The 55,805-nt window shown below is 63.4% G+C and carries 55 protein-coding genes, 2 tRNA genes and 1 pseudogene (2 of these 58 running past the window's edge); 34 read left to right on the forward strand and 24 right to left on the reverse strand.

What is annotated here, in order from left to right:
- Positions 1–752, reverse strand: partial view of an MSHA biogenesis protein MshI gene (locus tag HNP49_RS14255; RefSeq protein ID WP_184684326.1) — the 5' portion only. It extends 166 nt beyond the left edge of the window; only the first 752 of its 918 coding nucleotides appear in the window; its start codon is at positions 750–752; its stop codon lies beyond the left edge, outside the window.
- Between the two features lie 108 nt (positions 753–860).
- Between HNP49_RS14255 and trmL the strand changes: the two genes are divergently transcribed.
- Positions 861–1,316 carry a tRNA (uridine(34)/cytosine(34)/5-carboxymethylaminomethyluridine(34)-2'-O)-methyltransferase TrmL gene (trmL, locus tag HNP49_RS14260; RefSeq protein ID WP_184684327.1) on the forward strand — a complete coding sequence of 152 codons (456 nt, stop codon included), beginning with the start codon at positions 861–863 and terminating at the stop codon, positions 1,314–1,316.
- 190 nt (positions 1,317–1,506) lie between these two features.
- Here trmL and secB read toward each other — a convergent pair whose 3' ends face one another.
- The 3 genes from secB to HNP49_RS14275 are packed head-to-tail and all read right to left on the reverse strand — an operon-like array spanning position 1,507 to position 2,698.
- The gene (gene secB, locus HNP49_RS14265) at positions 1,507–1,974 is read right to left on the reverse strand and encodes a protein-export chaperone SecB (protein WP_184684329.1); all 468 of its coding nucleotides are present in this window, start codon (positions 1,972–1,974) and stop codon (positions 1,507–1,509) included.
- Between the two features lie 56 nt (positions 1,975–2,030).
- Positions 2,031–2,285: a glutaredoxin 3 gene (grxC, locus tag HNP49_RS14270; RefSeq protein WP_184684331.1), complete on the reverse strand. Its 255-nt coding sequence runs from the start codon at positions 2,283–2,285 to the stop codon at positions 2,031–2,033.
- Positions 2,285–2,698: a rhodanese-like domain-containing protein gene (locus HNP49_RS14275; RefSeq protein ID WP_184684333.1), complete on the reverse strand. Its 414-nt coding sequence runs from the start codon at positions 2,696–2,698 to the stop codon at positions 2,285–2,287. Before HNP49_RS14275 ends, grxC begins: the two co-directional genes overlap by 1 nt.
- A gap of 143 nt (positions 2,699–2,841) precedes the next feature.
- Here HNP49_RS14275 and gpmI point away from each other — a divergent pair, with 143 nt between their 5' ends.
- From gpmI to HNP49_RS14290, 3 genes are all read left to right on the forward strand, one after another.
- A complete protein-coding gene (gene gpmI, locus HNP49_RS14280) occupies positions 2,842–4,377 on the forward strand; it encodes a 2,3-bisphosphoglycerate-independent phosphoglycerate mutase (protein WP_184684336.1) in 1,536 nt (511 codons plus the stop codon).
- A 107-nt stretch (positions 4,378–4,484) separates the two neighbouring features.
- A complete protein-coding gene (locus tag HNP49_RS14285) occupies positions 4,485–5,735 on the forward strand; it encodes a murein hydrolase activator EnvC (protein ID WP_184684338.1) in 1,251 nt (416 codons plus the stop codon).
- Between the two features lie 25 nt (positions 5,736–5,760).
- The gene (locus HNP49_RS14290) at positions 5,761–7,077 is read left to right on the forward strand and encodes a S41 family peptidase (RefSeq protein WP_184684340.1); all 1,317 of its coding nucleotides are present in this window, start codon (positions 5,761–5,763) and stop codon (positions 7,075–7,077) included.
- Between the two features lie 58 nt (positions 7,078–7,135).
- On the opposite strand, the gene HNP49_RS14295 is transcribed toward HNP49_RS14290, so the two are convergent.
- From HNP49_RS14295 to HNP49_RS14320, 6 genes are all read right to left on the reverse strand, one after another.
- Complete coding sequence (locus HNP49_RS14295) at positions 7,136–7,894, reverse strand: ABC transporter substrate-binding protein (RefSeq protein ID WP_184684342.1); 759 nt, start codon at positions 7,892–7,894, stop codon at positions 7,136–7,138.
- 91 nt (positions 7,895–7,985) lie between these two features.
- Positions 7,986–8,756 carry an imidazole glycerol phosphate synthase subunit HisF gene (hisF, locus tag HNP49_RS14300; protein ID WP_184684344.1) on the reverse strand — a complete coding sequence of 257 codons (771 nt, stop codon included), beginning with the start codon at positions 8,754–8,756 and terminating at the stop codon, positions 7,986–7,988.
- Between the two features lie 11 nt (positions 8,757–8,767).
- Complete coding sequence (gene hisA / locus HNP49_RS14305) at positions 8,768–9,505, reverse strand: 1-(5-phosphoribosyl)-5-[(5-phosphoribosylamino)methylideneamino]imidazole-4-carboxamide isomerase (protein WP_184684346.1); 738 nt, start codon at positions 9,503–9,505, stop codon at positions 8,768–8,770.
- A gap of 53 nt (positions 9,506–9,558) precedes the next feature.
- Entirely contained in the window at positions 9,559–10,197 is a 639-nt protein-coding gene (gene hisH, locus HNP49_RS14310) for an imidazole glycerol phosphate synthase subunit HisH (protein ID WP_184684348.1), read from the reverse strand.
- Entirely contained in the window at positions 10,198–10,791 is a 594-nt protein-coding gene (gene hisB, locus HNP49_RS14315) for an imidazoleglycerol-phosphate dehydratase HisB (RefSeq protein ID WP_095939906.1), read from the reverse strand.
- Between the two features lie 88 nt (positions 10,792–10,879).
- Positions 10,880–12,109, reverse strand: a complete 1,230-nt coding sequence (locus HNP49_RS14320) for a sterol desaturase family protein (RefSeq protein ID WP_184684350.1) — start codon at positions 12,107–12,109, stop codon at positions 10,880–10,882.
- A 95-nt stretch (positions 12,110–12,204) separates the two neighbouring features.
- On the opposite strand from HNP49_RS14320, the gene HNP49_RS14325 reads away from it, so the two are divergent.
- From HNP49_RS14325 to rfbD, 15 genes are all read left to right on the forward strand, one after another.
- Positions 12,205–13,326 (forward strand): NAD(P)/FAD-dependent oxidoreductase, encoded by a 1,122-nt coding sequence (locus tag HNP49_RS14325; protein WP_184684352.1) that lies wholly within the window; start codon positions 12,205–12,207, stop codon positions 13,324–13,326.
- Positions 13,327–13,398: 72 nt separating this feature from the next.
- Positions 13,399–15,615 (forward strand): AsmA family protein, encoded by a 2,217-nt coding sequence (locus HNP49_RS14330; RefSeq protein WP_184684354.1) that lies wholly within the window; start codon positions 13,399–13,401, stop codon positions 15,613–15,615.
- Positions 15,612–16,679 carry an A/G-specific adenine glycosylase gene (gene mutY / locus HNP49_RS14335; protein ID WP_184684356.1) on the forward strand — a complete coding sequence of 356 codons (1,068 nt, stop codon included), beginning with the start codon at positions 15,612–15,614 and terminating at the stop codon, positions 16,677–16,679. Before HNP49_RS14330 ends, mutY begins: the two co-directional genes overlap by 4 nt.
- Positions 16,676–16,948 (forward strand): oxidative damage protection protein, encoded by a 273-nt coding sequence (locus tag HNP49_RS14340; protein WP_184684358.1) that lies wholly within the window; start codon positions 16,676–16,678, stop codon positions 16,946–16,948. The genes mutY and HNP49_RS14340 overlap by 4 nt, the downstream gene beginning before the upstream one ends.
- A 76-nt stretch (positions 16,949–17,024) precedes the next feature.
- Positions 17,025–17,100, forward strand: a tRNA-Phe gene (locus tag HNP49_RS14345).
- 307 nt (positions 17,101–17,407) lie between these two features.
- Entirely contained in the window at positions 17,408–18,181 is a 774-nt protein-coding gene (locus HNP49_RS14350; RefSeq protein WP_184684360.1) for an ABC transporter ATP-binding protein, read from the forward strand.
- 14 nt (positions 18,182–18,195) lie between these two features.
- Positions 18,196–18,948 (forward strand): ABC transporter substrate-binding protein, encoded by a 753-nt coding sequence (locus HNP49_RS14355; RefSeq protein ID WP_184684362.1) that lies wholly within the window; start codon positions 18,196–18,198, stop codon positions 18,946–18,948.
- Between the two features lie 52 nt (positions 18,949–19,000).
- Entirely contained in the window at positions 19,001–19,690 is a 690-nt protein-coding gene (locus HNP49_RS14360; RefSeq protein ID WP_095939898.1) for an ABC transporter permease, read from the forward strand.
- Complete coding sequence (locus tag HNP49_RS14365; RefSeq protein ID WP_184684364.1) at positions 19,690–20,382, forward strand: ABC transporter permease; 693 nt, start codon at positions 19,690–19,692, stop codon at positions 20,380–20,382. Before HNP49_RS14360 ends, HNP49_RS14365 begins: the two co-directional genes overlap by 1 nt.
- A gap of 16 nt (positions 20,383–20,398) precedes the next feature.
- Positions 20,399–21,643 (forward strand): methyltransferase, encoded by a 1,245-nt coding sequence (locus tag HNP49_RS14370; RefSeq protein ID WP_184684366.1) that lies wholly within the window; start codon positions 20,399–20,401, stop codon positions 21,641–21,643.
- A gap of 249 nt (positions 21,644–21,892) precedes the next feature.
- A tRNA-Thr gene (locus HNP49_RS14375) sits at positions 21,893–21,968 on the forward strand.
- Positions 21,969–22,098: 130 nt separating this feature from the next.
- Complete coding sequence (gene rfbB, locus HNP49_RS14380) at positions 22,099–23,157, forward strand: dTDP-glucose 4,6-dehydratase (RefSeq protein WP_184684368.1); 1,059 nt, start codon at positions 22,099–22,101, stop codon at positions 23,155–23,157.
- Positions 23,158–23,159: 2 nt separating this feature from the next.
- Positions 23,160–24,032, forward strand: a complete 873-nt coding sequence (rfbA, locus tag HNP49_RS14385) for a glucose-1-phosphate thymidylyltransferase RfbA (RefSeq protein ID WP_184684370.1) — start codon at positions 23,160–23,162, stop codon at positions 24,030–24,032.
- Positions 24,029–24,577: a dTDP-4-dehydrorhamnose 3,5-epimerase gene (gene rfbC / locus HNP49_RS14390; protein WP_184684372.1), complete on the forward strand. Its 549-nt coding sequence runs from the start codon at positions 24,029–24,031 to the stop codon at positions 24,575–24,577. Before rfbA ends, rfbC begins: the two co-directional genes overlap by 4 nt.
- A complete protein-coding gene (gene rfbD / locus HNP49_RS14395) occupies positions 24,574–25,437 on the forward strand; it encodes a dTDP-4-dehydrorhamnose reductase (RefSeq protein ID WP_184684374.1) in 864 nt (287 codons plus the stop codon). Before rfbC ends, rfbD begins: the two co-directional genes overlap by 4 nt.
- Positions 25,438–25,446: 9 nt before the next feature.
- On the opposite strand, the gene HNP49_RS14400 is transcribed toward rfbD, so the two are convergent.
- On the reverse strand, positions 25,447–26,703 hold the full coding sequence (locus tag HNP49_RS14400; RefSeq protein ID WP_184684647.1) for an HD-GYP domain-containing protein: 1,257 nt from the start codon (positions 26,701–26,703) through the stop codon (positions 25,447–25,449).
- A 199-nt stretch (positions 26,704–26,902) separates the two neighbouring features.
- Here HNP49_RS14400 and HNP49_RS14405 point away from each other — a divergent pair, with 199 nt between their 5' ends.
- The gene (locus tag HNP49_RS14405; RefSeq protein ID WP_184684382.1) at positions 26,903–28,141 is read left to right on the forward strand and encodes a diguanylate cyclase domain-containing protein; all 1,239 of its coding nucleotides are present in this window, start codon (positions 26,903–26,905) and stop codon (positions 28,139–28,141) included.
- 82 nt (positions 28,142–28,223) lie between these two features.
- On the forward strand, positions 28,224–29,612 hold the full coding sequence (gene dbpA, locus HNP49_RS14410) for an ATP-dependent RNA helicase DbpA (RefSeq protein ID WP_184684384.1): 1,389 nt from the start codon (positions 28,224–28,226) through the stop codon (positions 29,610–29,612).
- A gap of 24 nt (positions 29,613–29,636) precedes the next feature.
- Here the strand turns inward: dbpA and HNP49_RS14415 are convergent, their stop codons facing one another.
- A complete protein-coding gene (locus tag HNP49_RS14415; RefSeq protein WP_184684386.1) occupies positions 29,637–30,494 on the reverse strand; it encodes an HDOD domain-containing protein in 858 nt (285 codons plus the stop codon).
- 64 nt (positions 30,495–30,558) lie between these two features.
- Positions 30,559–30,852 (reverse strand): hypothetical protein, encoded by a 294-nt coding sequence (locus HNP49_RS14420; protein ID WP_184684388.1) that lies wholly within the window; start codon positions 30,850–30,852, stop codon positions 30,559–30,561.
- A gap of 84 nt (positions 30,853–30,936) precedes the next feature.
- Here HNP49_RS14420 and HNP49_RS14425 point away from each other — a divergent pair, with 84 nt between their 5' ends.
- A complete protein-coding gene (locus HNP49_RS14425; RefSeq protein WP_184684389.1) occupies positions 30,937–31,407 on the forward strand; it encodes a transcription elongation factor GreAB in 471 nt (156 codons plus the stop codon).
- Here the strand turns inward: HNP49_RS14425 and HNP49_RS14430 are convergent.
- From HNP49_RS14430 to HNP49_RS14440, 3 genes are all read right to left on the reverse strand, one after another.
- Positions 31,398–33,299: a bifunctional diguanylate cyclase/phosphodiesterase gene (locus tag HNP49_RS14430; protein WP_184684391.1), complete on the reverse strand. Its 1,902-nt coding sequence runs from the start codon at positions 33,297–33,299 to the stop codon at positions 31,398–31,400. The genes HNP49_RS14425 and HNP49_RS14430 overlap by 10 nt on opposite strands.
- 102 nt (positions 33,300–33,401) lie before the next feature.
- Positions 33,402–34,457 carry a cyclic nucleotide-binding domain-containing protein gene (locus HNP49_RS14435; RefSeq protein ID WP_184684392.1) on the reverse strand — a complete coding sequence of 352 codons (1,056 nt, stop codon included), beginning with the start codon at positions 34,455–34,457 and terminating at the stop codon, positions 33,402–33,404.
- Between the two features lie 92 nt (positions 34,458–34,549).
- Positions 34,550–35,056 carry a M48 family metallopeptidase gene (locus HNP49_RS14440; RefSeq protein WP_184684394.1) on the reverse strand — a complete coding sequence of 169 codons (507 nt, stop codon included), beginning with the start codon at positions 35,054–35,056 and terminating at the stop codon, positions 34,550–34,552.
- A gap of 126 nt (positions 35,057–35,182) precedes the next feature.
- On the opposite strand from HNP49_RS14440, the gene HNP49_RS14445 reads away from it, so the two are divergent.
- A complete protein-coding gene (locus HNP49_RS14445; protein ID WP_184684396.1) occupies positions 35,183–36,142 on the forward strand; it encodes a carboxylesterase in 960 nt (319 codons plus the stop codon).
- Between the two features lie 64 nt (positions 36,143–36,206).
- Here the strand turns inward: HNP49_RS14445 and fba are convergent, their stop codons facing one another.
- From fba to HNP49_RS14475, 6 genes are all read right to left on the reverse strand, one after another.
- Entirely contained in the window at positions 36,207–37,271 is a 1,065-nt protein-coding gene (fba, locus tag HNP49_RS14450) for a class II fructose-bisphosphate aldolase (RefSeq protein ID WP_184684398.1), read from the reverse strand.
- A 70-nt stretch (positions 37,272–37,341) separates the two neighbouring features.
- Complete coding sequence (locus HNP49_RS14455) at positions 37,342–37,668, reverse strand: MliC family protein (protein ID WP_184684399.1); 327 nt, start codon at positions 37,666–37,668, stop codon at positions 37,342–37,344.
- A gap of 147 nt (positions 37,669–37,815) precedes the next feature.
- Positions 37,816–38,979: a phosphoglycerate kinase gene (locus tag HNP49_RS14460; protein ID WP_184684401.1), complete on the reverse strand. Its 1,164-nt coding sequence runs from the start codon at positions 38,977–38,979 to the stop codon at positions 37,816–37,818.
- 12 nt (positions 38,980–38,991) lie between these two features.
- Positions 38,992–40,050 (reverse strand): erythrose-4-phosphate dehydrogenase, encoded by a 1,059-nt coding sequence (gene epd, locus HNP49_RS14465; RefSeq protein WP_184684402.1) that lies wholly within the window; start codon positions 40,048–40,050, stop codon positions 38,992–38,994.
- Between the two features lie 51 nt (positions 40,051–40,101).
- Entirely contained in the window at positions 40,102–42,102 is a 2,001-nt protein-coding gene (tkt, locus tag HNP49_RS14470) for a transketolase (RefSeq protein ID WP_184684405.1), read from the reverse strand.
- Positions 42,103–42,238: 136 nt separating this feature from the next.
- Positions 42,239–43,351: a TDT family transporter gene (locus HNP49_RS14475; RefSeq protein WP_184684406.1), complete on the reverse strand. Its 1,113-nt coding sequence runs from the start codon at positions 43,349–43,351 to the stop codon at positions 42,239–42,241.
- A 110-nt stretch (positions 43,352–43,461) separates the two neighbouring features.
- On the opposite strand from HNP49_RS14475, the gene HNP49_RS14480 reads away from it, so the two are divergent.
- The 4 genes from HNP49_RS14480 (at position 43,462) to HNP49_RS14495 (ending at position 47,846) form a co-directional block, all read left to right on the forward strand.
- Positions 43,462–44,373 (forward strand): LysR family transcriptional regulator, encoded by a 912-nt coding sequence (locus HNP49_RS14480; protein WP_184684408.1) that lies wholly within the window; start codon positions 43,462–43,464, stop codon positions 44,371–44,373.
- Positions 44,374–44,419: 46 nt separating this feature from the next.
- Positions 44,420–45,415 (forward strand): metalloregulator ArsR/SmtB family transcription factor, encoded by a 996-nt coding sequence (locus HNP49_RS14485; RefSeq protein WP_184684409.1) that lies wholly within the window; start codon positions 44,420–44,422, stop codon positions 45,413–45,415.
- A 16-nt stretch (positions 45,416–45,431) separates the two neighbouring features.
- Positions 45,432–46,622 (forward strand): methionine adenosyltransferase, encoded by a 1,191-nt coding sequence (metK, locus tag HNP49_RS14490; RefSeq protein WP_184684410.1) that lies wholly within the window; start codon positions 45,432–45,434, stop codon positions 46,620–46,622.
- Between the two features lie 63 nt (positions 46,623–46,685).
- Positions 46,686–47,846, forward strand: a complete 1,161-nt coding sequence (locus HNP49_RS14495) for an aminotransferase class V-fold PLP-dependent enzyme (RefSeq protein ID WP_184684411.1) — start codon at positions 46,686–46,688, stop codon at positions 47,844–47,846.
- Here HNP49_RS14495 and HNP49_RS14500 read toward each other — a convergent pair.
- On the reverse strand, positions 47,840–48,289 hold the full coding sequence (locus tag HNP49_RS14500; RefSeq protein WP_184684412.1) for a cytochrome c: 450 nt from the start codon (positions 48,287–48,289) through the stop codon (positions 47,840–47,842). The two genes, HNP49_RS14495 and HNP49_RS14500, sit on opposite strands and share 7 nt — an antisense overlap.
- Before the next feature lie 60 nt (positions 48,290–48,349).
- Positions 48,350–48,736 (reverse strand): MAPEG family protein, encoded by a 387-nt coding sequence (locus tag HNP49_RS14505; protein ID WP_184684413.1) that lies wholly within the window; start codon positions 48,734–48,736, stop codon positions 48,350–48,352.
- A 597-nt stretch (positions 48,737–49,333) separates the two neighbouring features.
- On the opposite strand from HNP49_RS14505, the gene HNP49_RS19015 reads away from it, so the two are divergent.
- From HNP49_RS19015 to HNP49_RS19020, 7 genes and pseudogenes are all read left to right on the forward strand, one after another.
- Complete coding sequence (locus HNP49_RS19015) at positions 49,334–50,092, forward strand: methyl-accepting chemotaxis protein (protein ID WP_260407206.1); 759 nt, start codon at positions 49,334–49,336, stop codon at positions 50,090–50,092.
- 9 nt (positions 50,093–50,101) lie between these two features.
- A complete protein-coding gene (locus HNP49_RS14515) occupies positions 50,102–50,392 on the forward strand; it encodes an STAS domain-containing protein (protein WP_184684415.1) in 291 nt (96 codons plus the stop codon).
- 9 nt (positions 50,393–50,401) lie between these two features.
- Entirely contained in the window at positions 50,402–52,177 is a 1,776-nt protein-coding gene (locus tag HNP49_RS14520) for a fused response regulator/phosphatase (RefSeq protein WP_184684417.1), read from the forward strand.
- 27 nt (positions 52,178–52,204) lie between these two features.
- Positions 52,205–52,570, forward strand: a complete 366-nt coding sequence (locus HNP49_RS14525; protein ID WP_095939818.1) for a response regulator — start codon at positions 52,205–52,207, stop codon at positions 52,568–52,570.
- Positions 52,571–52,609: 39 nt separating this feature from the next.
- A complete protein-coding gene (locus HNP49_RS14530; RefSeq protein WP_409372556.1) occupies positions 52,610–54,670 on the forward strand; it encodes a chemotaxis protein CheW in 2,061 nt (686 codons plus the stop codon).
- Entirely contained in the window at positions 54,654–55,142 is a 489-nt protein-coding gene (locus HNP49_RS14535) for a chemotaxis protein CheW (RefSeq protein WP_184684421.1), read from the forward strand. The genes HNP49_RS14530 and HNP49_RS14535 overlap by 17 nt, the downstream gene beginning before the upstream one ends.
- Positions 55,143–55,302: 160 nt before the next feature.
- Positions 55,303–55,805, forward strand: a pseudogene (locus HNP49_RS19020) (PAS domain-containing protein); its annotated part runs 409 nt beyond the window's last position; the annotation flags it as partial.

Genomic DNA, 55,805 nt, shown 5'->3' on the forward strand with positions numbered 1-55,805 from the left:
CGCTTCATCGGCAACAGCAGCAGACGGTTGATATAGCCCTTGCCCAGCTGGCTCTCGAAATAGTCCAGGGAGCGCTGCACTTCCAGGGTAATCGCGGCGTAATTGCCATCGGCGCGCTCGATGCCCTGCTCGATGCGCCGAGCCATGTACAGATCGGCGCCGTTTTGCACGCTGATCAGGCCCTCGCTGGAGCGCAGGCGCAGCAGCGCCAGGTTGATGGCTGCCGCCCCGGCTTGCAGGCCAAGATTGCGGAAGGCCATCTCGGTGATATCGATCGACTGCAGCCTGAGGCCGGCCTGGCGCAGCAGACGCGCCGCCTGCTCCATCTGCTGTTTTTCCAGCACGGCGCAGTAGGCCATACGCGAACGACCGCGGTAGGCATCGGCAGGTAATGCAATCAAGTCGGTGACAACGGTTTCGAGAGGCTGACTGATCAGATCCTTGAGGCGCCAGCGCATGGCATCGCGCAGTTCTTCCTCGGGGACATCGGGGCAATCGAGCAACAGCAGCTGATAACTGGCCGGGTGCAGTAGAAAGTTGACCGCGGCGCCCTGCAGTTGCAGTTCCTGTACCCAGTCCTTGAGCACCTGAGCCTGCTCGGCCGGGGCAGCTGCCTTGAACAGGCAGCGAAGCAGGCGGGCGCGGCCCTCGGTATCGCGCTCGACCTGGGCCAAAGCGATGCCTTCCGGGCCGGTTTCCAGCCCGATCAGCCCTTGCGGCGTCTGTTTCTTCTTATTCAGCCATCCGAGCAACGCCTTCCCCTTAAAAGCCTTCAAGTCGCAGGCAACCCGCTCTTGCCACCCGACAAACTGCGCAAGCGCGGTAAAATGCCGTATCCGACTCCTTCCCTGAGCCTAGTCATGTTCCATGTTGTGCTGTTCGAGCCCGAGATTCCACCCAACACGGGCAATGTCATCCGCCTCTGCGCCAACACCGGCTGCCAGTTGCATCTGGTTGGCCCACTGGGCTTCGAGCTGGATGACAAACGTCTGCGTCGCGCCGGCCTGGATTACCACGAATACACCACGCTAAAGCGCCACGCGAGCCTTGCTGACTGTATAGCAGATATAGGTAGTGGCCGACTAATGGCCTTTACCACCAAGGGCAGTCACAGCTATGCGGAAGTTCAGTTCCAGGCCGGGGACATTTTCCTCTTCGGTCCGGAAAGCCGTGGTCTGCCCGTCGAGATTCTCGACAGCCTGCCGGCCGAACAACGCCTGCGCCTGCCCATGCGCCCGGGCGGGCGCAGCCTGAACCTGTCCAATGCGGTGGCAGTCACCGTCTACGAGGCCTGGCGACAGAACGGCTTCCGCTAATGGCCAGGCAATAAAAAAGCGCCCCTCGGGGCGCTTTTCATGCAGCGCTTAGAGCCTGTTTACGATCTCGCGAGCTAGAGCCAGACAAGGCAAAAGCAGCCAAGGAAGCGGAGTTTACGAGCTGTAAATGAGCATTCCGAGGCTGCTTTAACGCCGTATGGCCGACGCGCAGCAGATCGTAGACAGGTTCTTAGGCGTTGCCGGCAGCCTGCATACGCGACAGTTCCTGAGCGTACAGGGCGTCGAAGTTCACCGGTGCCAGCATCAGTGCCGGGAAGGAGCCACGCACCACCAGGCTGTCCAGCGCTTCGCGCGCATAAGGGAACAGCAGGTTCGGGCAGAAGGCGCCCAGGGTATGGCTCATGGACGCGGCGTCCAGACCCTTGATCAGGAAGATGCCAGCCTGCTGCACTTCGGCGATGAAGGCGGTTTCTTCACCGTTCTTCACGGTGACCGATACGGTCAGGACGATCTCGTGGAAGTCACCTTCCAGCGGGCGCTGACGAGTATTCAGATCCAGAGCAACGCTCGGGGTCCACTCCTGACGGAAGATTTCCGGGCTCTTTGGCGCTTCGAAGGACAGGTCCTTCACGTAGATGCGCTGCAGGGAGAATTGCGGGTTTTGCGCTTCTTGGGCGCCTTGGGTTTCTTCGGTCATGGCTGAGCCTTGCTGTGCGTTATTAGTAGTGTTAGCCGACTATCGAAAACTACCTGCTAGTCAGCCAGCAGCGCGTCGAGCTTGCCGGCGCGCTCCAGGGCATGCAGATCGTCGCAACCACCCACATGGGTACTGCCGATCCAGATTTGCGGCACCGAGGTCTTGCCGGCCTTGCGGACCATCTCGGCGCGCACGTCGGGCTTGCCATCGACACTGATCTCGTCGAAGGCCACACCCTTGCGTTGCAGCAACTGCTTGGCGCGCATGCAGTAGCCGCATGTCACGCTGGTGTAGATGAGTACCGGTTTCATCACTTGACCACGGGCAGGCTGTCCGCGCGCCAGGTGGCAATACCGCCGCCCAGACGGGCCACGGTGTAACCAGCCTTCTTCAGATCGCGGCAAACGGTGCCGGCGTGCTGGCCCATGGCATCGACCACGATGATGGTCTTGGCCTTGTGCTTGTCCAGCTCGACCATGCGTTCAGCCAGCTTGTCGAAGGGAATGTTCAGCGCATCGACGATGTGACCGGTGCCGAAGTCCTTGTGGTTGCGCACGTCCAGCACAACGCCCTGGTCGCTGTTGACCAGCGCCGTCAGCTCACGGCTGGTCAGGCTGCGACCGGCACGGCGCAGTTCGTGGGCAATCAGCAGGCCGAGCAGCACGGCGAAAGCCAGGCTCAATTCATAGTGGTTAGAGGCAAATTCAATCAGCTTGGCGAGCATCACAAGGATCCACAGCGTTAAAATGGCGGCCAGTATACACAGGGGCATTAGTCGGCCAAACCCCGCCCGGCGGTGACGCTCGGAGCACTTGGCTATAAAATGCCCGACCTTTTTCCGCCCACCCGCCTTGCGAGTCCGCCCCCATGAGCGCCACGCCCTCTCCGCTGGTCCTGATCATCCTCGACGGTTTCGGCCATAGCGACAGCCCCGAATACAACGCAATCTACGCGGCCAAGACGCCGGTCTACGACCGACTGCGCGCCACTCAGCCGCACGGTCTGATCTCGGGCTCGGGCATGGACGTCGGCCTGCCGGACGGCCAGATGGGCAACTCCGAGGTCGGCCATATGAACCTCGGTGCCGGCCGCGTGGTGTACCAGGACTTCACCCGGGTGACCAAAGCCATCCGCGACGGCGAATTCTTCGAGAACGCAGTTATCAACAGCACCGTGGACAAGGCCGTGGGCGCCGGCAAGGCCGTGCACATCCTCGGCCTGCTCTCCGATGGCGGCGTGCACAGCCATCAGGATCATCTGGTTGCCATGGCCGAACTGGCCGCCAAGCGTGGCGCCGAGAAGATCTACCTGCATGCCTTCCTCGACGGCCGCGACACCCCGCCGAAATCGGCCCAGCCGTCCATCGAGCTGCTCGACGCCACCTTCGCCAAATTGGGCAAGGGCCGCATCGCCAGCCTCACCGGCCGCTACTTCGCCATGGACCGCGACAACCGCTGGGACCGCGTCGAGCAGGCCTACAACCTGATCGTCGACGGCAAGGGCGAATTCAATACCGCCAGCGCCGTAGAAGGGCTCAACGCCGCCTACGAGCGCGGCGAGAGCGACGAGTTCGTCAAAGCCACCACCATCGGCGAGCCGGTAAAAGTCGAGGACGGCGATGCCATCGTCTTCATGAACTTCCGCGCCGACCGTGCCCGCGAGCTGACCCGCGCCTTCGTCGAGGCCGACTTCAGCGAGTTCCAGCGCCAGCGCGTGCCACAACTGGCCGGTTTCGTCATGCTCACCCAGTACGCCGCCAGCATCCCGGCGCCCAGCGCCTACAAGCCGGAAGCGCTGACCAACGTGCTCGGCGAATACCTGGCGAAGAACGGCAAAACCCAGCTGCGCATCGCCGAAACCGAGAAGTACGCCCACGTCACCTTCTTTTTCTCCGGCGGCCGCGAAGAGCCGTTCGAGGGCGAAGAACGCATCCTGATTCCGTCGCCGAACGTCGCCACCTACGACATGAAGCCGGAAATGAGCGCGCCGGAAGTCACCGACCGCATCGTCGAGGCCATCGAAAACCGCCGCTATGACGTGATCATCGTCAACTACGCCAACGGCGACATGGTCGGTCATACCGGCGTGTTCGAGGCGGCGGTCAAGGCCGTGGAAACCCTCGACACCTGCGTCGGACGCATCGTCGAGGCACTGGACAAGGTCGGCGGCGAAGCCCTGATCACCGCTGACCACGGCAACGTCGAACAGATGGAAGACGAGTGCACCGGCCAGGCACACACTGCGCACACCTGCGAGCCGGTGCCGTTCATCTATGTGGGCAAACGCCCGGCGAGCATCCGCGAAGGCGGCGTGCTGGCCGATGTGGCACCGACCCTGCTGACCCTGATGGGCCTGCCGATCCCGCAGGAAATGACCGGCAAGTCGATCATCAGCCTCGGTTAAGACGGCAATCCCAGTAAAAACGCCCCTTCCGCAAGGATTGGGGCGTTTTTTTTACCCCGCGCGGCGGGCATACTAAGGCCACTTGTTTGCCTGGTATTGCCCTGCCCATGTCCCGCGCCCTCGTAGCCCTGCTTTTCAGCCTTCTGCTCAGCCCGGTCGTGGCCGACGAACGCGCTGCTACCCAGCAACAACTGGAGCAAGCGCAGAAGGACATCACCGAGCTGAAGAAGCTGCTGGGTGAGCTGCAGGCGGAGAAATCCGATGTACAGAAGGCGCTGAAGAAAACCGAAAGCGAGATGGGCCAGCTGGAAAAGCAGGTCAAGGGCTTGCAGGAAGAACAGCAGAAGAGCCAGCAGGAGCTGGAGCGGCTGAACCAGGAGAAAAAAAAACTCCAGGACGCACGCCTTGAACAGCAACGCCTGATCGGCATCCAGGCCCGCGCCGCCTACCAGAGCGGCCAGCAGGAATACGTCAAACTGCTGCTCAACCAGCAGCACCCGGAAAAATTCAGCCGTACCCTCACCTACTACAACTACCTGAACCAGGCCCGCCTCGATCAGCTCGCCACCTTCAACGAAACCCTGCGCCAGCTGGGCAACGTCGAGCGGGACATCAACCAGCAGCAGCAGATGCTCGCCGAGCAGAGCAGCGCCCTGCAGGGCCGCCGCGACCAGCTCGCCGCCGTGCGCCAGGAGCGCCAGCAGGCTCTGAGCAAGCTGAACAAGGACCTGGCCAGTCGCGATGCCCGCCTCAAGGAGCGTCAGCAGGCCCAGACCCATCTCAACAACGTGCTCAAGACCATCGAGGAAACCCTGGCACGCCAGGCACGCGAAGCCGCCGAACAGGCCGCCCGCGAGAAAGCGATGCTCGCCCAGCAGCTTCAGGAAAGCGCCAAGACCGGCAAGCCGGTCCCTCTGGGCCCGGCAGTCAGCACCGGGCAGAGCGTCGACGGCCCGTTCGCCAAAGCCCAGGGCCGCCTGCCGTGGCCGGTCAATGGCCGGCTCCTGGCGCGCTACGGCTCGGCCCGTGGCGATGATCCGCGCGCCAAATGGGATGGTGTGCTGATCGGTGCCAGTGTCGGCAGCCAGGTACGTGCCGTGCACGGCGGGCGCGTGGTGTTCGCCGACTGGTTGCGCGGTGCCGGTCTGCTGGTGATCGTCGATCACGGCGGCGGCTACCTGACCCTGTACGGACACAACCAGAGTCTGCTCAAAGATGCCGGGGATATCGTCAAGGCTGGCGACCCCATTGCCACTGTCGGCACCAGCGGCGGGCACAACCATCCCGCCTTGTACTTCGCCATTCGCCAGCAGGGCCGCGCCAGCGACCCGGCACGCTGGTGCCGGGCGCAAGGATAAGCGCCTCATTTTCAGGAGTTAGCTCATGCCGCACCTGCCCCGCCTCACGCCTCTGGCCCTGTCCCTCGCCCTGCTGCTGGGTAGCGCGCCATTGCTGGCGGCCGAGCAGTCCGCGCCGGCCATCGAGGACACAGAAACCGGCAAGGCACCGCTGCCTCTGGAGGAGCTGCGGACCTTTGCCGAGGTGATGGACCGGGTCAAAGCGGCTTACGTCGAGCCGATCGACGACAAGACCCTGCTGGAGAATGCCATCAAGGGCATGCTCAGCAACCTCGACCCGCATTCGGCCTATCTGGAGCCGGAAGCCTTCGCCGAGCTGCAGGAAAGCACCAGCGGCGAGTTCGGCGGCCTCGGCGTGGAAATCGGCCAGGAAGACGGTTTCCTCAAGGTGGTCTCGCCGATCGACGACTCCCCTGCGGCGGCGGCCGGTATCCAGGCCGGCGATTTCATCATCAAGATCGATGGCCAGCCGACCAAGGGCCTGTCAATGATGGAAGCCGTGGAGAAGATGCGCGGCAAGCCGGGCACGGTAATCATCCTCACCCTGATCCGCGAAGGCGGCCAGCCGTTCGACGTCGAACTCAAGCGCGCCATCATCAAGACCAAGAGCGTCAAGAGCCAGCTGCTGGAAGGCGACTACGGTTACATCCGCATCAGCCAGTTCCAGATCAACACCGGCGAGGAAGTCGGCAAGGCGCTGGCCAGCCTGAAGAAAGACAACGGCGGCAAGAAGCTCGGCGGTCTGGTGCTGGACCTGCGCAACAACCCCGGCGGCGTGCTGCAAGCCGCGGTGGAAGTCTCCGACCATTTCCTGACCAAGGGCCTGATCGTCTACACCAAGGGCCGTATCGCCAACTCCGAGCTGCGCTTCTCGGCCGACAAGGCCGATGCCAGCGAGGGCGTACCGCTGGTGGTGCTGATCAACGGCGGCAGCGCCTCGGCCTCGGAAATCGTCGCCGGCGCCCTGCAGGATCACAAGCGCGGCATCCTCATGGGCACCGACAGCTTCGGCAAAGGCTCGGTACAGACCGTGCTGCCGCTGAACAACGACCGCGCCCTGAAGCTCACCACCGCCCTGTACTTCACGCCCAAGGGCCGTTCGATCCAGGCTCAGGGCATCATCCCCGACGTCGAAGTACGCCGCGCCAAACTGACCCGCGAGCAGGACGCCGAGACCTTCAAGGAAGCCGACCTGGCCGGCCACCTCGGCAACGGCAACGGCGGTCAGGACAAGCCCAGCGGCAAGAAGGGCGAAGACAAACCGCGCCTGCAGGATGACGACTACCAACTGAGCCAGGCGCTCAACCTGCTCAAGGGCCTCAACGTCGCTCGCCAGCGCTAGACACTCGGCGTCAGGCAATAAAAAACCGGGCCATGGCCCGGTTTTTTAATCCCACTGCTTACTGCAGGTAGCTGTTGATCGCCTTGTCGACAAAGCCTTCCTGGCGCATCTGCTCCAGGGTGGTTTGCAGCTTCTGCACCACTTCGTCCGGGGTTTCCTTGTTGAGCGCCAGGAACAGCTCCGCCTGATTGAAGCGCAAAACCGTCTTCAGATCGTTTACCCCGGCCTGCTTGGCCAGGTAGCGCCCGGCAGGATCACCGGTGGCCCACAAGTCGATCTGCCCCTTGTCCAGACGGCTGGCATTTTCGATGTCATTCAGCACGCTGTCCGCCGTCAGGCCTTTCTGCTGCAGGAACGCCTCGATGGCATCGCCCTTGTAGGCGCCGACACGGTAGGCCGTGGCTTCCTCCAAAGTCGCCAGGCTGATGCTGCTGTCCGCCTTGGCCAACAGTACCCAGTCATCCGGACCGATCGGGCCGACCCACTTGAACAACGCCTCGCGCTCCGGCAGACGCGCCGTTACAAACACCCCGTGGTCGGGCTTCTCCAGCGCCAGCTTGTAGATACGGTCCCAGGGGAAGCGCAGGGTCAGGTTGTACTGAATGCCGGCACGCTTGAACATCTCGCGCACCACATCCGCGGCAATCCCGCGGGTGTTCTTGTCCCGGGCAAAGTTTTTGCCGTTCTCGGAGAAGTTGTAGGGCGGATAGTTCTCGGTCAGCAGGACCACCTGATAGTCCGCAGGCAGTTCGGCGCGCGCCACACCGACCAGAGCCAGGCAGGCGATACAGCAGGATAACCACAGGGATTTGCGCATGGCGTTGTCCTTTATCCAAGGGGCGAAAAAACGGTCGTGAGCCTAGCAGAGCAGGCGCACGACCGCTTTCGATCAGGTCGCAGACGTCGCTTCAGCGAACCACAATGCCGCGCGAAGCCAAATACGCCTTGGCCTCGGGCACAGTGTATTCGCCAAAGTGGAAGATGCTCGCCGCCAGCACGGCATCGGCCTTGCCGTCGATGATGCCGGCAGCCAGATGCTCCAGGTTGCCGACGCCGCCGGAAGCGATCACCGGAATGCCCACGGTCTCACTGATGGCGCGTGTCACGCCCAGGTCGTAACCGCTCTTCACGCCGTCCTGATCCATGCTGGTCAGGAGGATCTCGCCGGCGCCAAGGTCTTCCATCTTCTTCGCCCAGAGCACGGCATCAAGACCGGTCGGCTTGCGCCCGCCGTGGGTGAAGATTTCCCAGCGCGGGGTTTCGCCGGGCAGCGAGACCTTCTTGGCATCGATGGCGACGACGATGCATTGCGAACCGAAGCGCGCGGCGGCCTCGCCGACAAACTCGGGCGTGAAGACGGCCGCCGTGTTGATCGACACCTTGTCGGCACCGGCATTGAGCAGGTTGCGGATGTCCTGCACGGTACGCACGCCACCACCGACGGTGAGCGGGATGAATACCTGGCTGGCCATGCGTTCCACCGTGTGCAGGGTGGTGTCGCGGCCGTCAACGCTGGCAGTGATGTCGAGGAAGGTAATCTCGTCAGCGCCCTGCTCGTCGTAGCGGCGAGCGATTTCCACCGGATCACCGGCGTCGCGGATGTTCTCGAACTGCACGCCCTTGACCACGCGGCCGTTATCGACGTCGAGGCAGGGAATAATGCGTTTAGCCAGCGCCATCTCAGCAGTCCTCAGCCTTTGAAGGAATCGCAGAAGGCTTGCGCCTCGGCGACGTCCAGGGTGCCTTCATAGATGGCACGGCCGGTGATGGCACCGATGATGCCGGGCGAGCGGGCCAGCAGCAGCTTCTCGACATCGCCGAGGTTGTGAATGCCGCCGGAGGCGATCACCGGGATGCGGCTGGCGGCGGCCAGCGCGGCGGTAGCCTCGACGTTGCAGCCCTGCATCATGCCGTCTTTGGCGATGTCGGTATAAACGATGGCGGACACGCCGTCGGCTTCGAAACGCTTGGCCAGATCAGCCGCCTGTACGCTCGACACCTCGGCCCAGCCGTCGGTGGCGACGAAGCCGTCTTTGGCGTCCAGACCGACAATCACCTTGCCCGGGAAGGCTTTACAGGCCTCGGCGACGAACTCGGGTTCTTTAACGGCCTTGGTGCCGATGATCACGTAGCTGACGCCGGCGCGCACGTAGTGCTCGATGGTCTCCAGGGTACGGATGCCGCCACCGATCTGGATCGGCAGGTTCGGGTAGCGCTTGGCGATGGCGGTGACCACCTCGCCATTGACCGGCTGACCTTCGAAGGCGCCGTTCAGGTCGACCAGGTGCAGACGGCGGCAGCCGCCCTCGACCCACTTGGCAGCCATGCTCACCGGGTCATCGGAGAACACCGTGGAATCTTCCATGCGGCCTTGGCGCAGACGCACGCAGGCGCCGTCCTTGAGATCGATAGCGGGAATAATCAGCATTTCAGCGAGTCCTCAGGCCGGGCCCGCCAAGGCCCGGAATAAAACGAAAGCGGTTAGCAGCGGCCATTCCAGCCGATGAAATTCTGCAGCAGCTGCAGGCCATGGGTATGGCTCTTTTCCGGGTGGAACTGCACGGCGAACTTCGAGCCTTCGGCCAGCGCCGCGGCGAAGTCCTTGCCGTAGTGGCCACGACCAACCACCTGGGCCGGGTTGCCGGCCTCGATGTAGTAGCTGTGCACGAAGTAGAAACGGGCGCGGTTCGGAATGTCGTGCCAGAGCGGGTGATCAATCACCTGCTCGACTTCGTTCCAGCCCATGTGCGGCACCTTCAGGTGCTCGCCGTCCTCGACCAGATCCTTGCCGAAGAAGCGTACCTTGCCGGGGAACAAGCTGATGCAGTCGACACCATCGTTCTCCTCGCTGTGCTCCAGCAGGGCCTGCATGCCGACGCAAATACCGAGGAAGGGGCGGTCCTGACTGACCTCACGCACCAGGCTGTCGAAGCCCAGGCGCTTGATCTCGGCCATGCAGTCGCGGATCGCACCGACACCGGGGAACACCACGCGGTCAGCCTCACGGATCACATTGGCGTCGCTAGTCACCAGCACCCGACCGGCGCCAACATGCTCCAGCGCCTTGGCTACCGAGTGCAGGTTGCCCATGCCGTAGTCGATTACTGCAACGGTCTGCATTTACAGGCAACCCTTGGTGGACGGCATCTGCCCGGCCATGCGCGGATCCAGCTCGCAGGCCATGCGCAGGGCACGGCCGAAGGCCTTGAACACCGTTTCGATCTGGTGGTGGGTGTTGTGCCCACGCAGGTTGTCGATGTGCAGGGTCACCAGGGCGTGGTTGACGAAGCCCTGGAAGAACTCCTGGAACAGGTCCACGTCGAAGCCGCCGACCACCGCACGGGTGAAGGGCACATGCATCTGCAGACCGGGACGGCCGGAGAAGTCGATCACCACGCGCGACAGGGCTTCGTCCAGCGGCACGTAGGAGTGGCCGTAACGGGTCATGCCCTTCTTGTCGCCGACGGCCTTGGCAAAAGCCTGGCCGAGGGTGATGCCGACGTCTTCCACGGTGTGGTGGTCGTCGATATGCAGGTCACCCTTGCACTGGATGTCCAGGTCGATCAGGCCGTGGCGGGCGATCTGGTCGAGCATGTGCTCGAGGAAGGGCACGCCAATATCGAACCTGGCCTTGCCAGTGCCATCCAGATTGATCGAGACCTTGACCTGGGTCTCCAGGGTGTTGCGCTCGACGGATGCCGTACGTTCGGCCATCACCAGCTCCCGAAAATGCTTGCGGAAAAGGCCGGCATTATAGGCGTTGCGGCCAGTTGACGGCTACCGCAAGCAGGCGGATGGCGTGCTATTGGCGCAATAGCGCAGAAGCTGCGCCGTCATGCCGGCCCGACAGACGCCACAGCCAGAGCAAACAGGCCAGCGGCACCGCTGCCAGAGCCAGCGCCAGCGGCCACTGCGCGGGCACCAGCCACAGCCCCCACAGCGCGAGCAGAACCAGCAGCGCGAACAGGCGCAACCGCTCCAGCCACCAGAGGCGCGCGCGTCCCTCGAACAGCGCCCCCAGACTGACGCAGGTGCCCAGTACGGCCAGCGCCAGCAACACTGCCTGCCACAGCGCCGCCTGCCTGACGCTGGCGAGAAAGGCCAGTGCCATGCCGTTGAGCAACAGGAACTGCACCAGGGCATAGGCCTTGAGCCCCGCCGGCGTCGCCTCGGCAAACTTGTCCGCGCCCATCTTCGGCCACGGCTGCTGGCGCATATCCTCCGGGCGCCAGCCGGTCGGCATCCACCACAGGCGCAGCTTGTCCCACCAGCTATGCGTGGCCACGGCGTCGGCCCAGAGCAGGCGCCACCAGGAAAACTGCAGGGCGATGGCATCGAAGGTGCGCACCGGGGTGGTCACGCCATAACGCACCGGCTCGGCTTCCTCGGCAAAGGTGCCGAACAGCTTGTCCCAGACGATGAACACGCCACCGTGATTCTTGTCGATGTAGCAGTCGTTCTGGCCATGGTGCACGCGGTGATGGCTGGGCGTGACGATGAGCTTTTCCAGCCAGCCCATGCGCTCGATGTGCTGGGTATGAATCCAGAACTGGTAGGCCAGCTGAATACCGAGCAGCAGCAGGAACAGCGGCAGCGGCAGGCCCAGCAACGCCAACGGCAGGTAGAACGGCCAGTCGAAGGCCGCCTGAAAGGCGCCCTTGCGCAGCGCCGTGGACAGATTGAAGTCCTCGCTGGAGTGATGCGGCTGGTGCGCGCCCCACAGCAGGTTGTAGCGATGCAGGCTGCGGTGCGCCCAGTAGAAGCACAGGTCCACCGCGACAAAGCCGAGCAACCAGACCCAGGGCTGAGTCGGATCGAGCGTCCACAGCCGCGCATGCTCGTACAGCCAGGCATAGGGAATGATCAGCAACAGGCGCAGCGGCCCTTCCAGCAGCACGCGCAGCACGGCGGTGTTGATACTGGTGGCACTGTCCGCCAAGCGCCAGGTGTGTCGGCCGCTGACACGCTCATAGGCCAGTTCCAGCAGCATCAGCAGCACGTACAGGGGAAACGCCAGGATCGCGACGTTCATGGACACCTCAGCATTCTTGTTATGCTCGCCAGCCTAACCGGCACACCCGGGCATCGGGATGGCCGTACCTGCCAAAGTACCGCACCGGATACGCCATGGCTGATCGCGACCAACCGCACTACGACATCCTCATCATAGGCGCCGGCGCCCTTGGTCTGGCCTGCGCCGCCCGCCTGGCGCAACCGGGCCGGCGCGTCCTGATCCTGGAGCGCGAAGGGCTGATCGGCAGCCACACCTCCAGCCGCAACTCCGAAGTCATCCACGCTGGCCTCTACTACCCGCCCGGTTCGCTCAAGGCCGAACTCTGCCGGGAAGGTCGTGAGCGTCTGTACGCCTGGTGCGCGCAGCATCAGGTCGGCCACCGGCGTATCGGCAAGCTGCTGGTGGCCGTTGCGCCGGAGGAACTCGGCAAACTGGAAAGCCTGCAGGCCAATGCCCGGGCGTGCGGCTTGCCCGAACTGCCGACACTGGACAGTGCCCAGCTGGCCCGCCGCGAGCCAGCCCTGCGCGGCATCGCCGCCCTGCATTCGCCGGATACCGGCATCCTCGACAGCCACGCCTACCTGCAGTCGCTGCTGGGTGTCGCCGAGCAACGCGGTGCCGAGCTGATTCTGCACAGCCGCGTCGACCGACTGCAGCGCCAGAATGGCCACTGGCTAGTGCATGGCCATAGCCAGGGCGAGGCCTTCAGCCTTTCGGCGGACCGGGTGATCAACGCCGCCGGCCTGTTTGCCCAGACACTAGCCGAGCACACCGGAGGCCTGAACGCCGCACTGATCCCGCGCCTGCAGCTGTGCCAGGGCCGCTACTTCAGCTATCGCGGGCACAGCCCGTTCCAGCAACTGATCTATCCGATGCCCGAGGCCAATACCGCCGGACTGGGCATCCACGCCACGCTGGACCTCGGCGGCCAGCTGCGTTTCGGCCCGGACGTGCACTACCTCGAGCAGCTCGATTACCAGGTCGACGAGCAGCTGCGCCCAGTGTTCGCCCGCGCCATTTCGCGCTACTTCCCCGGCCTCGATCCCGAGCGTCTGCAACCGGCCTACAGCGGCGTGCGGCCGAAACTCTCCGGCCCAGGGGAACCGGCTGCCGACTTCGATATCCAAAGCCAACACGAGCATGGCCTCAGCGGCCTGATCAACCTGTTCGGCATCGAGTCACCGGGGCTGACCGCCAGCCTGGCCATCGCCGAGCGCATTGCCCGCCTGCTCTGAAGGCGCGCAGGTATACTCGCCCGACAATCACCGCGCACTCGCACCTTTCATACAGCACCTAAGGAACGGTCCATGAAATCACTCGGCAAAATCCTCGGCCTGCTGCTCCTGGGAATCTTGCTGATCCTGGCGGCGCTGGGCTTTGCCCTGACCCACCTATTCGATCCCAACGACTACAAGGACGAGATCCAGCAGCTGGCGCGGGACAAGGCCAATCTGGAACTGTCGATCCGCGGTGATATCGGCTGGAGCCTGTTCCCCTGGCTCGGCCTGGAACTGACCGACACCACCCTGGCCAGCGCCAGCACCCCGGACAAGCCTTTCGCCGACCTGCGCCTGCTTGGCCTGTCGGTGCGCGTGCTGCCGCTGCTGCGCAAGGAAGTGCAGATGAGTGATATCCGTGTCGACGGCCTCAATCTGACCCTGCAGCGCGACAAGGACGGCCACGGCAACTGGGAACAGATCGGCCGCCCGACCACCGCGCCGGCCAGCCAGACTCCGGCAACCACCGAGAACACCACAACTGCGCCCACCACAACGGAGAATACCGGCGCCACTCCGCTGCGGATGGACATCGACAGCCTGACCCTGAGCAACGCCCACCTCGACTATCAGGATGCGCGCAGCGGCCGGCAGTTCACCGCCGAAGCCGTCGAGCTGGCCACCGGTGCCATCCGCGAAGGCAGCCCCATCCCCGTGACGCTCAGCGCTTATCTGGGCAGCAACCAGCCGGTACTGCGCGCCAAGACCGAACTGCAGGCCAAGCTGCGCTTCGACCGCGCCCTCAAGCGTTACCAGCTGGAAGACCTCAAGCTCAACGGCGAGGCCGCCGGCGAGCCCTTCAAGGGCAAGACCCTGACCTTCACCGCTCAGGGCCAGCTGCTGGCCGACCTGGCCGCCGGCGTTGCCGAATGGAACAGCCTGAAGCTCTCGGCCAATCAGCTGCGCGCCATTGGCGAACTGAAAGTGCACGGCCTCAACCAAGAGCCACAGGTGGAAGGCGGTCTGTCCATTGCCGCCTTCAACCTGCGCGAGTTCCTCGACGGCGTCGGCGTCAGCCTGCCGTCCATGCAGGACGGGGAAACCCTCAAGCGCTTCGAGCTGACCAGCAAACTCAGCGGCTCGGCCAAGCACCTGAAACTGGACGAGCTGCAACTTGGCCTCGACCAGACCAAGGCCAGCGGCCAGCTGGAAGTCGCCGACTTCAGCCGTCAGGCGCTGCGCCTGAACCTCAAGCTCGACCAGCTCAACCTCGACCGCTACCTGCCGGCCAAAGAGGCGGACAGCGCCAGCGCCGCACGCCAGCAGCAGGTCAAGGAAGCCCTCGCCAAGGCCGGTACAGCAGGCACCAGCGAACTGCCAGCAGCGCCGAACCAGCAGGCCTGGAGCGACAATAGCCTGCTGCCTGTCGAGAGCCTCAAGTCCCTCGACCTGCAGGCCGACATCGACGCCAAGCAACTGACCCTGCGCCAGCTGCCGCTGGAGGCCGTGCAGATCAAGCTGCAGGCGCAGCAAGGCATCCTCCAGCTCAGCGAGCTGCGTGGCGAGCTGTATCAGGGTCAGTTCGACAGCGAAGCGAGCATCGACCTCAATCCGGCCATCCCCCAGTGGCAGATCCGCAAGCAGCTGCAGCACGTCCCGGTGGACAAGGTCTTCAGCGCCCTCGGCGAGAAACCACCTGTGCGCGGTCTGCTCGATTTCACCACCCAGCTGAGCGCCCAGGGCAACAGCGAAAAGGCGCTGATCGACAGCCTCGACGGCAAGGCCAACTTCGAGCTGCTGGATGGCGCCCTGCTCGATGCCAACCTGGAGCAGCAGGTCTGCCGCGGCATCGCCACGCTCAACCAGAAGAGCCTGAGCAGCAGCCACGGCGGCAAGGACACACCGTTCCACAACCTCAAGGGCAGCCTGATCTTCAACGACGGCGTCGCCCACAACCCGGATCTGGTGGCCAACATCCCCGGCGTCAGCGTGGCAGGCAAGGGTGACCTCGACCTGCGCGTACTGGGCCTGGATTACCACGTAGGCGTGACCCTGGAAGGTGACAAGAACGAGATGCCGGACCCGGCCTGCCAGGTCAACGAGCGCTATGTCGGCATCCAGTGGCCGCTGCTCTGCCGCGGACCGCTGGAGCTGGGCGCCAAGGCCTGCCGTCTGGACAAGGACGGCCTGGGCAAGATTGCCGCCAAGCTGGCCGGTGACCGCCTCAACCAGAAGATCGAAGAAAAGCTCGGCGACAAGGTCAGCCCGGAACTGAAGGACGCCCTCAAGGGCCTGTTCAACCGATGACACCTGAGCAGTTCAACGGCGCCGTGCTGGCCTGGTACGACCAGCACGGCCGCAAGGATCTTCCCTGGCAGCAGGGCATTACGCCGTATCGCGTCTGGGTCTCGGAAATCATGCTGCAGCAGACCCAGGTCAGCACCGTGCTGAACTACTTCGACCGCTTCATGCAGGCCCTGCCCAGCGTGCAGGACCTGGCCGCCGCGCCGGAAGACGAAGTGCTGCACCTGTGGACGGGCCTGGGTTACTACACACGCGCCCGCAACCTGCAGAAAGCGGCGCAGATCGTGATCCGCGAGCACGGCGGCGAATTCCCGCGCTCGGTCGAGCAACTGGCCGAGCTGCCCGGCATCGGCCGCTCCACCGCCGGCGCCATTGCCAGTCTATCCATGGGCCTGCGCGCGCCGATCCTCGACGGCAACGTCAAACGCGTGCTGGCGCGCTATGCCGCGCAGCCCGGCTACCCCGGCGAGCCCAAGGTCGCCGCACAGCTGTGGCAACTGGCCGAGACACTAACCCCGCAGGAGCGCGTCAACCACTACACCCAGGCGATGATGGACCTGGGCGCCACCCTCTGCACCCGCAGCAAGCCCAGCTGCCTGTTGTGCCCGGTGCGCGCAGGCTGTCGCGCCCACCTGCTCGGCCGGGAAACCGCCTTCCCCGAAGCCAAGCCGCGCAAGGCCCTGCCGCAGAAGCGCACGCTGATGCCGCTGCTGGTCAACGCCCAGGGTGAAGTCCTGCTCTATCGCCGCCCGTCGAGCGGCCTGTGGGGCGGTCTGTGGAGCCTACCGGAGCTGGATGACCCGAGCGCCATCGATACCCTGGCCGCCGAGCGGCAACTGCAACTCGGCGAACGCCGCGCCCTCGCCCCGCTCAGCCACACCTTCAGTCACTTCCAGCTGGCCATCGAGCCCTGGCTGGTAACGGTCGAGCAGGCCGCCCCCGGCGTGGCCGAAGGCGAGTGGCTCTGGTATAACCTCGCCAGCCCGCCGCGCCTGGGTCTCGCCGCCCCGGTGAAGAAACTGCTCAAGCGCGCCGCTGACGAATTGCCTGCTGGAGAGCTGTCATGACCCGCACCGTGAATTGCCGCAAGTACAACGAAGCACTCCCCGGCCTCGACCGACCGCCCTATCCGGGCGCCAAGGGCGAGGACATATTCAACAACATCTCGAAGAAAGCCTGGGACGAGTGGCAGAAGCACCAGACCATGTTGATCAACGAACGCCGGCTGAACATGATGAACGCCGAGGATCGCAAGTTCCTCCAGGCGGAAATGGACAAGTTCTTCTCCGGCGAGGAATACGCCCAGGCCGAGGGTTATGTCCCGCCGAGCGCGTAAGCGCCCGTCCTACCTGAAAATTTTTTCACATTCAGGTTGACACCCCCCAGCGAAATCCGTTTAATAGCGCCCCGTTGCCCAGGTAGCTCAGTCGGTAGAGCAGGGGATTGAAAATCCCCGTGTCGGCGGTTCGATTCCGTCCCTGGGCACCACTAATACCGAGAAACCCCAAGTGAAGTTAAATTCCTTGGGGTTTTTTATTGCCTGGTGATTTTGTACGCCAGGCAGACAATCGTCCGAACTACGACCCGATAGTCGCCGCACTCAGCGCCGCAATGCGTGAAAAGTTGCAGGCATTTGTTCACAGGCGACAAGCCGCTGCGGTGATGCGACAAGCCGCCGCAATCTCGACTGTTCGGTCATGGAGCCCGCTTGGCTGGCGCGAATCCGCTGTGCTAGGTTCGACTCTAGCCAGGATGGCCGGAACATTCGGAAACCATTAACAAGAAGAGAAATGTCATGGCCGAGGCCACCCCAGCACTGGAAATTCGCAACCTGCACAAGCGCTATGGCGACCTCGAGGTGATCAAGGGCATTTCCCTCACCGCGCGCGACGGCGACGTGATCTCCATCCTCGGCTCTTCCGGGTCCGGCAAGTCGACCTTTCTGCGTTGCATCAACCTGCTCGAATCGCCCCATCAGGGTCAGATTTTCGTCGCCGGCGAGGAGCTCAAGCTCAAGCCCGCGAAAAATGGCGACCTGATCGCCGCCGATAACAAGCAGATCAATCGCCTGCGCAGCGAGATCGGCTTTGTCTTCCAGAACTTCAACCTCTGGCCGCACATGACCATCCTCGACAACATCATCGAGGCACCGCGCCGCGTGTTGGGGCAGAGCCGAGCCGAAGCCACCGAAGTGGCCGAAGCCCTGCTGGCCAAGGTCGGCATTGCCGACAAGCGCCACAGCTACCCGAATCAGCTCTCCGGCGGCCAGCAGCAGCGCGCCGCGATTGCCCGCACCCTGGCCATGCAGCCTAAGGTCATCCTGTTCGACGAGCCGACGTCAGCCCTCGACCCGGAAATGGTCCAAGAAGTGCTTAATGTGATCCGCGCGCTGGCCGATGAAGGTCGCACTATGCTGTTGGTCACCCACGAAATGAACTTCGCCCGGCAGGTGTCGAGCGAAGTGGTGTTCCTCCATCAGGGCCTGGTGGAAGAACAGGGGACGCCCGAGCAGGTGTTTACCAACCCGCAGTCGGCGCGCTGCAAACAGTTCATGTCCAGCCACCATTAACGGAGCTTTACCGTATGAAGAGCTATAAGAAGATTCTGCTGGCCGTCACCGCTACCCTGGCCTTCGGTACCCAGGCCATTGCGGCCGACAAGCTGCGCATCGGCACCGAGGGCGCTTACCCACCCTTCAACCTGATCGATGCCAGCGGCAAGGTCGTCGGCTTCGACGTCGACATCGCCAATGCCCTCTGCGCCAAGATGAAGGTCGAGTGCGAAGTGGTCACCTCCGACTGGGACGGCATCATCCCGGCCCTCAACGCCAGCAAGTTCGACTTCATCGTCGCCTCGATGTCGATCACCGAAGAGCGCAAGCAGGCCGTCGACTTCACCGACCCCTACTACACCAACAAGCTGCAGTTCATCGGCCCGAAAGGCACCGAGTTCAAGACCGACAAGGCCAGCCTGAAGGGCAAGGTCATCGGTGCACAGCGCGCCACCATCGCCGGCACCTGGGCTGAGGACAACCTCGGCGACGCAATTGAGCTGAAGCTCTATGACACCCAGGAAAATGCCTACCTCGATCTGGCCTCCGGTCGCGTAGATGGCGTACTGGCCGACACCTTCGTCAACTGGGAATGGCTGAAGAGCGATGCCGGCAAAGGCTTCGAGTTCAAGGGCGACCCAGTCTTCGACAATGACAAGATCGGCATCGCCGTGCGCAAGAACGATGCACTGCGCGAGAAGCTGAATGCTGCCCTGAAGGAAATCGTGGCTGACGGCACCTACAAGCAGATCAACGACAAGTACTTCCCCTTCAGCATCCTCTGACCGACCGGCTAGCGCTGCCCCAGGGCAGCGCTAGCCCGGAGCAGTACTCCCCATGATCGATCTTCACGGCTTCGGACCGGCCCTGGCCGCCGGCACCCTCATGACCATCAAGCTGGCGCTCACCGCGCTGGCCATCGGCCTGGTGCTCGGCCTCTCCGGCGCACTGGCCAAGACCTCGCAGAACCCCATTCTCAGCACGATCGGCGGACTCTATTCGACCATCGTGCGCGGCGTACCCGAACTGCTCTGGGTACTGCTGATGTATTTCGGCACCGTCAATCTGATGCGCGCCCTTGGCCAATGGCTGGGCATGCCGCAACTGGAGCTGAGCGCCTTTGCCGCGGGCTCGATCGCCCTTGGCCTGTGCTTTGGCGCCTATGCGACAGAAGTGTTCCGCGGCGCACTACTGGCCATTCCGCGCGGCCACCGCGAAGCCGGTCAGGCGCTGGGCATGTCCCGCCCCCGCATATTCTGGCGCATCATCCTACCGCAGATGTGGCGCATCGCCCTGCCGGGCCTTGGCAACCTGTTCATGATCCTGATGAAGGACACCGCGCTGGTCTCGGTGATCGGCCTGGAGGAAATCATGCGCCGCTCGCAGATTGCCGTGACCGCCACCAAGGAGCCGTTCACCTTCTTCCTGGTCGCCGCCTTCATCTATCTGGGCCTCACGGTCATCGCCATGACGGCCATGCACTTCCTTGAGCGCCGCGCCGCCCGTGGTTTTGTGAGGAGCGCATAATGAATTGGGAAGTCATCATCAAGTGGTTCCCGCGCCTGCTCGAAGGTGCCGGGTTGACGCTGGAACTGGTTGCCATTTCGGTCGTCGCCGGCCTGCTGCTGGCCATTCCTCTGGGTATCGCCCGCTCCTCGGCGCACTGGTACGTACGCGCCCTGCCCTACGGCTACATCTTCTTCTTCCGAGGCACCCCGCTGCTGGTGCAGCTGTTTCTGGTCTATTACGGTGTGGCGCAGTTCGATGCCATCCGCCACGGCCCGCTCTGGCCGTATCTGCGCGACCCGTTCTGGTGCGCCGTGATCACCATGACTCTGCACACGGCGGCCTACATTGCAGAAATCCTGCGCGGCGCCATCCAGGCCATCCCGCCCGGCGAAATCGAAGCGGCACGCGCCCTGGGCATGTCAAAGTGGCAGACGCTGTTTTACATCGTCATGCCACGCGCTACCCGCATCGGCCTGCCGGCCTATTCCAACGAGGTGATCCTGATGCTCAAGGCCAGCGCCCTGGCCAGTACCATCACCCTGCTGGACCTGACCGGCATGGCTCGCACCATCATCGCCCGCACCTACCTGCCGGTAGAGATCTTCTTCGCGGCCGGCATGCTCTACCTGCTGATCGCGTACATTCTGGTGCGCGCCTTCAAGGTGCTGGAGCACAAGCTGCGAGTGGATGCCAGCCAGCAGGGGCGCTAAAAGCGCCCTGACCAAAATGCCTGATTCGTCCGCCTCGCCACTGGCGCAGCAGTTTGCTGCGCTGGATGTCTTTATCAGCGAGCATCAGGCACTGTGGCGGCCGCGCCCCTTCACCGAACGGCAGCTCGCCTGGGAGCGCGAGCACCCGGAGCTGGCGAGCTGGTTGCGCAGCCGCAGCCTGGAGCAGGCCGAAGCCGCGCACAATCACCCCGAGCAGCTGCAGGCGCCCGAACCATTCGCCCGCCTGGCACGCCAATCCAGCGCCCTGAGCCGGCTGCCCTCGCTGCCGCAGCATCCACTGCCGGACAGCCCGCCGCGGCTGTCCGTGGATGTTCCCGGGCGCAAGTGGCAACAGATCCAGGCCTTTGCCAGTCACCTGAGTTTTGCCCAGCAACCGCAGCACTGGCTCGACTGGTGCGCCGGAAAAGGGCACCTCGGCCGACTGCTGGCCAGTGACGGCAGGCAGCTGACCTGCCTGGAATGGGATCCACAATTGGTCGCCAGCGGCCGCCAGCTGAGCCAGCGTGTCGGTATCAATGCCCGCCACTACCAACAGGATGTACTCGCGGCGGACGCCGCACAGCACCTGCACAGCGAACACTGCCCAGTCGCCCTGCACGCCTGCGGTGACCTGCACGTGCAACTGCTCAAGCTGGCCAGCCAGGCCGGTTGCCAGCAACTGGCGATCGCCCCCTGCTGCTACAACCGCATCCACACCAGCCATTACCAGGCAATGTCGCAGACGGCAAAGGCCTCGAACCTGCAACTGAGCCTGGAAGACCTGCGCCTGCCGCTCAGCGAAACCGTGACGGCCGGCGCTCGCGTGCGCCGCCAGCGCGACCAGTCGATGGCCTGGCGCCTGGGCTTCGACCTGCTGCAGCGCGAACTGCGTCAATGCAACGAATACCTGCCCACGCCGTCACTGCCCGGCGACTGGCTGCACAAATCCTTCGCCCAGTTCTGCCTCGACCTCGCCGCCCTCAAGCAGCTACCAGCCGTCACCACGCAGGACTGGCCAGCACTGGAGGCCAAGGGCTGGCAGCGATTGGCAGAGGTTCGCAATCTGGAGCTGCTGCGCAACCTGTTCCGCCGTCCGCTGGAAGTCTGGCTGCTGCTCGACCGCGCGCTCTACCTCGAAGAACAGGGTTACCGGGTACGCCTCGGCGAGTTCTGCGCCAGCAGCCTGACGCCGCGCAATGTGCTGCTGCTCGGAGAGCGCTTACCCACAGGCGCTGTGGATAACTCTGGGGATATTCACTGAACAGATCGTGCTAAAGCCCAGCTGGCCTGGCTTTCAACTCGCTGCCGATTTTTTATCCATAAAATTTTTATTTTAATTTTCATGTACTTATGAGTTACTCATAACTACATCACAGTTTTGCTCGGTATCCAGCACAGGCCAAGCACCACTGTGCATAAGCACTTGCCACCGTTATCGCTGCACCCGGCTAAAACACTGAAAATCAAGGTTTACTCGCCAGCGCTGATCGCTATAATGGCGCCCGCACATGCCGGTATAGCTCAGCAGGTAGAGCAACTGACTTGTAATCAGTAGGTCCCGGGTTCGATTCCTGGTGCCGGCACCATTTAAAAAGCCCGCTCATAGCGGGCTTTTTTGTTTTCCCGGATCATCAATAATCACGCCTGCTGCTTGCTTTGCCAGAGCACAGTCCACAAGCTATGGACCTGCAATTGGCTTACGGATAACCCTTGCATATGCGCATTCTGATCACCGGCGGTGCGGGCTTCATCGGCTCGGCACTGGTTCGCTATCTGCTGAACGAAACCTCTCACGAAATACTCAATCTGGATAAGCTGACTTATGCCGGCAATCTGGAGTCGCTGGCCGGAGTTGCTGACAATCCACGATACCAGTTCGTTCAGGCCGATATAGCCGACAGCGCAACTGTCAGCCGCACGCTCGACGAGTTTCAACCGGATGCCATCATGCATCTGGCCGCAGAGTCCCATGTCGATCGTTCGATAGATGGCCCTGCTGCCTTTATCCAGACCAACATCGTCGGTACCTACGCTCTGCTGGAAGCCACCAGAACCTACTGGAGCGCCCTTGATGGCCGCCGCCAAAACAGCTTCCGTTTTCACCATATATCCACTGACGAGGTTTACGGTGACCTGCACGGCGTAAACGATCTGTTTACCGAAACGACGCCTTACGCACCAAGCTCGCCCTACTCGGCCAGTAAAGCCGCCTCTGACCATCTGGTACGCGCCTGGCAGAGAACCTATGGCCTGCCGGTGCTGATCACCAACTGCTCGAACAACTACGGGCCCTATCACTTCCCAGAGAAGCTGATCCCCCTGATGATTCTCAACGCGCTGGAAGGAAAGCCGCTGCCGGTTTATGGCAATGGCCAGCAGATACGCGACTGGCTCTATGTCGAGGATCATGCGCGCGCATTATTCAAAGTGGTGACCGAGGGTCAGGTTGGCGAGACCTACAATATCGGCGGTCACAACGAACAGAAGAACCTGCATGTTGTAGAAACCATCTGCAGCCTGCTGGAGGAGCTGGCCCCACAAAAACCCAGCGGAGTGGCTTGTTACCGCGACCTGATCACCTACGTGAAGGATCGCCCGGGCCACGACCTGCGCTATGCGATTGATGCCAGCAAGGTCGAACGAGAGCTGGGCTGGGTGCCCGAGGAAACCTTCGAGACAGGGCTGCGCAAGACCGTGCAGTGGTACCTGAACAACCTCGAATGGTGCCGTCATGTTCAGGACGGCAGTTATCAACGCGAGCGACTGGGAGCATAAGCATGAAAGGAATCATTCTGGCTGGCGGTTCTGGGACACGCCTGCACCCCATCACGCTCGGGGTATCCAAACAGCTCCTGCCGATCTACGACAAGCCGATGATCTACTATCCGATCTCGGTACTGATGCTGGCGGGCATTCGGGAAATACTGATCATTTCAACGCCGCACGACCTGCCCAACTTCGAAAAACTGCTGGGCGATGGTAGCCAGTTTGGCGTGCAGTTTTCCTACGCAGAGCAACCCTCTCCGGACGGTTTGGCCCAAGCCTTCCTGATCGGCGAGAGCTTTATTGGCAAAGACTCAGTCTGCCTGATCCTCGGCGACAATATTTTCCACGGCCAGCATTTCAGTCACCAGCTCCTCTCCGCCGCCCAGCAGAGTCATGGCGCTACGGTTTTTGGTTACTGGGTCAATGACCCTGAACGCTTTGGTGTGGTCGAGTTTGATGCGCAGGGCCGCGCCATTTCCATCGAAGAAAAACCTGCCCAGCCCAAATCCAGCTATGCCGTCACCGGTCTGTACTTCTACGACAACGACGTCATCAATATTGCCAAGGCCGTGGAGCCCTCACCACGGGGCGAACTGGAGATTACCGACGTCAACAATGCCTACCTCAAGCGGGGCGACTTGCGCGTGGAGCGTTTCGGCCGAGGCTTCGCCTGGCTGGATACCGGTACCCACGACAGCCTGCTCGATGCGTCGCAGTATGTGCAAACCATCGAACACCGCCAGGGTCTCAAGGTCGCCTGTCTGGAAGAAATTGCCTTCCAGCAGGGCTGGATCAGCCGCGAGCAATTGATGGCGCAAGCCAAGGCGCTGGGCAAGACCGGCTACGGCCAGTACCTGGCCAAGCTGGCCGGAGAGCAGGAATGAACGTAATTGAAACCACGCTGCCTGGCGTACTGGTCCTTGAGCCGAAGATATTTGGCGATGATCGCGGTTTCTTTTATGAAAGCTTCAACGCCCGTAGTTTTCAGGACGCGACTGGCCTGAATCCCGCCTTTGTTCAGGACAATCACTCCCGCTCTGCTCGTGGCGTGCTGCGCGGCCTGCACTATCAGGTACAGCAGCCGCAGGGCAAGCTGGTGCGCGTGACCGCAGGCGAAGTCTTTGATGTGGCCGTCGATATACGCCGCCACTCAACGACTTTCGGCCAGTGGTTTGGCCTGCATTTGTCGGCGGAAAACAAGCGACAGCTTTGGGTACCAGAAGGCTTTGCACACGGCTTTCTTGTCCTCAGCGAATATGCCGAATTTCTCTACAAGACTACCGACTACTACGCGCCGGCCCATGAGCGCTGCATCCGCTGGGATGATCCACAGCTGGCGATAGACTGGCCACTGGATGGTCTGACACCCCAGCTGTCCGGCAAGGATCAAGCTGGAGCCTCATTCCACGAGGCGGACCTGTTTCCATGAAGATCATGATTACCGGTGCCGCCGGGCAGGTCGGACGTGAGCTGTGCCTGGCCTTGGCCAAGCATGAGCTGATCGCCCTGGACCGTCAGGCACTCGACCTGAGTCAACCGCAGGCCATACGCCAGGTGGTTCGTCTGCATGCGCCGCAACTCATCATCAACGCCGCGGCCTATACCGCCGTTGATCTGGCTGAAAGCAACGAAGAAGCAGCTATCCAGCTCAATGCCCAAGCGCCGGGCATTCTTGCCGAAGAAGCCTGCGCGCTGGGCATACCGCTGATTCATTACTCCACCGACTACGTCTTTGATGGCCGCAAGCCGGCGCCGTGGAACGAAGAGGACACCCCTCACCCTCTGGGTGTCTATGGGCAGAGCAAGCTGGCCGGCGAAGACGCGATACGCCGCAGCGGTTGCACACACCTGATTCTGCGCACCAGCTGGGTTTATGCCCTGCATGGCAAAAACTTCCTGCTTACCATGCAGCGCCTGCTCAGCGAGCGCGACCATGTCGGTGTGGTGAATGATCAGGTCGGCGCACCAACTTGGGCCGGCAGCATCGCGCAAGCCACCGCCATGCTCATCGCGCGCTGGCAGAGCGGCTGTACGCAATGGGGTACCTATCACTTCAGCTGCGGCGGCAGTACCAGTTGGTTTGGCTTCGCCCAAACCATTGCCCGGCACCTGGCCGAGCAGGGGAAACTCAAGGCGCAGCTGCAGCCAATAGCCAGCAGTGACTATCCGACGCCCGCACAGCGCCCCGCCAACTCGCGCCTTGACTGCGGCAAGCTGAAACACGACTGGCAGGTAGAACTGCCCGAGTGGCAAACCGCTCTTGAGCAGTGCTGGAACAGCCAGCGCTGATAGAGCGGGCTAAGCCGGCCCGGAAAACCCGTTGCGCCCGGCCGGCACGCCGCTCCACAGCTCCTCGACATTGCGAAAGCCCCAGTCTTCTTGGGACTCGCGGCCGACGATCTTTTCCCGGCCGACCAGTTTGCTCAGATCGAGCACCTCAATCGGGATTGGCGCTTTCGACTTGGCAGAGAAGAACACCTTGACCCGCGGGGTCAGCAGGGACTTCTCGTGCTGTTCGGTGACCACACCAATGCGCCCACTTTCCAGGCGCACCAGCGAGCCGGTCGGGTAGATGCCCACCGACTTGACGAAGGCCTGGAACACCGCCTCGTCGAAATGTCCTTTGCTCCACTCCGCCATACGGCGGATCGACTCGGCCGGATCCCAACCCTTCTTGTAGGGTCGGTCCGACGTGATCGCATCGTACACGTCACACACCGCGCCCATCTTGGCAAACAGGCTGATCTGGTCGCCGGTCAGTTGATGCGGATAGCCACTGCCATCGACCTTCTCGTGATGGTGCAGGCAGACATCCAGCACCAGCGCGCTGACCTGGCCGCTGTCACGGAGAATCTGCCCGCCCGCCTCCGGGTGGTTGCGCACGATAGAAAATTCGCTGTCGGTCAGCTTGCCCGGCTTGTTCAGCACCTCATCGGGAATCGCCATCTTGCCGACATCGTGTAGCAATCCGGCTAGGCCGGCTTCACGCACCTGAGCTTCGGCCAGCCCCAACTGGCGAGCCAGGGCGATCATCAGCGCACAGACCGCCACCGAGTGCATGTAGGTATATTCATCGGCGTTCTTCAAACGCGCCAAGCTGATCAGCGCATTAGGGTGACGCAGTACCGACTCGGAGATTTCCTCCACCAGCGCCGCCGCCTGTTCGGTCTCGATCGCGAGGCCCATGCGTGCATCGCTGAACATCGCCACCACCGCCTCGCGCGAGCGCGAACACAGCTTCAGCGCCCGCGCCACCTCTTCGTCGAGACTGGCGCGCTGAGGCCGTTCCTGCTCCACGGTGGCGGCCAGCAAGCGCGCCTCAGCCTCAGCCGCGACTTCCTCCTGACTCTGACTGACTTGCCCTGCCTCGAGATCCAGGCCCTTGCTGGTATCTATCCATATCTCGCGCACGGCACTCTCGCGCACACGCAGCAGATCCTTCTGCGTCTCCAGGACAAATTTGGCTTTCCAGAATGGATGCTCCATCCATGAGCCGCAAAACTCATGAATGAACATGCCCAGGCGTAAATCCGCGACAGCAATTTTTTTCAGCACAGTCACCCGCCCATCTACAACGCAGCTGATATCCCTCAAGCATAGGCCACCGGCATCGCCATTGGCTCGCTAAATCCAAAACGGAATGGCCCCGGACATTGATCCAGCTCAGCGAAACTCGGGGCGGCGATCTTGACCCACGGCAACTGGCGGCACACTGCAGCTGTGCCATGCTGAAAGCATTGAACAGGAGCCCGCTGTGCAGACAATTCTGGTCATCGAAGACAGCCCCTTAGTGCTCAAGGTCCTGCAGCATCAGTTTCAGCAGGAAAGCGAGCTGCAGCCGATCTTCTGCGCCTCGCTGGCCGAGGCCGAGGTGGTCCTTGAAACCTTCGCCGGCCAGTTGTTCGCCGCCCTGGTCGATCTGCACCTGCCGGACGCGCCGAATGGCGAAGTGGTCGATCTGGTCCTGCGCTATCACTTGCCCACCGTCGTGCTCACCGCCACCTATGACGAACAGCGTCGCGACGAGTTGCTGCTCAAGGGCGTGGTCGACTATGTGCTCAAGGAAAGCCACTCCTATACCTATGCCCTGCGCCTGCTGCATCGGCTGGAGCGCAACCGCCACATCAAGCTGCTGATCGCCGACGACTCGGCGGCCACCCGCAACTTCATCCGACGCATCCTCACCCCGCATCTTTACCAGATCGTCGAGGCCGACGACGGCCTGGAAGCCCTGCGCATTCTCCAAGAGCAGCCGGATTTGGACCTGCTGCTGGTCGACCACACCATGCCCGGGCTCTCCGGTTTCGAGCTGGTCAAACGCCTGCGTCATGAGCTCAAGCGCACGGAGCTGATCATCCTGGGCCTCTCCGCCGACGGCAAAGGATCGCTCAGTGCGCAGTTCATCAAACAGGGGGCCGACGATTTTCTGCGCAAGCCGTTTTACCCCGAAGAACTCAACTGCCGGGTCATGCACGCCCTCGACCGCCGCGACCTGCTGCGCGCGCTGGAGCGCGCGGCCCTGTTCGACAGCCTGACCGGGCTGCTCAACCGCCGCGCCTTCACCGAACAGTGCCAGCAGGTGCTGCGCAAGAAGCGTCCGGTGGCGGTGGCCATGCTCGACCTCGATCACTTCAAGCGGATCAACGACCAGTTTGGCCACGCCAGCGGCGATGCGGCCCTGCTGACCTTCGCCAACGCACTGCGCAAGGCCTTTCCCCAGGCCCTCCAGGGCCGTCTCGGTGGCGAAGAGTTCGCCCTGCTCAGCCCTCTGCTGAGCGCCGAACAACTGAGCCAGCAGCTCGACCGCTTCCGCGCCCAACTGGCCGGCCTCAGCTACAGCCCCGGTGCGCCGCCATTGAGCTTCAGTGCCGGGGTCTACCAGGGCTGGGACGAAAAGTTGGAAACCCTGCTGCGTCTGGCCGACGACAACCTCTACCAGGCCAAGGCCGATGGTCGCGGCCGTACGGTGCAGCCGGTCCAGGCACCAGGCTGAACAGCCCCACTCGGCACCTGCCGCCCCGCCAGCGCGGGCGCCCTGTTAAACTGCCGGCCTATTCCTTGCCAGACGGCCTACCGTGACCACTTCCTCGCTCTTTTCCAGCCTGTCGCTGACACCCGCCATGCTGGCCAACCTCGAAGCCCTCGGCTACCAGCAGATGACCCCGATCCAGGCCGCCAGCCTGCCCCTGATGCTGCAGGGCCGCGACCTGATCGCCCAGGCCAAGACCGGCAGCGGCAAGACCGCCGCCTTTGGTATCGCCCTGCTGGCACCGCTGAATCCGCGCTTCTTCGGTTGCCAGGCACTGGTGCTCTGTCCGACTCGAGAGCTGGCCGATCAGGTGGCCAAGGAGCTGCGCCGCTTGGCCCGCGCCGCGGACAACATCAAGATTCTCACCCTCTGCGGCGGCGTACCCTTCGGCCCGCAGATCGGCTCGCTGGAGCACGGCGCCCACGTCATCGTCGGCACCCCGGGACGTATTCAGGAACACCTGCGCAAGGGCACCCTGAAACTCGACGGTCTCAACACCCTGGTTCTCGACGAAGCTGACCGCATGCTCGACATGGGCTTCTACGACAGCATCGCCGAAATCATCAACCAGACACCGAGCAAACGGCAGACGCTGCTGTTCTCAGCCACCTACCCGTCCGGCATCGAGCAGCTGGCAGCGACCTTCATGCGCCAGCCGCAGCAGGTCAAGGTCGAGGCCCTGCACAGTGACAACCAGATCGAGCAGCGTTTCTACGAGATCGATCCGCGCCAGCGCCTGGAACTGGTCGCCCGCGTGCTGGAACACTTCCGTCCGCAATCCAGCGTGGCCTTCTGCCACACCCGCCAGCAATGCCAGGAACTGGTCGAGGTGCTGCGCAGCCGGCATATCGCCGCCCTTGCCCTGCACGGCGACCTGGAACAGCGCGACCGCGACGAGGTGCTGACCCTGTTCTCCAACCGCAGTTGCAGCGTCCTGGTGGCCACCGACGTGGCCGCCCGCGGGCTGGATATCACCGACCTGGAAATGGTCATCAATGTCGAACTGGCACGCGACCCGGAAATCCATATCCACCGCATCGGTCGCAGCGGCCGTGCCGGCGCCAAAGGCCTGGCCCTGAGCCTGGTAGCCCCATCCGAAGCCGCCCGCGCCCAGGCCATCGAAGACCTGCAGCGCAGCCCACTGCACTGGGCCAGCCTCGACGAACTCAAGGCGGCTTCCGGCGCCGGTCTGCAGGCGCCGATGCAGAGTCTGTGCATCGCCGCCGGACGCAAGGACAAACTGCGTCCCGGCGACATCCTCGGCGCCCTCACCGGAGATGCCGGTATACCCGGCAGCCAGGTGGGCAAGATCGCCATCTTCGATTACCAGGCCTTTGTCGCCGTCGAGCGCGCCGTGGCACGCAGCGCCCTCAAGCGCCTGAGCGCTGGCAAGATCAAGGGGCGGGCGTTGAAGGTGCGTCTGCTGGAGGTTTAAACCTCCTGGAGTAATCAGCTGCCGCTAGCGCAGGGCATCGGCAATGGCGTGAATTTCGGCCTGGTGACTGACCAGCAGGGTCAGCTCGCCGTTGTCGCTGATGAAGTCCAGCGGCGGCAATAGCTTTTCGTAAGCCGCCAGGCTTTGCAGCGGCGGCAACTGGGCCAGTGGATTCATCTCCTTGATCGCATGATAGAGGCTGAGATTGACCAGATCGGTCAGTTGCACCTCCGCGCAGACGCGCTCATGCCAGTTGCCGGTGTGGCGGATCACCTCGATGTATTCCTCATCCACCGCCCACTTCTTCAGCATGATCACGCCCAGCGATTTGCTGTACTCGCGGCACAGGCCGTAATACAGCTCGCGGGTCGGCGCATCGATCTCGCCCTTGAATGCCGAGAGCACGCCCAGGGTTCCCACCTCGCTGAGCAGGCTGGCCAGCAGCGCATGCTCGGGATGTACATGGCCGATCACCCGCGCCAGAAAAGCCGCCGTGCTGGCCTTGAGCACCAGGCGCTCCCAAGCCTCGAGAAACAGTTTCTTGTGTCCCGCACTGTGCAGGGTGAACAGGCTCTTGACGCTGTGCGCCATGGTGACCCGATCGACCTGCTCCAGCCCCAGTACATTGAGCACTTCCAGCAGGGTCCTGGGAGGACGCCGAACACGCAGCAGAGCGCTGGAGGCATACTTCATCAGCAGCGCGCTCAGTGCCGGATCCCTACTGATCAGGCGTGCCAGCCCAGACAGGCTGACATCATCGGCACGCAGCGCGCAGCGAATCTCCAGGGTGATGCTGGGCAGGCTGGGCAACTGTTCCTGCCCCTCCATCAGCTGCGACACCACCTGGCGGTAGATCGAATAATCGCTTTGCGCCCTGTCCACGCCCACTCCTGCCAGCTGTCTCCTGCAGTCATCAAAGGTAGCGGATTGCCCGTCACCTGCCGGCTCAGCGCTCATCGGTTTTCTCGCCGGCCTTGGGCTGGACGGGCTTGAGCGAGGACGGCGCCGGGCGCTGCAGAGTGCTCGGGGCTGGCGTTGGGCTGACTGACGGCTGTCGCGGCGCCGCCCCAGGGCCGCGCAGCAGGGGCGCATGACCGTAGGGCGCCGGGCTCAAGGCTGGCGTCTGCACCGCCGGCGGACGGCCATAGGGCTGCGGCGTCGCCCGTCCTGGCTCAATGGCAGCCCACACGGGACTGAACGCACCCAGCAGCACACACAGCAGGACACCCTTGCGATACATGACCTATCTCCCTGACCAGATGACTGGCCGACCCGCTCGCCTCAGGCGACAATCGCCACCCCTCTGCTCTGGTTGTAGTCGACCATGGACAAACCTGCTCTGCTGGCGCACATCATCCAGCGCCTGAATGCCGACCTGCAGCAAGCCGTGCTGGCTGCCGAAGCGGCCCATGCCGATGCCACCCATGAGGAAAGCGTCGCAGAAAACCAGTACGACACCCTCGGCCTGGAAGCCTCCTACCTGGCGGCCGGACACTCGCGGCGGGTGCTTGAACTGCGCGAAGCTCTGGTGCGCTACAACGCCCTGAGCCTCAGGCCGCACGACGCCGAGCGAGGCATCCAGCTGACCTCGCTGGTCTGCCTGACAGATGAGCAGGGCCAGCTCCAGCATCTGTTCCTCGGCCCGGAGGGCGCGGCCGGCAAATTCGACAGCGCACAAGGCGAAGTACTGCTGATCAGCCCCCAGGCGCCACTGGCGCGCCAGCTGCTAGGGCTGCAGGAAGGCGACCAGCTGCAGGTGGCCGGCAAGTCCCTGACCGTGGTCGCCTACGACTGAGGCACAGCTGCCGCCAGCGGTGCCCGCACGCGCTCGGCAAAGCGTGCCGCCGGCAGCGCCGGCGCCCAGTAGAAGCCCTGGCCACGCGTACAGCCCAGCTCACGCAGGCGCTGCAGGGTAGCGGCATCCTCAATGCCTTCGGCCACCGTATGCAGGTTGAGACTCGCCGCCATCTGGATGATGGCGCGCACGATGGCCTCATCCTGACTGTCCTCACACAGACGGCGGACGAATGACTGGTCGATCTTCAGCGCCTCGACATCAAAGCGCTTGAGGTAGGCCAGATTGGAATAGCCGGTGCCAAAATCGTCGATGGCCAGGGTAATGCCCAGCGCCCGCAGGCGTCCGAGCATCTCGGTCAGGCCATTGGAGTCATCGATCAGCATCGACTCGGTCATTTCCAGCTCCAGCAGCTCCGCCGGCAGACCACTGTTTTGCAGGGCCTGGACGACCACCTGATCGATGTCGTGCCGGCGCATCTGCAGCGGCGAGAGATTCACCGCCATGACCAGCGACAGGCCCTCGGCATGCCACTGCGCGGCCTGGGCACAGGCCTGCTGCAACACCCAGGCGCCCAGCTCGATGATCAGCCCGGACTTTTCCGCCAGCGGAATGAACACGGCCGGCGAGACCTGGCCCAGCTGCGGGTGCTGCCAGCGCAGCAGGGCCTCGGCGCCAATCACCCGGCCACTGCGCAAGTCGTACTGTGCCTGGTAGTGCAGGCTGAATTCGCCCCGGGAAAACCCCAGGCGCATGGCCGTGATCAGCTGCAGATGCTCCAGCACGCTGGTGTTCATCTGCGCATCGTAGAAACGGAAGTTGTTGCGCCCGCTGTCCTTGGCCCGGTACATGGCGATATCGGCCTTTTTCAGCAGGGTATCGAAGTCCTCGCCATCGACCGGGTACAGCGCGATGCCCAGCGAACAGGTGGCACTGACCTCAATGCCTTCGATATCCAGCGGCAGCGCCAATAGTTCCAGCAACTGAGTGGCGATGGCCGCCACGGCATCCGCATCGGCGATATCACCCAGCACCACGAGAAACTCGTCGCCACTTTGCCGGCACACCGTATCCCCGCTGCGGGTACCGCACCGCAATTGCTCGGCCACATGCTGCAGCAGGCGATCACCGGCGCCGTGGCCGAGCGAATCGTTGAGCGTCTTGAAGTTATCCAGATCGAGAAACAACAGCGCCGCGCCGCCACCATCACGCCGTGCCTGGATCAGTGCCTGGTCGCAGCGCGCACGAGCCAGCACGCGGTTGGGCAGCTGGGTCAGCGCGTCATGCTGGGCGAGGAACTCGATCTGCGCCTGCGACTGGCGCACGCGCTGATTCTCTTCGCCTAGGCGCAGCAGGGCACGGCGCAGATCGCCCGCCAGCAGCCAGACGGCGGAGGCGATGACCGACAGGATGCAGATGATGTCGATCCAGGTGCCGATACGCACCGGCGGCAGGCGATTGACATGCCAGCCCTGCAGATTGCCCAGAGCCAGCAGGCTGACGTTGGCCAGCATGAACGCCAGCAAGGCGAAGAAGGTGCGGCGGCTGGCCAGAATCGCGGCAAACACCAGAAACCCCGGATAAGCCAGCAGACCACTGTCGCGCAGCCCCAGGTCAACCCACATGATGAGGCTGACCAGACTGGTCAGGGTCCACAGCATCAGGGCCGCGGCCTCATCCGAACGCCCCCGCTGCAACAGGCGGTACGAGCTGAACAGCAGACCGCCCGCCAGACCGATCAGGGCCAGGGTCAGCCAATTGCCGAAGTAGACATTGGACAGGCCGATCAGGCTCATCGCCACCAGCAGGATCTTCAGCAACTGCCCCAGGCGGTGGTGCTGCAGGACCTGCAACGGGTTGCCCGCAGACGAGGGTGACTCAGGCGCAATCATTGATCATGGGCTCCGGCATCGCCACGCGGCGAACTACCTGTGAATTCAAGCACAAGCGGTGCCTCCCAGGCTGCGACCTGGTGCCGCGAATCAGGGCTTGGCTCAGGCCGCCACCGGCGGCTGCCCTGGCTGCTCGTCCAGCAGGTAGGCCTCGAAACCCAACTGATTGAGCAGGTGCACCGCCAACTCGCTGCGAATACCGCCCTCGTCGGTCACCACATACACGGTATCCCGCGCCAGGCTATCGGCCTGCCCGCGCAGACGCGACACCGGCAGGTTGAGGCTGCCGGGATGATGGCCCTGGCGGTATTCCAGCGGCAGGCGCACATCCAGCAGCAGATAGGCCCGACCGCCGAATCCCGTCAGCTGCTCCAACTGCCGGCTGCTGATCTGCGGGATCAGGCTGGGCCGCACCAGCTCGACGAAAGGCTCGCGAGCAAGGCGGGCCAGCTCGCCATCCTCGAGCATGGTCACGTTGGCCGAACGCACCGCCCCGCTGACCAGCGCCTCCTCGCCGAAAAAGTCGCCCACCTCAAGCACAGCGCCCGCCTCGGCACCGGGCAGGCTGACCTGAGCGCGACCGCGCTTGAGCACATAGAAATGCTCGCCCGGCTCGCCATAGCGCACCACGCTGTCGCCGGCCCTGACCGTCAGGTATTCGAAACGCGCCAGCAGGGTCTGCAGGTGCGAGGGAGCCAGCCGGCCAAACAGCGGGGTGGCCAGCAGCTTGCCCAGCCAGTCGCCGTCCTCTTCCTGCTCTTCCGACTCGGCCAGGCTTTGTACCTGATAACTCGCACCACCCTGGCTCCAGCTCAGCAAGCGATCGAGCAGGCCGCGCTCGATGCTGAACAGGCGCACCTCGCTCTCGGCGGTCACGTTGAACAGGTGCGGCTGCTCCTGATTGAGGGCCTGGATCGCCTCCGGCGTACCACCATGGATCAGGATGCGTGCACTCCCCTCGCCGCGCGCCACCGTGCCGCTGAGCAGGTAATACAGCGCCAGCGAACGCTGGCCGCGCTGCAGCAGGGGCGTGCCGGGGGCATAGGTCAGGTATTGCAGGCTGTCGAGCACCTGCTGCTGATAGGCATGGGTCAGAAAATCGAACGGGTTGAAACAGCGCAGCTGTTCCAGACTCAGACGGGCAATCGAACTGATCATCACAGGCCCTCCGCGGACGGACCTTGCGTGCATGCTGGCGAAACGCCAGTGACTTCGATTTCAGACTAATCCGCCCTTTGCCCGACGACCAGTCACGCTGGTCGGATAGACGGCTGCGCGTCGCGCCAGGTCAGGTACACACGCAGGTCGAACTCCAGCTGGTGGTAACCCGGCAGCATGTGTTCGCACAGCTGGTAAAACGCCTTGTTGTGCTCGAACTCGCGCAGGTGCGCCAGCTCGTGGACCACAATCATCCGCAGGAACTCCGGCGCCGCCTCGCGAAACAACCCGGCAATGCGGATCTCCTTCTTCGCCCTGAGCTTGCCGCCCTGCACCCGCGACACGGCGGTATGCAGGCCGAGAGCATGCTTGACCACGTCCAGCTTGCTGTCATACAGCACCTTGTCCAGACCCGGCGCGTTGCGCAGGTACTCCTGCTTGAGCGCCATGGTGTAGGCGTACAGGGCCTTGTCGCTCTGCACCGCATGCTGTGCCGGGTAGCGCTGCTGCAGATAGTCGCCGAGCTTGCCCTGCTCCAGCAGACGGCGAACCTGCTCCTGCAGGGCGGGGGGATAGGCGCGCAGATAACGCAGCGGCATGCACAGCACTCCGGAGGCTTGATGCGCGAATTTTACGCGGCCAGGCAGACTTGCGCCCAGCATCGGGATTGGCAGGGGCGCGGGAGTTGCGCACACTGGCACCCTCGTTCCGCAAACCGAATGACCATGCCCAAGACCCTGCGCTGGACCCTGCTCTGCCTCTCCCTACTCGGCCTGCTGCTGGCCAGCGGCCCACGCATAGCGGTTGAGCTGCCTGCGGCGCAGCCGCCGCTTCCCGCGGATCTGGACGCCTATCTGGCGCAGAGTGAAGCCCGCTTCAGCGACCTGGTGCCCGGCACACAGAAACAGATCATCTGGGCCTATGCTGACCGGCGACAGACCGAGCTGGCCCTGGTCTACCTGCATGGCTTTTCCGCGAGCCGCCAGGAAACCGCGCCCCTGAGCGAAGACCTGGCGCGTCAGCTGGGAGCCAACCTGTTCGTCACCCGCTTGAGCGGGCACGGCCGCAGTCCGCAGGCGATGACCGAACCCAGCGTGCGCGACTGGCTGCAGGATGCCCAGGAAGCCCTGGCCATCGCCCGACGCCTGGGCAAGCGGGTCATCGTGCTCGGCGTGTCCACCGGCGGCACCCTAGGCACCTGGCTGGCCAGCCGGCAATCCGACCTCGCGGCCCTGGTGCTGGTCTCGCCAAACTTTGCCCCGCGCGACCCCATGGCCACGCTGCTCACCTGGCCGTGGGCGCAACAGCTGTTGCCCCGGGTGTTACCGGCCGAGCATGTGTGGAAACCACGCAACCCCGAACAGGCACGCTACTGGAACCACCACTACCCGACCCAGGCCCTGTTCCCGATGATGGCCCTGGTCAAGCACGTCAATGAACTGCCCCTGCAGGACATTCGCGTGCCAACCCTGATGATCTACTCGCCCAACGATCAGGTGGTGTCAGCGGAAGCCGCCGAAGCCGCCTTCGCTCGCCTCGGCAGCCCGCACAAGCAGCTGATCGCCAGGCCGGACAGCCAGGACCCGTCCCATCATGTACTGGCCGGACGCATACTCGCGCCCAATGACACGGCGTCGATTCAGGCGCAGATTGCCGCCTTCATCCAGCAGCTGCCAACGCTCTGAGATTCGGCCAGACACAAAAAAGCCCGCGATCAACGCGGGCTTTTTTATCAGCGGGCTGCCGGCCTTAGTTGACCTTGGCGGTCAGCTCGCCCTTGGCGTAGCGCTGGAACATGCCTTCCAGGGAGATCGGCTTGATCTTGGAGGCATTGCCGGCGGTGCCGAAGGCTTCGTAGCGGGCGATGCAGATGTCGCGCATGGCGTCGATGGTCTTGGCGAAGAATTTGCGCGGGTCAAACTCACTCGGATGCTCGGCCATCATGCGGCGAATGGCACCGGTGGAGGCCAGACGCAGGTCGGTGTCGATGTTGACCTTGCGCACGCCGTGCTTGATGCCTTCTACGATCTCTTCGACCGGCACGCCGTAGGTTTCCTTGATGTCGCCACCGTACTGGTTGATGATCGCCAGCCACTCCTGCGGTACCGAGGAGGAACCGTGCATCACCAGGTGAGTGTTGGGGATGCGCTTGTGGATTTCCTTGATACGCTCGATCGACAGCACATCACCGGTCGGCGGTTTGGTGAACTTGTAAGCGCCGTGGCTGGTGCCGATGGCAATCGCCAGAGCATCCACCTGAGTGGCCTTGACGAAGGCCGCAGCTTCTTCCGGATCGGTCAGCAGCTGGCTGTGGTCCAGCACGCCCTCGGCGCCAACGCCGTCTTCTTCACCGGCCATACCGGTTTCCAGGCTGCCCAGGCAACCCAGCTCGCCTTCCACGGACACACCGCAGGCGTGAGCGAAGGCCACGGTCTGCTGGGTCACGCGGACGTTGTAGTCGTAGTCGGCCGGGGTCTTGCCGTCTTCTTTCAGCGAGCCGTCCATCATTACCGAGCTGAAGCCCAGCTGGATCGAGCGCTGGCACACGTCCGGGCTGGTGCCGTGGTCCTGGTGCATGCACACCGGGATATGCGGGAATTCTTCGATGGCGGCCAGGATCAGGTGGCGCAGGAACGGGGCGCCGGCGTATTTGCGGGCACCGGCGGAAGCCTGAACGATCACAGGGGAATCGGTCTTGTCGGCCGCTTCCATGATGGCGCGCATCTGCTCGAGGTTGTTGACGTTGAAAGCCGGTACGCCGTAGCCGAATTCGGCGGCGTGATCCAGCATCTGGCGCATGCTGATAAGTGCCATGAGTTTCCAGTCTCCCGATGGGGGTCGTTAATCGTGTGCAAGCCTGCCGCAGCGGCAGGCTCGGTTCAAGTTATTTGCCGGGAGCCTTGCAGCCACGGCCGATCAGTTCGTCAGTCTGCGCCCAGTACACCAGGCCCTGCTTGCCCTTGCTGTGGAACGCCAACTGACCGTCGGTATAGAACGCCCCGCTGCCCGCCTCCTGGCGGTGCAGCTGGTAAACCCGTTCGGTGCCTTCCAGGCGGACTTCCACCTGATCGGCCGCACCTTCCACAGGGCGCCAATGCAGGTCGATATCACCGTCACAGACCCAGTGGGTCCAGGGCGCACCGCCCGACTGGGTGGCACAGCCACTCAGCAGGGCCAGAAGGACAAAAGCGCCGCATCCTTGTTTGAGCATCGAGGTTACTCGTTCGTCCTAGAGGCTGGGGCGTCGCGAGCGCAGGCCAGGCTAGGCGAAAACAGGCGAGGACGCGGAGTTTACTGAGTGTAAATGAGCAGTCCGAGCCTGTTTTCAACAACGCATGGGCAAGCGCAGCAGCTCCAATCAGTGTTTGGCGCGCTCTTCGAGCACGGCTACGGCCGGCAGCACCTTGCCCTCGACGAACTCGAGGAAAGCACCACCGCCGGTGGAGATGTAGCTGATGCGCTCGGCCACGCCGTACTTGTCGATGGCCGCCAGGGTGTCGCCACCGCCGGCGATGGAGAATGCCGGGCTCTCGGCGATGGCCAGGGCCAGGGCCTTGGTGCCGTTACCGAACTGGTCGAACTCGAACACGCCGACCGGGCCGTTCCACAGGATGGTCTTGGAGGCCTTGAGCAGCTCGGCGAACTGCGCGGCGGTCTGCGGACCGATGTCGAGGATCATGTCGTCCTCGGCCACATCAGCCACCAGCTTGACGGTCGCTTCGGCGTCTTCGGCAAAGGCCTTGGCCACGACCACATCGACCGGCAGCGGCACGCTGACCTTGGCGGCGATGGCCTTGGCGGTGTCCACCAGATCGGCTTCGTACAGCGACTTGCCGACCGGGAAACCGGCGGCGGCAAGGAAGGTGTTGGCGATGCCGCCACCGACGATCAGCTGATCACAGATCTGGCTCAGGCTGTTCAGTACGTCCAGCTTGGTGGAGACCTTGGAGCCGGCGACGATGGCCGCCATCGGCTTGGCCGGGTTACCCAGGGCCTTGCCCAGGGCGTCCAGTTCGGCGGCCAGCAGCGGGCCGGCGCAGGCAACCTTGGCGAACTTTGCCACGCCGTGGGTCGAACCCTCAGCGCGGTGAGCCGTGCCGAAGGCGTCCATGACGAACACATCGCACAGGGCCGCGTACTGCTGGGCCAGTTCGTCGGCGTTCTTCTTCTCGCCCTTGTTGAAGCGCACGTTCTCGAACAGCACGATGTCGCCGGCTTTAACCTCGACGCCGCCCAGGTAGTCCTTGACCAGCGGCACTTCGCGACCCAGGGCCTTGGACAGGTAGGCAGCCACCGGCGCCAGGCTGTTCTCTTCGGAGTATTCGCCCTCGGTCGGACGACCCAGGTGCGAGCAGACCATGACCGCAGCGCCCTTCTCCAGTGCCAGCTTGATGGTCGGCAGCGAGGCGACGATGCGCGCATCGCTCTTCACCACGCCGTCCTTTACCGGCACGTTGAGGTCTTCGCGGATCAGCACGCGCTTACCGGCGAGGTCGAGGTCGATCATCTTCAAAACAGTCATGGAATCAGTCCTTCATCTGGGCTGGTTGGTAGCAGCAGAAACGTCGAGCCAGTGAGCCGCGACGTCGAGCATTCGGTTGGCAAAGCCCCATTCGTTGTCGAACCAGGCCAGCAGGTTGACCAGGCGCGGGCCGGACACACGGGTCTGGCTGCCATCGACGATGGCGGAATGGGGATCATGGTTGAAGTCGCAGCTGGCGTGCGGCAGCTCGGTGTAGGCCAGCAACCCCTTGAGCGGCCCGGCCTGAGCGGCCTCGCGCAGCAGTTGGTTGATCTCCTGGGCCGAGGTGTCGCGGGCCATCTGCAGGGTGATGTCGAGGCACGACACATTCACCGTCGGCACACGGATGGCCTTGGCCTGGATACGCCCGGACAGCTCCGGCAGCAGGCGCTCGATACCACGAGCCAACCCCGTAGAAACAGGGATCACCGACTGGAAGGCCGAACGCGTGCGGCGCAGGTCTTCGTGGTGGTAGGCATCGATCACCGGCTGGTCGTTCATCGCCGAGTGGATGGTGGTGATGGAAACGAACTCGATCCCCACCGTCTCGTTGAGCAGCTTGAGCAGCGGCACGCCGCAGTTGGTGGTGCAGGAAGCGTTCGACACCAACTGCTCGGTGCCGCTCAGGCACTGCTGATTGACGCCATAGACCACGGTGGCATCGATATCCGCCTCGCTGCTCATCGGCTGCGACAGCAGCACCCGTGGCGCGCCGGCCTTGATAAAGCGCTCGGCCTGCTCGCGGCTGGTGTACTGCCCGGAGCACTCCAGCAGCAGGTCAATACCCAGCGCCGCCCAGTCGATGGCTTCCGGCGTGCTGTGGCGCAGCACCTTCACACAGTTGCCATTGATATGCAGGCAGTCGCCATCCACCTCCACCGCGCCGGGGAAACGGCCGTGGGTGGAGTCGAAGCGGGTCAGGTATTCGATGCTGGCCTGATCGGCCAGGTCGTTCAGCGCGACGATTTCCAGGCCGGCCGCCGCCCCGCGCTCATGCAGGGCACGCAGCACGCAGCGACCGATACGGCCATAGCCGTTGAGGGCGATGCGATAGGGACGGGCATTGGCCATGGGGTTCTCGCGGCAACCTGCCCCTGCCAGAACGGCAGAGGCCGGTGCTCATCAGGCGTCCAGCAGCTCTTCGGCCGTGGCAAGCACGTTGTCGACGGTAAAGCCGAACTCTTCGAACAGCGCAGGCGCCGGCGCCGACTCACCAAAGGTGGTCATGCCGATGATGCGACCTTCAAGGCCGACGTACTTGTACCAGTAGTCGGCATGCGAGGCCTCGATGGCGATGCGGGCACCGACCTGCACCGGCAGCACGGCCTGCTTGTAGCCGGCGTCCTGCTGGTCGAACACGGAGGTCGACGGCATGGAGACGACACGGACCTTCTTGCCCTGCTCGCTCAGCTTCTCGTAGGCCTGCACGGCCAGACCGACTTCCGAACCGGTGGCGATCAGGATCAGCTCCGGCTCGCCAGCGCAGTCTTTCAGCACATAGGCACCACGGGCCACATCGGCCAGCTGCTGGGCATCCCGAGCCTGGTGCGGCAGATTCTGCCGGCTGAAGATCAGCGCGGACGGGCCGTCGGCGCGCTCGATGGCGTACTTCCAGGCCACGGCGGATTCCACGGCATCGGCCGGGCGCCAGGTGTCAAGGTTCGGCGTGCCGCGCAGACTGGCCAGCTGCTCGATCGGCTGGTGGGTCGGGCCGTCTTCACCCAGACCGATGGAGTCGTGAGTGAAGACGTACAGCACGCGTTGCTTCATCAGCGCGGACATGCGCACGGCGTTGCGCGCGTACTCCATGAAGATCAGGAAGGTCGCACCGTACGGGATGAAACCGCCGTGCAGGGCCACGCCGTTCATGATGGCGCTCATGCCGAATTCGCGCACGCCGTAGAACATGTAATTGCCCGAAGCGTCGCCGGCTTCCACACCCTTACAGCCCTTCCACAGGGTCAGGTTGGAACCGGCCAGGTCGGCCGAACCGCCGAGGAATTCCGGCAGCAGCGGGCCGAAGGCGTTCAGCGCGTTCTGGCTGGCCTTGCGGCTGGCGATGGTTTCACCCTTGGCGGCAACGTCGGCGACATAGGCGGCGGCTTTCTCGGCGAAGTCGGCCGGCAGCTCACCGGCCATGCGGCGCTTGAACTCGGCAGCCAGTTCCGGGTGAGCGGCGGCGTAGGCGGCGAACTTGTCGTTCCACTCGGCTTCGCGGGCAGCACCGGTGGCCTTGGCGTCCCACTCGGCATAGATGTCGGCCGGGATTTCGAACGGGCCGTGGCTCCAGCCCAGCTTGGCGCGGGTCAGGGCGATTTCGTCGTTACCCAGCGGTGCGCCGTGGCACTCTTCCTTGCCGCCCTTGTTGGGCGAGCCGAAGCCGATCACGGTTTTGCAGCAGATCAGGGTCGGACGCTCGGTTTCGGCGCGCGCGGTAGCGATGGCGGTCTGGATTTCCTCGGCGTCGTGGCCGTCGACATTGCGGATCACCTGCCAGCCATAGGCCTCGAAGCGCGCCGGGGTGTCGTCGGTGAACCAGCCGTGGACTTCGCCATCGATGGAGATGCCGTTGTCGTCGTAGAAGGCGATCAGCTTGCCCAGGCCCAGGGTACCGGCCAGCGAGCAGACTTCATGGCTGATGCCTTCCATCATGCAGCCGTCACCGAGGAAGGCGTAGGTGTGGTGATCGACGATGCTGTGGCCGGGGCGGTTGAACTGGGCGCCCAGTACCTTCTCGGCGATGGCGAAGCCGACGGCGTTGGCGATGCCCTGACCCAGCGGACCGGTGGTGGTTTCCACGCCCGGGGTGTAGCCGTACTCCGGGTGGCCCGGGGTCTTGCTGTGCAGCTGGCGGAAGTTCTTCAGGTCGTCGATCGACAGGTCGTAGCCGGTCAGGTGCAGCAGCGAGTAGATCAGCATCGAGCCGTGGCCGTTGGACAGCACGAAGCGGTCGCGGTCGGCCCACTGCGGGTTCTGCGGGTTGTGCTTGAGGTGGTCACGCCACAGCACTTCGGCGATATCCGCCATACCCATGGGGGCGCCAGGGTGGCCGCTGTTGGCTTTCTGCACGGCATCCATGCTGAGGGCGCGGATGGCATTGGCACGGTCACGACGGCTGGGCATCGCTGATCTCCTGAGAGGCTGGCTGGGCAGCAAGGGTCGAAAAAAGGCGGCCATTTTCGCCCAGCCGGGCCCTCAGGGGCAATGACAGATGGTCGCGGGGCGGCAGATTAACCCCGCCACGCAGCTCCAGCATCAATCAGCGACAGGCCTGGGTGGCCAGACAGGGGGCGCGAAACAGCTCGCCGTGCCACAGCCCCTGTAGGGTCCGACGCAGCACCAGTTGCCAGATCAGCGCCAGTTTCACCGCCAGCAACACCCCGAACAGCCCAAACAACTCCACCCCGAACTGGCGGTACAGCGCCAGCGTGGCCAGGGTGAACACCCCCAACGGGAAGGTGAAACCCCACCAGCCCAGGTTGAACGGCAGCTCGCGGCGGATGTAGTGGTGGGTGAACAGGCTGGCAGCCACCAGCCACCACAACCCCGCTCCCCACAGCGCCAGCCCACCCACCAGCCCCAGCTGCTGGGCCAGCTCGGCCATACCCGCCAGCGGAGTGCCCTGCCAGGCATGAGGCGCCGCCTGGCCCAGGGTCAGCAGACCAAGGCACCCAGTCGCCAGTGGCCCCAGCGGCAGCCAAGAGGTGGCAGCGAAATCAGTATCCGGCAGTTTGTGCAGGGCCAGACGCAGCAGCACAAGGGTGATCAGGCCAACGGCCAGGCTCAGCGACAGGCCCCACAGGACATAGCCGACAATCACCATCAGTTGTGCTGCGGCGACCGGCAGCTGCGGCGCCAGCAGGCCAGCCGCACCAGCCGCGACACCCGGCGCCACGATCGGCAGCAACCAGACCCCGGTCAGGCGTTCCAGCGCATGCTGCTGACGGGTGAACATCAGGTAGGGCACGCCAAAAGCCACGCCCAGCGCCAGCACCACATCCAGCCACCACAGGACATGCGCCAGCGGCACCGCAGCTTCGCCGAGGAACATCGGCAAGCCGTTGATGATCGGCACCAGCCCCATGGGAATGGCGCCGAGGAACATCGACTGCACCGGATGCTCCAGCATCGGCCGTACGGTGTCGCGAAACAGCAGCAGGCGCGCCACGAACAGCAGGGTGAACAGGCCGAACAGCAGCAGCGCCAGCACCCAGACCGTCTCGGCCAGCCACAGGCGCGCCGGGAAATCCCAGGGCAGCGCCGCCAGCACCAGCGCCACCACGCCAGTGCCCATGGTCATGGCGAACCAGTTGGGGGTGAAGTGGCGCACGAAAGCCCAGGGCTCGTGCAGGCGGGTAAAGGGTCGAGGCATGACAGTCTCCAGCGAAAGCGGTGTCCAAGTCAGGACGATGGCTGTCAGGCTAGGGATCGGCGTGCTATAGGTAAAATACATATAAAAGATACAAGGCATGCCTTTCATTTATGAATCTGCACCACCTCAAGGTCTTCCTCGCCGTCGCCCAGACCGGCAGCATCAGCGGCGGCGCGGCGCGCCTGTTCATCAGCCAGCCGGCCGTGACCCGCGAGATCCGCGAGCTGGAAGGCCGCCTGCAGTTGCCCCTGTTCGACCGCCAGACCCGCGGAGTGAGCCTGACCGAGGCCGGCCAGCGCCTGCTGCCCTATGCCGAACGAATCTTCGCCTTGGAACACGCGGCAGAACGTGACCTGGCCGAGTTCGCCAGTCTCGGCGCCGGCGAACTGCGCCTGTGCGCCAGCGCCACCATGGGCAGCTACCTGCTGCCCAGCCTGATTGCCGACTTCCAGCAACAGCATCCGGGCCTGAGCATCAGCCTGCAGATCGGCAACACCGCCAGCAGCCTGCGCGCACTGGACAGTGGCGACTGCACCCTGGCGTTCATCGAAGGCCCCTTCGCCCGCGAGGCCTTCAATTACCAGCTGCTGGGCAGCGACGCCCTGCTGCCGGTGAGCAGCCCGCGCCATCCACTGGCCAGCCGCCCCCGCCTGAGCGCGGCCGAGCTGGCCGAGGCGGAGCTGTTTCTGCGCGAAGAAGGCTCCGGCACCCGCAGCACCCTGGAACAGGTCTACCAGGCCCACGGTCTGACACCCAAGGTGGCGCTGGCACTGGGTAACAGCGTGGCGCTCAAGCGCAGCCTGCAGGGCGGTCGCGGCATCGCCTGGATCTCCGAACTGGCCATGGAGGATGAGCTGCGGAGCGGCGAACTGGTGCGCCTGGCGGTCGATGACCTGCACATCCAGCGCGACCTGCATGCCCTGTGGCGGCGCGAACGCAGCCTGAGCCCTGCCGCCCACGCCCTGTTGGATCAGGTCAGGCACGCGCTGGCCTGTCGCCCAAGCTATATCAAAACTTTTTGATACAGCTCTTGCCGAGAAAAAGGGTGCCGACTAGACTGCGCCCACTATGAACCTGCCCGTCCCCCAGCTCCGCAGTGAGCCCGTCGACGAACTGGCGGCCCTGTGCAAAGCCGCCGGCGATCCGCTGCGCCTGAATATCCTGCGCGCGCTGGCCAACGATTCGTTCGGCGTGCTGGAGCTGGCGCAGATCTTCGCCACCGGCCAGTCGGGCATGAGCCACCACCTCAAGGTCCTGGCCCAGGCCGGCCTGGTGGCCACGCGCCGCGAGGGCAATGCGATCTTTTACCGTCGCGCCCTGGCCCAGAGTGACCTGCTCGGCGGCAGCCTGCACGCGGCGCTGCTGCAGGAAGTGGATGCCCTGCCCCTGGCGGACGAGCTGCAGGCACGCATCGCCACCGTCCACGGCCAGCGTGCCGAGGCCAGCCGTGAGTTCTTTGCGCGGATGGCGGTCAACTTCCAGGCCCAGCAGGACCTGATCGCCGGTCTGCCGCAATACCGCGACAGCCTGCTGGCCCTGCTCGACGCACTGAGTTTTCCAGCCGGCGCCACGGCGCTGGAAGTCGGCCCCGGTGACGGCTCCTTCCTGCCGGAACTGGCACGGCGCTTTGCCAGCGTCACTGCCCTGGACAACAGCCAGGCCATGCTTGAGCTGGCGCGCGAACGCTGCGTGCGCGAGGGCCTCGGCAATGTTCACCTGCAGCTGGCCGACGCCCTGCAGACACCCCAGGCGCCGGCCGACTGCGTGGTGCTGAACATGGTGCTGCACCATTTCGCCGCGCCGGCCGAGGCCATGCGCCAGCTGACCCCGCTACTCAAAAGTGGCGGCAGCCTGCTGATTACCGAGTTATGCAGCCACAACCAGAGCTGGGCCAGGGAAGCCTGTGGCGACCTCTGGCTGGGCTTCGAGCAAGAAGATTTGGCCCGCTGGGCCGATGCCGCAGGGCTCACGCCCGGCGAAAGCCTCTATGTGGGCCTCAAAAACGGCTTTCAGATTCAGGTTCGGCACTTTGCCAAACCGGATGCGAAGCACCCCCAGGACTGATCAGGACCTAGAAGAAATGAGCGAATACTCCCTGTTTACCTCCGAATCCGTGTCCGAAGGCCATCCGGACAAGATTGCCGACCAGATTTCCGATGCGGTGCTCGACGCCATCATCGCCGAAGACAAGCACGCCCGCGTGGCCTGTGAAACCCTGGTGAAGACCGGTGTAGCCATCGTCGCCGGCGAAATCACCACCAGCGCCTGGATCGACCTGGAAGAGCTGACCCGCAAGGTCATCGTCGACATCGGCTACAACAGCTCCGACGTCGGCTACGACGGCAACACCTGCGGTATCATCAACATCATTGGCAAGCAGTCCCCGGACATCAACCAGGGCGTCGACCGTGCCAAGCCGGAAGACCAGGGCGCCGGTGACCAGGGCCTGATGTTCGGCTACGCCAGCAACGAAACCGACGTGCTGATGCCGGCACCGATCTGCTTCAGCCACCGCCTGGTCGAGCGCCAGGCCGAAGCACGCAAGTCCGGCCTGCTGCCGTGGCTGCGCCCGGACGCCAAGTCCCAGGTCACCTGCCGCTACGAAGGCGGCAAGGTGGTCGGCATCGACGCCGTGGTGCTGTCCACCCAGCACAACCCGGAAGTCAGCTACAACGACCTGCGCGAAGGCGTGATGGAGCTGATCGTCAAGCACGTGCTGCCGGCCGAGCTGCTGCACAAGGACACCCAGTTCCACATCAACCCGACCGGCCAGTTCATCATCGGCGGCCCGGTGGGTGACTGCGGCCTGACCGGGCGCAAGATCATCGTCGACTCCTACGGCGGCATGGCCCGTCACGGCGGTGGTGCCTTCTCCGGCAAGGACCCATCCAAGGTTGACCGTTCAGCCGCCTACGCCGGTCGCTATGTGGCCAAGAACATCGTCGCCGCCGGTCTCGCCGAGCGTTGCGAGATCCAGGTGTCCTACGCCATCGGCGTGGCCCAGCCGACCTCCATCTCGCTGAACACCTTCGGAACCGGCAAGATCGGCGACGACAAAATCATCGCCCTGGTCCGCGACATCTTCGACCTGCGTCCGTACGCCATCACCAAGATGCTCGACCTGCTGCACCCGATGTACCAGGCCACCGCGGCCTACGGCCACTTCGGCCGCATCCCGCAGCAAGTCACCGTGGGCGGCGACACCTTCACCACCTTCACCTGGGAAAAGACCGACAAGGCCGACGCCCTGCGCGCCGCTGCCGGCCTGTAAGCCCCGCGTGATGCAAAAAGCCCCGCTTCGGCGGGGCTTTTCGTTTGTACCTACACTCAAGGCATGAAACCAGTCGACAGCCCTTGGGCCAGTGCCTTCCCCATCAGCCGCGAGCGGGACATCCTGTACTTCAACAGTGCCGGGGAAGGTCCTTACTGCGGCGCCGCTGCGTCAGCGCTCAACCGCTACCTGGGCGAAAAGAAATACCCACATACCCGGCCTGCCAGCAGCGTATTTGGCACAGCGCAGGCCATCCGGCAAACTGTCGGTCGGCTATTACACGCTGATCCGACAGGGTTCGCCTTCATCCACTCCACCAGTGAAGGCATGAACATCCTTGCCCAGGGCTATGAATGGCAGACGGGCGACCGAGTAGTGCTATTTGAGGGAGAGTTTCCGGCCAGCGTCTACGCCTTCCTGAACCTCAAAGCGCGTGGCGTAGCGGCCGACTTCTGCCCGTGTCCCGGTGGAATACCTGATGAACTGGCGCTTGAAAAACTGATCACCCCCCATACCCGCATGCTGGTCTGCAGCTGGGTGCAATTCAGCAATGGCTATACCCACGATCTCGGCAGGCTCCGCCAGCTGACCCGGCCTCACAACTGCCTGCTGGTACTCGATATCACCCAGGGCGTGGGGCTGATACCGCTGGACATCGAAGCCTTGCAGCTCGACGCCTGCGTCCTCTCTGCTCACAAAACCCTTTGCTCACCGACAGGTAGCGGCCTTCTCTACCTGGCCCCCGGCGTGGCGCATCGATTCAAGGTGACCTTTCCCGGCTGGCTGACACAACTGCAGGAAGGCAATTTCGGCAGTCTGACCGAGTACCCTCCTCTGGCAACTTCAGAAGCACGCCGTTTTGAAACCGGATCGGATGCACAACTGCTGCAACACTGGCTGCTGGCGATGCTGCAATGGTTCGATGAACAAGGCGTGGAACACTTGTATCGGCATGTGCGGGAGCTGGTGGAAGCACTGGCCGAAGGAGTCAGGCAGCGAAATCTGATACTGGCAGTGCCGCCCCATAACCGAAGTGTCATGTGTGCGTTCAGCGCCAGCACGCCCGAAGCGACAAACGTCCTCTTTAACCAACTGACAGAGGCTGGAGTGGTAGCGAGCCTGCGCGAAGGCTGGATTCGCCTGAGCCTGCACGCCTACAACTCACAGGCACAGGTCGAAACATTTCTACGCGTGCTGGATCAGGCGCTGATGGAGCCTCAATAAGCGCGAAACTCGTCGTGGCAGGCGCGGCAGCTGTCTTCGACTTTTTTCACCGCGGGCTCAACGGTCTTGGGATCCAAAGGCTTTTGCCGGCTCAGCTCACGCAACAAAGCGGTGTCGCTCTCTAGCTGACGGGCCAGTTGCTGGAAGCGCTCCTGACGCTGCCAGACCTCGTCCCGAGCCCGACTGTCGCCCTCATCACGCACCTGCGGGAAATGCTGCCAGGGCTGGTGCGACAGCGTGTCGAGCTGCTCGGCGCCGGCCGCAAAGCGCGCCTCGTCGAAGGGCAAACGCCCACGCAGCATGCCGCCAAGGTCTTCGCTGGTCTTGAGCATTTCCTTGAACAGGGTCTGCCGTTTGCCCATGGGCGAGTCGGGATCCACGCCACCACAGGCGCTTAGCAACAACACAGCAGAACACAGCAACAGCAGCTTGGACGGTTTCATCGATACAACACCCGGTTGAAAACGGGCGCCAGTGTACTGGATCAGCGGCCGCCCCCGCAGCTAGGCCGACACGACGAACAGGCTGACGATCAGCCCCATACCGACTATCCACACCAGCGAGCGCAGCGGCCCCCAGTCGGCCAGGTAGCAGACGAAGTACGCCAACCGGCTGACGATAAAGGCCAGCGCCAGCTGATCCAGCAGCACCTGCCCGGCGCCACCGGCCTGGTGAGCGATGATCACCGCCGCGGCAAAAGCGGGGGTTACCTCGAAGCCGTTCAGCTGGGCATTGCTGGCCCGCTTGCGCCACCCGTCTAGGCCGGCGAGGAAAGCCCGCGGATCGCTATTGGCCCGTGGCCCGTAATCACCCCCCGTGAATTTTGCCGTCGCCGTGCACAGGTACGGCAACAGGATTGCTACCAACACACACCAGTAGGCCAGGGTCATCGCAACACTCCGCAGCGTGAAATTGAGTCTCAAGCATGCCCGGCGCAAGCCGATAGTGTCGATGACCCTCCCGCGATCACAGTTGGCAGCCGAGCCAATATGCACAACCGCAAAGCGTTGACTACGATCAGTGAGGTGTCAGAAGTCTTGTACAACACTGACGATCCAGCCATCCAGGGAGTTGGCATGCAAGGTTCGACCGCCCCCAAGCCCTTCACCGCACCACGTCTGCTGCTACAGGCCCTGCCCTGGTTGCTGGCTGCACTGCTGCTGTGGCTGCAGTTGCCAGCCTGGCTGGCCGTCGGCCTCGGTCTACTGGGCAGTGCCGGCCTGCTGTTCTGGCTCATCCCGAACGAGATCGCGCCCACCACCGAGGTCGGCCAGGTCGCGTTCCTGCCAGCGACGGAACTGAACCCGGCCGCCGAGGCACTGAAAGATCATGGCCAGACGCTGGACACGGAAATTGGCAAGGTCGAAGGTTTGCTGGCCAGTGCCATCAGCGAGATTTCCCACGCTTTTCATGGCCTCTCGCGCAATATCGAAAGCCAGCATGCGCTGGCAGCCTCGCTGATCGAGCGTTATAGCCATGACAGTGACATGCCCGGCAATCAGATCGGCAGCTTCCAGGCCTTCGTCGAAACCACCCAGAGTACGCTGACCGTTTTCGTCGAGGCCACGGTGGAAACCAGCCGCATCTCCATCGAGCTGGTCGAACTGATGGAGCGCATCACTCAGAAGATCGGCCTGATCCTGCAGTCTACCGCCGACATGGACGCCATCGCCAAGCAGACCAATCTGCTGGCCCTCAATGCCGCCATCGAAGCCGCCCGTGCTGGCGAGGCTGGACGGGGCTTTGCCGTGGTTGCCGACGAGGTCCGCGCGCTGTCCAACCGCTCCACCCTGTTTTCCGAGGCGATCCGCGGCCACGTCAACGCGGTTTATGACGACCTGAAAAGCGCCGACGCTTCGGTCAGCCAGCTGGCAGCACGGGACATGTCCTTTGCCCTGGCGTCGAAGAAGCAGGTGGAAAACATGCTTGGCAGCCTGGACGGTCTCAATGGTCATACCCTCGACGTGATCACCGAACTGGACCAGCTTTCCCACGATGTCGGTCACACGGTCAACCGGGCCATCACCGCCCTGCAGTTCCAGGACATGAGCAGCCAATTACTCGGGCTGATGCGCAAGCACTGTCAGCAACTGGTGCAATTCGCCCGAGCGCTTGGCGCTTTGTCTCCCGGCAACAGCGAGCTGCAGTTGCAGCAACTGCGCGAAGCAACCGACGAACTCAAGCACCAACCACATAACCCCGTCGCCCAGTCGAGCATGGCTGCCGGCGATATAGACCTGTTCTGAGGACTGTCCATGACCAGCGAAAACACGGTTTCCCTGCGCCCCGCCACACGCTTCGACTTCAACAGTTTCCGTGATTTCCGCAATGCCTATGAGGCGGCCCTGGAGAATACTGCCGTACGCCTGCTGATCGTCGACATGAAGGACGTGCAATACATCGACTCGGCAGCCCTGGGCATCCTCCTGCTGCTGCGCGACCGGGCTACCAGCCTGAACAAGCAGGTCGAGCTGCACAACCTGCAAGGCACGGCCAAGGAAGTGCTGGAAATCGCCAATTTCCAGAAAATCTTCACCATCCGCTAAGCGCCCCACATGCGCCCACTGCAGATTCTCGCCGTTGACGACGACCCGCTGATCGGCCTGACCATCAGCGCCTTTGCCACGCGGCTGGGGCACCAGTGCGTGCATGTGGCCGGCGGCGCCGAGGCCATTCAGCGCTACCAAGAGAGCGATTTCGATCTGGTGCTGGTTGACCGCATCATGCCCGGCATGGATGGCCTGCAAGCCACCCAGCGCCTGCGTGAACTGCAGGAACAGCAGGGCTGGCGACCGATCATCATGCTCTCTGGGGCCAGCGACATCGACGAGCAAGTGCTGGCACTTAACTCGGGCTGCGACGACTTCCTCGCCAAGCCGATCAACTTCAGCATCCTCGAAGCCAAGATCAACGCCTTCTGGCGCATCGCCGACATGCAGCAGCAGATCGCGCGCCAGCACCATGAGTTGCAGCACTACGCCAACCTGGAAGCCGAAGAAAAACGCATCAGCAATTTCCTCATGGAACGCCTGGTACGTCGCGAACAGCTCAACAATCCGCTGATCCAGCATCATCTGCAGCCGGCCAGCGTGGTCTCTGGCGACCTGCTGCTGGTCTGCACCTCGCGCAGCAACGACATCTACGTGATGCTCGCCGATGCCACCGGCCATGGCCTGCCGGCCGCGCTGACCCTGATCCCGCTGTCGCAGACCTTCTACGCCATGGCCGCCAAGGGCTTCCAGCTCAGCTCGATCATGCACGAGCTCAACCAGCAGCATCGCGCACACAGCCCCTCGGACCGTTTCGTTGCCGCTCTGGCTGCCTGCTACCGCCCCCGCGATGGCATCGTGGAAGTGTGGAACGGCGGAATCCCGACGGCCCTGCTACTGAATAGCAGCGGTCAGGTGCTGTGGCGTTTTCGCTCGCAGAACCTGCCACTGGGCATTGTCGACAGCGAGTTGTTCAGCCGCGAAGTGGAGGCATTCAAGCTGCCGGAGGAAAGCGCCCAGCTGTTCATGTACTCCGACGGCCTGATCGAAGCCGAGAATGCGGCCGGCGAAGCCTTTAGCAAGCAACGCCTGCAGGACATCCTGCAAACCCCGCCCACTGAACGCCTCGGCCGTCTGCAGGCCAGCCTGGATGCCCACCTCGGCAGCCAACCGGCACATGACGATGTGTCCTACCTGCAACTGCTTTGCGAAGATCACAGCGCCGATACCCAACCCCAGCAGAACAGCAGCAACAGCAACAGCAACAGCAACAGCAACAGCAACAGCAACAGCAACAGCAACAGCCTACAGGCCGCCGACAACTGGAGCCTGCAACTGCTACTCACCGCGCCGCAACTGCAGCGCCTGGACCTCGAGCCCCTGATCAGCAACTTCTGCCAGATGCTGGGACTGGACGAGTCGCGTCAGGGCGTTTTCAGCCTGATTCTGCGAGAGCTGCTGTGCAACGCACTCGACCACGGCCTGCTGGGTCTCGACTCCAGCCTCAAGCGCGAGATGGACGGTTTCGAGCGCTACTTCCAGCTACGCAGCGAGCGTCTGCAGGAGCTGCATGAAGGCGAAATACGCCTGGACATCAACCAACACAACGACCTCAACGGCAACTGCCTGAGTATCAAGATCAGCGACAGCGGCCCTGGTTTCGATTTCCACCAACTCGACCCAAGCAGCAAGCAGAACGATGCCGTGAGCTATCACGGCCGCGGCCTGATGCTGCTGCGGCAGATCTGCTCGCACCTGGAGTTTCTCGGCAACGGCAATCAGGTAATTGCTGAACTACGCTGGAATCAACAAGCAGCGGCAGGAGCTGCAGACAAGAAGTAATCAAGGATTTGAAGGGGAAGTAACGCAATGAGCAAGTCCATCCTGATCGTCGACGACTCGGCCTCGATCCGCCAGATGCTGGGATTCACCCTGCGTGCGGCCGGCTATGAAGTGGACGAAGCCGTCGACGGCAAAGACGGCCTGGGCAAAGCCCAGCGCAAGGCCTACCAACTGGTGTTCACTGACCAGAACATGCCCAACATGGACGGTCTGACCCTGATCAAGAGTCTGCGCGGCCTGCCCACCTACCGCAGCACGCCGATCCTCATGCTGACCACCGAATCCAGTGATGCCATGAAGCAACAGGGCCGGGCGGCCGGTGCCACCGGCTGGCTGGTCAAACCGTTCGATCCGCCCAAGCTGCTGGAAGTTACCAAGAAGGTGCTCCCTTAATCCGCAGCCCTGCACAGGCGAATCAACATGAACGTTGGCATGGAGCAATTTCTCGAGGTGTTCTTCGAGGAGGCCGAGGAACACTTGGCCAATCTCGAACACCTGCTCTTGACCCTGGATGTCGATGCCCCCGACCGCGAGGCATTGAACGGCATTTTCCGTGCCGCGCATTCAATCAAGGGCTCCAGCGGCATGTTCGGTTTCGACGACCTGACCGCGGTCACCCATGTGCTGGAAACCCTGCTGGACAAGATCCGCAGCGACCAGATCGCCCTGCGCGGCGAGATGATCGACGTGTTCCTGCAAGCCCGCGACGTACTGGCCCAGCTGCTGGCCTGCCACAAGTACCAGAGTGTCGACCCAGGTATTCCGGTAGAAGGCACAGTGGCACGCCTGCAGGCGCTGATCGACAGCCACTCCGAAATGTCGACTGCCGCTGTCGAAGACAGTGCCTATGGCCTGTTCACCGAGCCGCCAGCCCAGACTGACGAGGAGGCATTCGGTTTCTTTGACGACAATGCCGGGCAGACAGTCGCTGACACTGCAGACGGCGACGCGTTCGGCTTCTTCGAGGATCAGCCGGGCGCTCCGCAAGCACCGAGCGCCTCCACACCAGACGAAGCCTACGGCCTGTTTGACGCTGAGAAAGTCAGCCCCACGGAGGACGCCTTCGGTTTCTTTGACGAACAGCCCGACGCTCCCGTAGCGCCGCCTGAAATGGTCGTGGAAACCCCCAGCTATGGCGTCTACGCCAAGGCTCCCGGCAGCCCCACCATACCGGCAGCGGCAGTACCGGTCAGTGACAGCAATGTTTCTACAGAAGAGCGTCGTAGTGGCGACCGCCGCAGTACCGATCGCCGCGCCGCCAGCAGCCCGCCGGCAGTCCCGCGTCCTACCGGCGATAGCGAGTCCAGCTCGATTCGCGTCAGCGTGGAAAAGATCGACAGCCTGATCAATCAGGTTGGCGAACTGGTCATCACCCAGGCCATGCTCGCCCAGCTCACCGCCGGCCTCGACCCGGCGGTCTTCGAGAAGATCAACCAGGCCCTCAGCCAGCTGGAACACAACACCCGCGAGCTGCAGGAATCGGTGATGTCAATCCGCATGCTGCCGATCAGCTTCATCTTCAACCGCTTCCCCCGCGTGGTACGCGACACTGCCAGCAAGCTGGGCAAGAAGGTTGAACTGATCCTCCAGGGCGAGCACACCGAGCTGGACAAGGGCGTGATCGAGAAGCTCACCGACCCGCTCACCCACATCATCCGCAACAGTGTCGACCACGGCATCGAGATGCCGGCCGAGCGCATCGCCGCAGGCAAGCCCGAGCACGGCACCGTACGCCTTTCCGCATTCCACCAGGGCGGCCGCATCGTGGTCGAGATCAACGACGACGGCAAAGGCCTGGCCCGCGACAAGATCCTCGCCAAAGCCCGCGAGCAGGGCATGGCCGTCAGCGACGACATGCCCGACAGCGAGGTCTGGCAGCTGATCTTCATGCCCGGCTTCTCCACCGCCGAGGTGGTCACCGACCTGTCCGGGCGCGGCGTCGGCATGGACGTGGTACGGCGAAACATCTCCGCCATCGGCGGGCGCATCGACATCGAGTCGCTGGCCGGCCATGGCACCCGCATCACCATTCGCCTGCCGCTGACCCTGGCCATCCTCGACGGCATGATCGTCGCGGCCGGCACGGTGCACTACGTGATTCCACTGACCTACATCATCGAGTCACTGCAACCCAAGGCCGACGACATCCGCAGCATGCGTGGCAGCCAGCGCACGGTGATCCGCGTGCGCGGCGAGTACCTGACCCTGCTCAGCCTGCACAGCCTGCTCAACCTGGAAGGCGAGCCGCCCGTGCCCTGGCAGGCCATTGTGCTGATCCTCGAAGCCGAGGGGCGCAAATTCGCCCTGCTGGTCGACGATCTGATCGGCCAGCAGCAGGTCGTGATCAAGAGCCTGGAACAGAACTTCCGCCGCATCGACGGCATCACCGGCGCCACCATCATGGGTGATGGCAGCGTCGCCCTGATTCTCGACGTCGACGCCCTGCCGCGCCTGGCCAGTCATGGAGAGCTAGTCAATGAATCCTGCGAGTGACAACAACAGCAGCGAACCGGTTCAGGAGTTTCTCACCTTCACCCTGGGCAGCGAGGAGTACGCCATCGACATCCTGCGCGTGCAGGAAATCCGCGGCTACGATCAGGTCACGGCGATTGCCAACAGCCCGGCATTCATCAAGGGCGTAATCAACCTGCGCGGCGCCATCGTGCCGATCGTCGACCTGCGCATCAAGTTCAACCTGCCCTCGGTGACCTACGACCCGTTCACCGTGGTGATCATTCTCAATGTGCTCAACCGCATCGTCGGCATCGTCGTGGACTCTGTCTCCGATGTGCTGGCGCTGATGCCCAACGAGATCAAACCGGCACCGGAATTTGGCGGCAGCTTCGACACCCAGTACCTGATGGGCCTGGCCACCGTTGAGGAACGCATGCTGATTCTGGTCAACATCGAGCAACTGATGAGCAGCCAGGAAATGGCCCTGCTCAACGAGGGCAGCGACGCATGAACAGCCACACTGCCTGTAACACCCGAAACCTTCCCCCAGCGCACCTGCCTGCAGTCCGGCCGCGCCGCGCCTGCCCTGTCGTTTTCTCGGCCTGAGCCAAGGAGCACACATGCGTACCAATCTGCCCATCACCAATCAGGAATTCGTCCTGCGCGACGGCATGACCATCGTCTCGCGCACCGACCTGAAGGGTCGCATCACCTTCGTCAACGACGACTTCCTCGAAGCCAGCGGCTTCACCGAGGCCGAGCTGATCGGTGAGCCGCACAACATCGTGCGCCACCCGGACATGCCCGAGGCGGCATTCGCCGACCTGTGGGCCACCCTCAAGGCCGGACGACCATGGACCGGCATGGTCAAGAACCGCTGCAAGGACGGGGGATTCTACTGGGTACTGGCCAATGCCACGCCGATTCGCGAAGGCAACTCGGTGGTGGGCTACATGTCGGTGCGTACCCGGCCCAGTCGCGAGCAGGTACAGGCCGCCGAGCACCTGTATCAGCTGTTCCGTGACGGCAAGGCCAAGGGTTGGGAAATCCGCGAAGGCAAGGGCGTCAAACTTGGCATGCTGAGCCGCGCCACGCGACTGACAGAGCGCTTCAGCCTGGGCGGCAAGTTCGCACTGCTCGGCCTCGGCAGCGTGCTGGCCACTCTTGCGGCGGC

Source organism: Pseudomonas fluvialis (assembly GCF_014207935.1).
In the GTDB taxonomy this organism is placed as follows: domain Bacteria; phylum Pseudomonadota; class Gammaproteobacteria; order Pseudomonadales; family Pseudomonadaceae; genus Aquipseudomonas; species Aquipseudomonas fluvialis_A.

Coding starts and splice junctions, on each gene's coding strand:
- trmL (WP_184684327.1), top strand. CDS start 861: ATGTTCCATGTTGTGCTGTTCGAGCCCGAGATTCCACCCAACACGGGC.
- secB (WP_184684329.1), bottom strand. CDS start 1,974: ATGACCGAAGAAACCCAAGGCGCCCAAGAAGCGCAAAACCCGCAATTC.
- grxC (WP_184684331.1), bottom strand. CDS start 2,285: ATGAAACCGGTACTCATCTACACCAGCGTGACATGCGGCTACTGCATG.
- HNP49_RS14275 (WP_184684333.1), bottom strand. CDS start 2,698: ATGCTCGCCAAGCTGATTGAATTTGCCTCTAACCACTATGAATTGAGC.
- gpmI (WP_184684336.1), top strand. CDS start 2,842: ATGAGCGCCACGCCCTCTCCGCTGGTCCTGATCATCCTCGACGGTTTC.
- HNP49_RS14285 (WP_184684338.1), top strand. CDS start 4,485: ATGTCCCGCGCCCTCGTAGCCCTGCTTTTCAGCCTTCTGCTCAGCCCG.
- HNP49_RS14290 (WP_184684340.1), top strand. CDS start 5,761: ATGCCGCACCTGCCCCGCCTCACGCCTCTGGCCCTGTCCCTCGCCCTG.
- HNP49_RS14295 (WP_184684342.1), bottom strand. CDS start 7,894: ATGCGCAAATCCCTGTGGTTATCCTGCTGTATCGCCTGCCTGGCTCTG.
- hisF (WP_184684344.1), bottom strand. CDS start 8,756: ATGGCGCTGGCTAAACGCATTATTCCCTGCCTCGACGTCGATAACGGC.
- hisA (WP_184684346.1), bottom strand. CDS start 9,505: ATGCTGATTATTCCCGCTATCGATCTCAAGGACGGCGCCTGCGTGCGT.
- hisH (WP_184684348.1), bottom strand. CDS start 10,197: ATGCAGACCGTTGCAGTAATCGACTACGGCATGGGCAACCTGCACTCG.
- hisB (WP_095939906.1), bottom strand. CDS start 10,791: ATGGCCGAACGTACGGCATCCGTCGAGCGCAACACCCTGGAGACCCAG.
- HNP49_RS14320 (WP_184684350.1), bottom strand. CDS start 12,109: ATGAACGTCGCGATCCTGGCGTTTCCCCTGTACGTGCTGCTGATGCTG.
- HNP49_RS14325 (WP_184684352.1), top strand. CDS start 12,205: ATGGCTGATCGCGACCAACCGCACTACGACATCCTCATCATAGGCGCC.
- HNP49_RS14330 (WP_184684354.1), top strand. CDS start 13,399: ATGAAATCACTCGGCAAAATCCTCGGCCTGCTGCTCCTGGGAATCTTG.
- mutY (WP_184684356.1), top strand. CDS start 15,612: ATGACACCTGAGCAGTTCAACGGCGCCGTGCTGGCCTGGTACGACCAG.
- HNP49_RS14340 (WP_184684358.1), top strand. CDS start 16,676: ATGACCCGCACCGTGAATTGCCGCAAGTACAACGAAGCACTCCCCGGC.
- HNP49_RS14350 (WP_184684360.1), top strand. CDS start 17,408: ATGGCCGAGGCCACCCCAGCACTGGAAATTCGCAACCTGCACAAGCGC.
- HNP49_RS14355 (WP_184684362.1), top strand. CDS start 18,196: ATGAAGAGCTATAAGAAGATTCTGCTGGCCGTCACCGCTACCCTGGCC.
- HNP49_RS14360 (WP_095939898.1), top strand. CDS start 19,001: ATGATCGATCTTCACGGCTTCGGACCGGCCCTGGCCGCCGGCACCCTC.
- HNP49_RS14365 (WP_184684364.1), top strand. CDS start 19,690: ATGAATTGGGAAGTCATCATCAAGTGGTTCCCGCGCCTGCTCGAAGGT.
- HNP49_RS14370 (WP_184684366.1), top strand. CDS start 20,399: ATGCCTGATTCGTCCGCCTCGCCACTGGCGCAGCAGTTTGCTGCGCTG.
- rfbB (WP_184684368.1), top strand. CDS start 22,099: ATGCGCATTCTGATCACCGGCGGTGCGGGCTTCATCGGCTCGGCACTG.
- rfbA (WP_184684370.1), top strand. CDS start 23,160: ATGAAAGGAATCATTCTGGCTGGCGGTTCTGGGACACGCCTGCACCCC.
- rfbC (WP_184684372.1), top strand. CDS start 24,029: ATGAACGTAATTGAAACCACGCTGCCTGGCGTACTGGTCCTTGAGCCG.
- rfbD (WP_184684374.1), top strand. CDS start 24,574: ATGAAGATCATGATTACCGGTGCCGCCGGGCAGGTCGGACGTGAGCTG.
- HNP49_RS14420 (WP_184684388.1), bottom strand. CDS start 30,852: ATGTATCGCAAGGGTGTCCTGCTGTGTGTGCTGCTGGGTGCGTTCAGT.
- HNP49_RS14425 (WP_184684389.1), top strand. CDS start 30,937: ATGGACAAACCTGCTCTGCTGGCGCACATCATCCAGCGCCTGAATGCC.
- HNP49_RS14430 (WP_184684391.1), bottom strand. CDS start 33,299: ATGATTGCGCCTGAGTCACCCTCGTCTGCGGGCAACCCGTTGCAGGTC.
- HNP49_RS14435 (WP_184684392.1), bottom strand. CDS start 34,457: ATGATCAGTTCGATTGCCCGTCTGAGTCTGGAACAGCTGCGCTGTTTC.
- HNP49_RS14440 (WP_184684394.1), bottom strand. CDS start 35,056: ATGCCGCTGCGTTATCTGCGCGCCTATCCCCCCGCCCTGCAGGAGCAG.
- HNP49_RS14445 (WP_184684396.1), top strand. CDS start 35,183: ATGCCCAAGACCCTGCGCTGGACCCTGCTCTGCCTCTCCCTACTCGGC.
- fba (WP_184684398.1), bottom strand. CDS start 37,271: ATGGCACTTATCAGCATGCGCCAGATGCTGGATCACGCCGCCGAATTC.
- HNP49_RS14455 (WP_184684399.1), bottom strand. CDS start 37,668: ATGCTCAAACAAGGATGCGGCGCTTTTGTCCTTCTGGCCCTGCTGAGT.
- HNP49_RS14460 (WP_184684401.1), bottom strand. CDS start 38,979: ATGACTGTTTTGAAGATGATCGACCTCGACCTCGCCGGTAAGCGCGTG.
- epd (WP_184684402.1), bottom strand. CDS start 40,050: ATGGCCAATGCCCGTCCCTATCGCATCGCCCTCAACGGCTATGGCCGT.
- tkt (WP_184684405.1), bottom strand. CDS start 42,102: ATGCCCAGCCGTCGTGACCGTGCCAATGCCATCCGCGCCCTCAGCATG.
- HNP49_RS14475 (WP_184684406.1), bottom strand. CDS start 43,351: ATGCCTCGACCCTTTACCCGCCTGCACGAGCCCTGGGCTTTCGTGCGC.
- HNP49_RS14480 (WP_184684408.1), top strand. CDS start 43,462: ATGAATCTGCACCACCTCAAGGTCTTCCTCGCCGTCGCCCAGACCGGC.
- HNP49_RS14485 (WP_184684409.1), top strand. CDS start 44,420: ATGAACCTGCCCGTCCCCCAGCTCCGCAGTGAGCCCGTCGACGAACTG.
- metK (WP_184684410.1), top strand. CDS start 45,432: ATGAGCGAATACTCCCTGTTTACCTCCGAATCCGTGTCCGAAGGCCAT.
- HNP49_RS14495 (WP_184684411.1), top strand. CDS start 46,686: ATGAAACCAGTCGACAGCCCTTGGGCCAGTGCCTTCCCCATCAGCCGC.
- HNP49_RS14500 (WP_184684412.1), bottom strand. CDS start 48,289: ATGAAACCGTCCAAGCTGCTGTTGCTGTGTTCTGCTGTGTTGTTGCTA.
- HNP49_RS14505 (WP_184684413.1), bottom strand. CDS start 48,736: ATGACCCTGGCCTACTGGTGTGTGTTGGTAGCAATCCTGTTGCCGTAC.
- HNP49_RS19015 (WP_260407206.1), top strand. CDS start 49,334: ATGCCCGGCAATCAGATCGGCAGCTTCCAGGCCTTCGTCGAAACCACC.
- HNP49_RS14515 (WP_184684415.1), top strand. CDS start 50,102: ATGACCAGCGAAAACACGGTTTCCCTGCGCCCCGCCACACGCTTCGAC.
- HNP49_RS14520 (WP_184684417.1), top strand. CDS start 50,402: ATGCGCCCACTGCAGATTCTCGCCGTTGACGACGACCCGCTGATCGGC.
- HNP49_RS14525 (WP_095939818.1), top strand. CDS start 52,205: ATGAGCAAGTCCATCCTGATCGTCGACGACTCGGCCTCGATCCGCCAG.
- HNP49_RS14530 (WP_409372556.1), top strand. CDS start 52,610: ATGGAGCAATTTCTCGAGGTGTTCTTCGAGGAGGCCGAGGAACACTTG.
- HNP49_RS14535 (WP_184684421.1), top strand. CDS start 54,654: ATGAATCCTGCGAGTGACAACAACAGCAGCGAACCGGTTCAGGAGTTT.